At 59.4% G+C, this 54405-nt stretch carries 62 protein-coding genes and 2 pseudogenes (1 of these 64 only partly in view); 40 read left to right on the top strand and 24 right to left on the bottom strand.

The genetic code is table 11. The features are described from left to right. The 4 genes in view from leuS to nadD are tightly spaced (at most 5 nt apart) and all read left to right on the top strand, a layout consistent with a single transcriptional unit that may run on beyond the window. Positions 1–1177, top strand: partial view of a leucine--tRNA ligase gene (gene leuS / locus AC4HNJ_RS14670; protein ID WP_490480333.1) — the 3' portion only. It extends 1451 nt beyond the left edge of the window; the window shows 1177 of its 2628 coding nt (coding positions 1452–2628); its start codon lies off the left edge, out of view; the stop codon is at positions 1175–1177. A 4-nt stretch (positions 1178–1181) separates the two neighbouring features. Then, on the top strand, positions 1182–1769 hold the full coding sequence (locus AC4HNJ_RS14665) for an LPS-assembly lipoprotein LptE (RefSeq protein ID WP_490480332.1): 588 nt from the start codon (positions 1182–1184) through the stop codon (positions 1767–1769). Positions 1770–1774: 5 nt separating this feature from the next. Then, the gene (gene holA / locus AC4HNJ_RS14660) at positions 1775–2785 is read left to right on the top strand and encodes a DNA polymerase III subunit delta (protein ID WP_490480331.1); all 1011 of its coding nucleotides are present in this window, start codon (positions 1775–1777) and stop codon (positions 2783–2785) included. Continuing rightward, entirely contained in the window at positions 2782–3426 is a 645-nt protein-coding gene (gene nadD / locus AC4HNJ_RS14655) for a nicotinate-nucleotide adenylyltransferase (protein ID WP_490480330.1), read from the top strand. The genes holA and nadD overlap by 4 nt, the downstream gene beginning before the upstream one ends. Positions 3427–3523: 97 nt before the next feature. Here the strand turns inward: nadD and msrB are convergent, their stop codons facing one another. Both msrB and AC4HNJ_RS14645 read right to left on the bottom strand, forming a co-directional pair. After that, positions 3524–4150: a peptide-methionine (R)-S-oxide reductase MsrB gene (gene msrB, locus AC4HNJ_RS14650; protein ID WP_490480329.1), complete on the bottom strand. Its 627-nt coding sequence runs from the start codon at positions 4148–4150 to the stop codon at positions 3524–3526. Positions 4151–4180: 30 nt separating this feature from the next. Then, complete coding sequence (locus tag AC4HNJ_RS14645) at positions 4181–5905, bottom strand: cytochrome c biogenesis protein DipZ (RefSeq protein WP_490480328.1); 1725 nt, start codon at positions 5903–5905, stop codon at positions 4181–4183. A gap of 250 nt (positions 5906–6155) precedes the next feature. Here AC4HNJ_RS14645 and AC4HNJ_RS14640 point away from each other — a divergent pair, with 250 nt between their 5' ends. From AC4HNJ_RS14640 to AC4HNJ_RS14615, 6 genes are all read left to right on the top strand, one after another. Further along, positions 6156–6731, top strand: a complete 576-nt coding sequence (locus AC4HNJ_RS14640) for a sigma-70 family RNA polymerase sigma factor (protein WP_490480327.1) — start codon at positions 6156–6158, stop codon at positions 6729–6731. A 5-nt stretch (positions 6732–6736) separates the two neighbouring features. Continuing rightward, positions 6737–7387 carry an NrsF family protein gene (locus AC4HNJ_RS14635; protein WP_490480326.1) on the top strand — a complete coding sequence of 217 codons (651 nt, stop codon included), beginning with the start codon at positions 6737–6739 and terminating at the stop codon, positions 7385–7387. Positions 7388–7648: 261 nt separating this feature from the next. Next, entirely contained in the window at positions 7649–8038 is a 390-nt protein-coding gene (gene rsfS / locus AC4HNJ_RS14630; RefSeq protein ID WP_490480325.1) for a ribosome silencing factor, read from the top strand. A gap of 15 nt (positions 8039–8053) precedes the next feature. Further along, on the top strand, positions 8054–8524 hold the full coding sequence (gene rlmH, locus AC4HNJ_RS14625) for a 23S rRNA (pseudouridine(1915)-N(3))-methyltransferase RlmH (protein ID WP_490480324.1): 471 nt from the start codon (positions 8054–8056) through the stop codon (positions 8522–8524). Positions 8525–8586: 62 nt separating this feature from the next. Beyond that, positions 8587–9036 carry a GNAT family N-acetyltransferase gene (locus AC4HNJ_RS14620; protein ID WP_490480323.1) on the top strand — a complete coding sequence of 150 codons (450 nt, stop codon included), beginning with the start codon at positions 8587–8589 and terminating at the stop codon, positions 9034–9036. Positions 9037–9078: 42 nt separating this feature from the next. Then, positions 9079–9657 carry a Maf family protein gene (locus AC4HNJ_RS14615; RefSeq protein ID WP_490480322.1) on the top strand — a complete coding sequence of 193 codons (579 nt, stop codon included), beginning with the start codon at positions 9079–9081 and terminating at the stop codon, positions 9655–9657. A gap of 27 nt (positions 9658–9684) precedes the next feature. Here AC4HNJ_RS14615 and AC4HNJ_RS14610 read toward each other — a convergent pair whose 3' ends face one another. The 4 genes from AC4HNJ_RS14610 to AC4HNJ_RS14595 form a co-directional block, all read right to left on the bottom strand. Further along, entirely contained in the window at positions 9685–10494 is an 810-nt protein-coding gene (locus tag AC4HNJ_RS14610) for a CPBP family intramembrane glutamic endopeptidase (RefSeq protein ID WP_490480321.1), read from the bottom strand. 13 nt (positions 10495–10507) lie between these two features. Then, a complete protein-coding gene (locus AC4HNJ_RS14605; protein WP_490480442.1) occupies positions 10508–10900 on the bottom strand; it encodes an MAPEG family protein in 393 nt (130 codons plus the stop codon). A 368-nt stretch (positions 10901–11268) separates the two neighbouring features. Further along, complete coding sequence (locus AC4HNJ_RS14600; protein WP_490480320.1) at positions 11269–12069, bottom strand: DODA-type extradiol aromatic ring-opening family dioxygenase; 801 nt, start codon at positions 12067–12069, stop codon at positions 11269–11271. 149 nt (positions 12070–12218) lie between these two features. Beyond that, entirely contained in the window at positions 12219–14069 is a 1851-nt protein-coding gene (locus AC4HNJ_RS14595; protein ID WP_490480319.1) for a DEAD/DEAH box helicase, read from the bottom strand. Positions 14070–14172: 103 nt separating this feature from the next. Here AC4HNJ_RS14595 and AC4HNJ_RS14590 point away from each other — a divergent pair, with 103 nt between their 5' ends. Beyond that, a complete protein-coding gene (locus AC4HNJ_RS14590; RefSeq protein ID WP_490480318.1) occupies positions 14173–14922 on the top strand; it encodes an SDR family NAD(P)-dependent oxidoreductase in 750 nt (249 codons plus the stop codon). 39 nt (positions 14923–14961) lie between these two features. Continuing rightward, positions 14962–15513, top strand: coding sequence for a GNAT family N-acetyltransferase (locus AC4HNJ_RS14585; protein ID WP_490480317.1), 552 nt, complete (start codon positions 14962–14964; stop codon positions 15511–15513). A gap of 64 nt (positions 15514–15577) precedes the next feature. Here the strand turns inward: AC4HNJ_RS14585 and AC4HNJ_RS14580 are convergent, their stop codons facing one another. Beyond that, the gene (locus tag AC4HNJ_RS14580; RefSeq protein ID WP_490480316.1) at positions 15578–16897 is read right to left on the bottom strand and encodes a DEAD/DEAH box helicase; all 1320 of its coding nucleotides are present in this window, start codon (positions 16895–16897) and stop codon (positions 15578–15580) included. 321 nt (positions 16898–17218) lie between these two features. Between AC4HNJ_RS14580 and AC4HNJ_RS14575 the strand changes: the two genes are divergently transcribed. Next, complete coding sequence (locus AC4HNJ_RS14575; protein ID WP_490480315.1) at positions 17219–18439, top strand: MFS transporter; 1221 nt, start codon at positions 17219–17221, stop codon at positions 18437–18439. Positions 18440–18477: 38 nt separating this feature from the next. Then, on the top strand, positions 18478–18963 hold the full coding sequence (locus AC4HNJ_RS14570) for an FKBP-type peptidyl-prolyl cis-trans isomerase (RefSeq protein ID WP_490480314.1): 486 nt from the start codon (positions 18478–18480) through the stop codon (positions 18961–18963). A 174-nt stretch (positions 18964–19137) separates the two neighbouring features. On the opposite strand, the gene AC4HNJ_RS14565 is transcribed toward AC4HNJ_RS14570, so the two are convergent. The 7 genes and pseudogenes from AC4HNJ_RS14565 to AC4HNJ_RS14535 all read right to left on the bottom strand — a co-directional run bounded on the left by AC4HNJ_RS14565 (position 19138) and on the right by AC4HNJ_RS14535 (position 23962). Then, complete coding sequence (locus AC4HNJ_RS14565) at positions 19138–19569, bottom strand: organic hydroperoxide resistance protein (RefSeq protein WP_490480313.1); 432 nt, start codon at positions 19567–19569, stop codon at positions 19138–19140. Between the two features lie 5 nt (positions 19570–19574). Beyond that, positions 19575–20033, bottom strand: coding sequence for a MarR family winged helix-turn-helix transcriptional regulator (locus AC4HNJ_RS14560; protein WP_490480312.1), 459 nt, complete (start codon positions 20031–20033; stop codon positions 19575–19577). 138 nt (positions 20034–20171) lie between these two features. Further along, a complete protein-coding gene (locus AC4HNJ_RS14555) occupies positions 20172–20738 on the bottom strand; it encodes a C40 family peptidase (protein WP_490480311.1) in 567 nt (188 codons plus the stop codon). Positions 20739–20769: 31 nt separating this feature from the next. Continuing rightward, positions 20770–21165, bottom strand: a complete 396-nt coding sequence (locus tag AC4HNJ_RS14550) for an energy transducer TonB (protein ID WP_490480310.1) — start codon at positions 21163–21165, stop codon at positions 20770–20772. Then, entirely contained in the window at positions 21165–22085 is a 921-nt protein-coding gene (locus AC4HNJ_RS14545) for a M56 family metallopeptidase (protein WP_490480441.1), read from the bottom strand. Before AC4HNJ_RS14545 ends, AC4HNJ_RS14550 begins: the two co-directional genes overlap by 1 nt. A 28-nt stretch (positions 22086–22113) precedes the next feature. Next, a pseudogene (locus tag AC4HNJ_RS14540) lies at positions 22114–22494 on the bottom strand (BlaI/MecI/CopY family transcriptional regulator); the annotation flags it as partial. Between the two features lie 79 nt (positions 22495–22573). Beyond that, complete coding sequence (locus tag AC4HNJ_RS14535) at positions 22574–23962, bottom strand: hypothetical protein (RefSeq protein WP_490480309.1); 1389 nt, start codon at positions 23960–23962, stop codon at positions 22574–22576. Positions 23963–24012: 50 nt separating this feature from the next. Between AC4HNJ_RS14535 and AC4HNJ_RS14530 the strand changes: the two genes are divergently transcribed. From AC4HNJ_RS14530 to AC4HNJ_RS14515, 4 genes are all read left to right on the top strand, one after another. Beyond that, the gene (locus AC4HNJ_RS14530; RefSeq protein ID WP_490480308.1) at positions 24013–25272 is read left to right on the top strand and encodes an NAD(P)/FAD-dependent oxidoreductase; all 1260 of its coding nucleotides are present in this window, start codon (positions 24013–24015) and stop codon (positions 25270–25272) included. Between the two features lie 19 nt (positions 25273–25291). After that, the gene (gene gorA, locus AC4HNJ_RS14525) at positions 25292–26638 is read left to right on the top strand and encodes a glutathione-disulfide reductase (RefSeq protein WP_490480307.1); all 1347 of its coding nucleotides are present in this window, start codon (positions 25292–25294) and stop codon (positions 26636–26638) included. Between the two features lie 24 nt (positions 26639–26662). Then, positions 26663–27442, top strand: a complete 780-nt coding sequence (gene hutG, locus AC4HNJ_RS14520) for an N-formylglutamate deformylase (RefSeq protein WP_490480306.1) — start codon at positions 26663–26665, stop codon at positions 27440–27442. A 188-nt stretch (positions 27443–27630) separates the two neighbouring features. Then, complete coding sequence (locus AC4HNJ_RS14515) at positions 27631–27849, top strand: hypothetical protein (RefSeq protein ID WP_490480305.1); 219 nt, start codon at positions 27631–27633, stop codon at positions 27847–27849. A 70-nt stretch (positions 27850–27919) separates the two neighbouring features. Here the strand turns inward: AC4HNJ_RS14515 and AC4HNJ_RS14510 are convergent, their stop codons facing one another. The 7 genes from AC4HNJ_RS14510 to asnS form a co-directional block, all read right to left on the bottom strand. Then, positions 27920–28339, bottom strand: a complete 420-nt coding sequence (locus AC4HNJ_RS14510) for a RidA family protein (protein ID WP_490480304.1) — start codon at positions 28337–28339, stop codon at positions 27920–27922. Further along, a complete protein-coding gene (can, locus tag AC4HNJ_RS14505; protein ID WP_490480303.1) occupies positions 28336–29004 on the bottom strand; it encodes a carbonate dehydratase in 669 nt (222 codons plus the stop codon). The genes AC4HNJ_RS14510 and can overlap by 4 nt, the downstream gene beginning before the upstream one ends. Positions 29005–29014: 10 nt before the next feature. Then, complete coding sequence (locus tag AC4HNJ_RS14500; RefSeq protein ID WP_490480302.1) at positions 29015–30466, bottom strand: aldehyde dehydrogenase; 1452 nt, start codon at positions 30464–30466, stop codon at positions 29015–29017. A 79-nt stretch (positions 30467–30545) separates the two neighbouring features. Further along, positions 30546–31337 carry an SDR family oxidoreductase gene (locus AC4HNJ_RS14495; protein WP_490480301.1) on the bottom strand — a complete coding sequence of 264 codons (792 nt, stop codon included), beginning with the start codon at positions 31335–31337 and terminating at the stop codon, positions 30546–30548. Positions 31338–31361: 24 nt separating this feature from the next. Further along, a complete protein-coding gene (locus AC4HNJ_RS14490; RefSeq protein WP_490480300.1) occupies positions 31362–31688 on the bottom strand; it encodes a hypothetical protein in 327 nt (108 codons plus the stop codon). Continuing rightward, entirely contained in the window at positions 31685–32476 is a 792-nt protein-coding gene (locus tag AC4HNJ_RS14485) for a hypothetical protein (protein WP_490480299.1), read from the bottom strand. Before AC4HNJ_RS14485 ends, AC4HNJ_RS14490 begins: the two co-directional genes overlap by 4 nt. 12 nt (positions 32477–32488) lie before the next feature. Further along, positions 32489–33889: an asparagine--tRNA ligase gene (gene asnS, locus AC4HNJ_RS14480; RefSeq protein WP_490480298.1), complete on the bottom strand. Its 1401-nt coding sequence runs from the start codon at positions 33887–33889 to the stop codon at positions 32489–32491. A 120-nt stretch (positions 33890–34009) separates the two neighbouring features. Between asnS and AC4HNJ_RS14475 the strand changes: the two genes are divergently transcribed. The 7 genes from AC4HNJ_RS14475 (at position 34010) to radA (ending at position 40208) form a co-directional block, all read left to right on the top strand. Continuing rightward, positions 34010–34336 carry a HesB/IscA family protein gene (locus AC4HNJ_RS14475; protein ID WP_490480297.1) on the top strand — a complete coding sequence of 109 codons (327 nt, stop codon included), beginning with the start codon at positions 34010–34012 and terminating at the stop codon, positions 34334–34336. Positions 34337–34562: 226 nt separating this feature from the next. After that, positions 34563–34991, top strand: coding sequence for a 30S ribosomal protein S6 (rpsF, locus tag AC4HNJ_RS14470; RefSeq protein WP_490480296.1), 429 nt, complete (start codon positions 34563–34565; stop codon positions 34989–34991). A gap of 15 nt (positions 34992–35006) precedes the next feature. After that, positions 35007–35237 (top strand): 30S ribosomal protein S18, encoded by a 231-nt coding sequence (rpsR, locus tag AC4HNJ_RS14465; protein WP_074552179.1) that lies wholly within the window; start codon positions 35007–35009, stop codon positions 35235–35237. A gap of 206 nt (positions 35238–35443) precedes the next feature. Beyond that, the gene (gene rplI / locus AC4HNJ_RS14460) at positions 35444–35896 is read left to right on the top strand and encodes a 50S ribosomal protein L9 (RefSeq protein WP_490480295.1); all 453 of its coding nucleotides are present in this window, start codon (positions 35444–35446) and stop codon (positions 35894–35896) included. 242 nt (positions 35897–36138) lie between these two features. After that, positions 36139–37530 carry a replicative DNA helicase gene (locus tag AC4HNJ_RS14455; protein WP_490480294.1) on the top strand — a complete coding sequence of 464 codons (1392 nt, stop codon included), beginning with the start codon at positions 36139–36141 and terminating at the stop codon, positions 37528–37530. Between the two features lie 140 nt (positions 37531–37670). Further along, positions 37671–38759, top strand: a complete 1089-nt coding sequence (alr, locus tag AC4HNJ_RS14450) for an alanine racemase (protein WP_490480293.1) — start codon at positions 37671–37673, stop codon at positions 38757–38759. Between the two features lie 69 nt (positions 38760–38828). Continuing rightward, complete coding sequence (gene radA, locus AC4HNJ_RS14445; RefSeq protein WP_490480292.1) at positions 38829–40208, top strand: DNA repair protein RadA; 1380 nt, start codon at positions 38829–38831, stop codon at positions 40206–40208. Between the two features lie 6 nt (positions 40209–40214). On the opposite strand, the gene AC4HNJ_RS14440 is transcribed toward radA, so the two are convergent. Further along, a complete protein-coding gene (locus tag AC4HNJ_RS14440) occupies positions 40215–41024 on the bottom strand; it encodes a cytochrome C assembly family protein (protein WP_490480291.1) in 810 nt (269 codons plus the stop codon). Between the two features lie 120 nt (positions 41025–41144). Here AC4HNJ_RS14440 and AC4HNJ_RS14435 point away from each other — a divergent pair, with 120 nt between their 5' ends. The 8 genes and pseudogenes from AC4HNJ_RS14435 (at position 41145) to rplS (ending at position 45666) form a co-directional block, all read left to right on the top strand. Then, positions 41145–41432 (top strand): autorepressor SdpR family transcription factor, encoded by a 288-nt coding sequence (locus AC4HNJ_RS14435; protein ID WP_490480290.1) that lies wholly within the window; start codon positions 41145–41147, stop codon positions 41430–41432. Next, positions 41429–41593, top strand: a pseudogene (locus AC4HNJ_RS14430) (DUF1648 domain-containing protein); the annotation flags it as partial. The gene AC4HNJ_RS14435 and the pseudogene AC4HNJ_RS14430, both read left to right, overlap by 4 nt. Beyond that, positions 41594–42073: an SdpI family protein gene (locus AC4HNJ_RS14425; RefSeq protein WP_490480440.1), complete on the top strand. Its 480-nt coding sequence runs from the start codon at positions 41594–41596 to the stop codon at positions 42071–42073. 125 nt (positions 42074–42198) lie between these two features. Then, the gene (gene ffh / locus AC4HNJ_RS14420) at positions 42199–43581 is read left to right on the top strand and encodes a signal recognition particle protein (RefSeq protein WP_490480289.1); all 1383 of its coding nucleotides are present in this window, start codon (positions 42199–42201) and stop codon (positions 43579–43581) included. 126 nt (positions 43582–43707) lie between these two features. After that, on the top strand, positions 43708–43959 hold the full coding sequence (gene rpsP, locus AC4HNJ_RS14415) for a 30S ribosomal protein S16 (RefSeq protein WP_490480288.1): 252 nt from the start codon (positions 43708–43710) through the stop codon (positions 43957–43959). A 3-nt stretch (positions 43960–43962) separates the two neighbouring features. Further along, a complete protein-coding gene (gene rimM, locus AC4HNJ_RS14410; RefSeq protein ID WP_490480287.1) occupies positions 43963–44478 on the top strand; it encodes a ribosome maturation factor RimM in 516 nt (171 codons plus the stop codon). A gap of 21 nt (positions 44479–44499) precedes the next feature. After that, positions 44500–45285 (top strand): tRNA (guanosine(37)-N1)-methyltransferase TrmD, encoded by a 786-nt coding sequence (trmD, locus tag AC4HNJ_RS14405; protein ID WP_490480286.1) that lies wholly within the window; start codon positions 44500–44502, stop codon positions 45283–45285. Between the two features lie 18 nt (positions 45286–45303). Then, positions 45304–45666, top strand: a complete 363-nt coding sequence (gene rplS, locus AC4HNJ_RS14400; protein ID WP_490480285.1) for a 50S ribosomal protein L19 — start codon at positions 45304–45306, stop codon at positions 45664–45666. Between the two features lie 87 nt (positions 45667–45753). On the opposite strand, the gene AC4HNJ_RS14395 is transcribed toward rplS, so the two are convergent. Together AC4HNJ_RS14395 and epmB are read right to left on the bottom strand one after the other, a co-directional pair. Beyond that, the gene (locus AC4HNJ_RS14395) at positions 45754–47808 is read right to left on the bottom strand and encodes an EAL domain-containing response regulator (RefSeq protein WP_490480284.1); all 2055 of its coding nucleotides are present in this window, start codon (positions 47806–47808) and stop codon (positions 45754–45756) included. Between the two features lie 235 nt (positions 47809–48043). Then, on the bottom strand, positions 48044–49057 hold the full coding sequence (gene epmB / locus AC4HNJ_RS14390) for an EF-P beta-lysylation protein EpmB (protein WP_490480283.1): 1014 nt from the start codon (positions 49055–49057) through the stop codon (positions 48044–48046). Positions 49058–49142: 85 nt separating this feature from the next. Between epmB and efp the strand changes: the two genes are divergently transcribed. The 7 genes from efp to AC4HNJ_RS14355 form a co-directional block, all read left to right on the top strand. Continuing rightward, positions 49143–49712, top strand: coding sequence for an elongation factor P (gene efp / locus AC4HNJ_RS14385; protein WP_490480282.1), 570 nt, complete (start codon positions 49143–49145; stop codon positions 49710–49712). 124 nt (positions 49713–49836) lie between these two features. Beyond that, a complete protein-coding gene (locus AC4HNJ_RS14380; RefSeq protein ID WP_490480281.1) occupies positions 49837–51180 on the top strand; it encodes a TRZ/ATZ family hydrolase in 1344 nt (447 codons plus the stop codon). An 11-nt stretch (positions 51181–51191) separates the two neighbouring features. Then, positions 51192–51446, top strand: coding sequence for a YciI family protein (locus AC4HNJ_RS14375; RefSeq protein ID WP_490480439.1), 255 nt, complete (start codon positions 51192–51194; stop codon positions 51444–51446). A gap of 33 nt (positions 51447–51479) precedes the next feature. Next, on the top strand, positions 51480–52187 hold the full coding sequence (gene ubiG, locus AC4HNJ_RS14370) for a bifunctional 2-polyprenyl-6-hydroxyphenol methylase/3-demethylubiquinol 3-O-methyltransferase UbiG (RefSeq protein WP_490480438.1): 708 nt from the start codon (positions 51480–51482) through the stop codon (positions 52185–52187). Further along, positions 52184–52858, top strand: coding sequence for a phosphoglycolate phosphatase (gph, locus tag AC4HNJ_RS14365; RefSeq protein ID WP_490480280.1), 675 nt, complete (start codon positions 52184–52186; stop codon positions 52856–52858). Before ubiG ends, gph begins: the two co-directional genes overlap by 4 nt. Continuing rightward, on the top strand, positions 52855–53724 hold the full coding sequence (locus AC4HNJ_RS14360; protein WP_490480279.1) for a squalene/phytoene synthase family protein: 870 nt from the start codon (positions 52855–52857) through the stop codon (positions 53722–53724). Before gph ends, AC4HNJ_RS14360 begins: the two co-directional genes overlap by 4 nt. Positions 53725–53876: 152 nt before the next feature. Next, a partial coding sequence (locus tag AC4HNJ_RS14355) for a GTP cyclohydrolase, FolE2/MptA family (RefSeq protein WP_490480278.1) occupies positions 53877–54405 on the top strand: 529 nt, incomplete at its 3' end.

Raw genomic sequence — 54405 nt, 5'->3', positions numbered from 1 at the left:
GGCATGGCGCAAGACCACGTGTCCTGAGTGCGGGGGCCCGGCTGAGCGCGAGACGGACACCTTCGATACCTTCATGGAGTCGAGCTGGTACGTGGCGCGCTACACCAGTCCCGGCGCAGCGACCATGGTGGACGAGCGCGCCAATTACTGGATGCCGGCCGACCAGTACATTGGCGGCATCGAGCACGCGATCCTGCATCTGTTGTACTTCCGCTTCTATCACAAGCTGATGCGCGACGAAGGAATGGTTAAATCGGACGAGCCGGTCACCAACCTGTTGTGCCAGGGCATGGTGATTGCCGAAACGTTCTACCGCGAAAACGCGGATGGATCGAAGGAATGGATCAATCCTGCCGATGTGGATATTCAGCGCGACGAGAAGGCGCGCGTGACCGGTGCCGTATTGAAGGCCGATGGCCAATCCGTGGTTATCGGCGGTACCGAGAAGATGTCCAAGTCCAAGAACAACGGCGTCGATCCGCAAGCCATGGTGGATAAGTTCGGTGCGGATACCGTGCGACTCTTCTCGATGTTCGCTGCGCCGCCGGAGCAGTCCCTGGAGTGGAATGAAGCCGGCGTGGAAGGCATGGCCCGTTTCCTGCGCCGGTTCTGGCGCGAGGTCGTGACGCACGTCGGCCAGCCGGATCACCCGGAGGTGAATCCGTCGGCGCTCGATGCCGGGCAAAAAGCCTTGCGACGCCAGCTGCACGAAACCATCCAGAAGGTCAGCGATGATCTGGGGCGTCGTCATGCTTTCAATACGGCGATCGCTTCGCTCATGGAGCTGCTCAATGCGGTAAGCAAGTTCACCGATCAAAGTGACCAGGGCAGGGCAGTGCGCCATGAAGTGCTGCAGAGCATGGTGCTTTTGCTGAACCCGGTCGTGCCGCATGTAAGCCATGCGCTGTGGCAGGCGCTGGGGCATCCGCAGAATGTGGTGGATGATCAGCCCTGGCCAAAAGTCGATTCCCAGGCGCTGGTGCGCGACACGCTGACCCTGGCTGTTCAGGTGAATGGCAAGTTGCGCGGTACCATCGAAGTGGCTGCCCAGGCCAGCAAGGAAGAAGCAGAAGCATTGGCACGCGCGAATCCCAACGTGGCCGCTTTCCTGGAAGGACAAGCAATACGCAAGGTCATCGTGGTGCCCGGCAAGATCGTCAACATCGTTGCAGGATGACTTCATGAACCGCATGCTGAAAATCGTCGCGCTGCTGCCCGTGCTCGCCCTTGCGGCATGTGGGTTCCATTTGCGCGGGAGCGCTTCACTGCCGAAGGGAATGGAGCGCGTACACCTCACGGTGGGGGGCGGTGGCGATTTCCAGCGCAAACTGGCGCGTGCGCTGCTGGCCTCGAATGTGATCGTCGAAGACAAGGGCGGTCCGGACATTGCCGAGTTGCATGTGCCTGCGCAGAACTTCAATGTTCAATCGCTAACGGTAAGCGGCTATGCGGAAGTCACCGAGTTTGCCGTGCGCTATCACGTCGTGTTCACCGCCACGGATGCGAATGGCAAGACGATCGTTCCTGCGCAGGAAATCAATCTCCAGCGTGAATACAGCTATGACGCCAACCAGCCGGTGGGAACGCAGTCGCAAGTCGAACAGATCGAGGATAGCCTGATCGACGACGCCATCCAGGCGGTGCTGTTCCGCTTGCAGGCGGTGGCCAAACATGGCGAGACGGCGGCAGCCAAAGCGGTTGGCAACTTGCCGGCTGACGCCAGCACCACGCCGGAACCGCCGCAGTATTCGGCACCATCGATTAACTGAGTCGTATGCCGCTCAATCATGCGCAGTGGCAGAAAGCACTGGCTGCAGACAGCCTGAGCCCCGTCTATCTGCTCGCAGGCGAGGAACTGCTGGTGCTCGAAGCTGCCGATGCCTTGCGCGCGCAAGCGCGCAGGCTGGGTTATAGCGAACGGCAAGTGCTGGATGCCGGCACCCATTTCGATTGGGACGATCTGGCGCGTTCTGCCGCCGGCATGTCTCTGTTCGCGACGCGACGGTTGCTCGATTTGCGATTGCCGAACGGCCGTCCCGGCACGGAGGGAGCCAAAGCGATCACCGAATTTTGTGCCCATCCTCCGCCGGATGTCAGTCTGCTGATTACGGCGGTGGAGTGGAGCAACAAACACGAAGGTGCGTGGACGCGGCAGATCGATAGCGCCGGAACCGTCGTCGTTTTCAACGCACCGCGACCGAATGAGTGGAGTGCCTGGGTTGGTGCGCGCCTGGCTTCGCGTGGCCTATCTGCAACACCCGAGGCCGTCGCTCTGCTGGCCGAACGTGTCGAGGGCAATTTGCTGGCTGCCGCGCAGGAAATCGACAAACTGGCAGTTTTGCATGGAGAGGGGAAAATCACGGCAGCCGAAATGGAACATCTCGTTGCTGACAGTGCGCGCTACGATGCCTTCAAGCTTACGGATGCAGCCTTGGGCGGCGATGGCGCACGCGCCTTGCGCGTTCTGGAGGGGCTGCACGCGGAAGGCGAAGAAATCATTGCATTGATGGGATGGTTGGTGAGTCAGCTACAGCTCGCCATGCGTCTTGCCAACGCACATGATTTCGGCGCACAGGCCCGTGCGGAACGCTTGTGGCCGGCGCGCGAACAGCTCTTTCGCAAAGCATTGCGTCGCGCGCCGCGCGAGCATTGGATGCGGTGTCTGGCGCGTGCGGCACGCATCGATCGTATTGCCAAAGGCCGCGAAGCAGGCGACGCGTGGCTCGAGGCGCAGCGTCTTATTGCAGCCATCGCTGAACCGCGCGCAGCGCAGGCGCTGGTATGAAACCCCTGGCGCTGTTTGGCGGCACGTTCGATCCGATCCACATGGGTCATCTCAGTGTGGCGTGGGAAGCGTCCGAGCTGTTGGATGCTGAAGTCCGCCTGATGCCTGCGAATGTACCGCCACACCGGCCCGCACCCACGGCGACCGCGGCGCAACGTGTGAACATGCTGCGCGCCGCATTGAAAGGTCAAACGCGCCTCTCCCTCGACACGCGTGAGCTGGATCGAAGCGGTCCTTCTTACACGACCGATACCTTGGATGAATTCCGTCGCGAGTTCGGTGACAGATCTCTCGTGTTATTGATGGGCGCGGACGCCTTCGCAGGTTTGCGGAGCTGGCATCGGTGGCGCGACCTGTTCCAGGTTGCGCATATCGGCGTGATCAACCGACCGGGCCTGGAAGCCTGCGTTCCTGTGGAGCTTGAGCGTGCGGTAGCCGCACGTCGTACCGACGATCCAGCGGTTATTCATGCCGAATCTGCCGGTCGGGTGATCGAACTGAGCGTTACACCGCTGGAAATTTCCGCCACGCGCATTCGTGAACTGTTGGCCGCCGGGCGCGATCCGCGTTACCTCTTGCCGGCAGGATTGTTCGATGATCCGGCTTTGTTGGCGCCCTATCGTGGGCTGTCGCCAGCATAACGGCTTCTTGCACTCGCAAAGATGCAATAAGCCGCGATGACAGCAGCGTGTTTCGACGCAGCCATCATCGCGTAACGAGTCACTTGCATCGAGGTGTTCAGCTCACGCGATACGCTACAAACTGCAGTGCGACGGAGTTCATGCAGTAACGTAGTCCTGTCGGCGGCGGACCATCGTCGAATACGTGACCGAGATGGCTATCGCAGCCGGCGCAGCTGATCGCCGTGCGAATCATGCCGAAGCTGGTGTCGCGGCTTTCAATCACGTTCTGCTTGGCGATCGGCTTCCAGAAACTCGGCCAGCCGGTGCCAGAGTCAAACTGCGTCGCGGCATCAAAGAGTGCGGTATTGCAACCGACGCAGCGGTACAGGCCTTTGCTGTTCGGCTTTTCGTGCGGGCCGCTGAATGCTCTTTCCGTTCCAGCCCGGCGCATCACATAGAACGCCTCGTCAGAGAGGCGTTGACGCCATTGCGCGTCAGTCAATACGAGTTTGCGCACATCACAGGGGCCTAGATTGTGCCCGTCATCGTCAGCGAAACATTCCAGCAATAACATCTGCGGTTTCGCCGCGGCCGTGGCGCTCGTCATGACATTACCACTGCCACTGCCACCAAAGATGCGTGCTGCCGACACCCCGCCTACGGCAAGCAAGGTGCCGCCGCCAACGGCTGTAAGGAGGAAACGTCGGCGATCCATGCCGCGATGATCAAACGCCGATGCCATGAGAATCTCCTGTGGATTGAACGAATGCGCTTAGCCAAACGTAAAGGCGTAAACGTGGACACCTGGATCAAGGAAGGTGATCTTGAACACGCGGTCACCGGTGCCATGTGCTTGGCGTACCAGCTGGTATAGCCGTTGGCCGGTCACCGTCCCGTTGCCTTGAGCGTCAATGTCCGTGCCGTGGTCGGCACCAGGTGCCTTTCCGTCGAGCGTGACTTGGAACCGCACGGGTTTTCCGTCCGGACCGGGACCGAGTACGAGATGCAGGTCGCGGCCACGGAACCGGTACATGACGCTGCCGTTCGATTTATCGAGCGTTGCACTTTGCGGAGCAATGTTCCAATCGCCATCGAGGGCCCATTGATTGACCTCGAGCGTATCCGGTGCGCGGTAATGCCAGGCTTCATCATGAGCGATTTGGCCGCTCGCGAAATCTTCGCTGCGTGCATATCCCACATACGTTTCCGGCGAACGCTGGGTATCGTTCGAGCTCGCCGCTTCTGCACCTGTGGCGCCAGGCTGAACGTAACCGCCGGGCAGATTCTTGTAACCCGCTTCACTCAGGAGACGGCGGATCACATCCTCGCTACCGGTGTAATCACCTTCGCCGAAATGATGTGCACGAATCTGGCCGTGTGCATCGATGAAGTAATGCGCCGGCCAATATTCGTTGTTGAAGGCCTGCCAGATGGCATAGTCGTTATCCATCGCTACCGGATAAGTGATATGGAAGTCCCGGATCGCTTTGGCAACGTTGGCCGGATCTTTTTCGAAGGCGAATTCCGGTGAATGCACGCCGATCACTACCAGGCCGTGATCGCGATATTTCTCTGCCCATGCCTCAACATAGGGCAGCGACCGAATGCAGTTGATGCAGGAGTAGGTCCAGAAATCGACCAGCACGACCTTGCCGCGCAGCGACTGTGGCGAGAGCGGCGCGGTGTTGAACCATTGCGTGGCACCGGAGAGCGACGGCAGCTCGCCTTCGACAGGCAGTGTGCCACCGGCCTTGGGCATGGGAGCCGCGGCAGCCGGTGCAGGTGTCACCGCGTCAATCAACTTTTGTTCGATGCTGCTGGTGCTGGCCAGCGATACGCGCGTCAATAAACCGGTATCCACGCCGAGCGCAATGATCGCGACACCACTCAGTACCAATACGCCCAGCACGCGGCGCAACGATTCACCCGCGCCGAGCGAACGCTTCATCACCGAGAACACGCGACCGCCGACCAGCAATGCGAGTGCAAGCGAGACGCCTGCGCCACAGGCATAGGTAAGCAATAGCAGCGAGGTCTCCACGCTGGCTCCCTTCAGCGCGGCACCGGTCAACAACAGACCGAGGATCGGGCCCGCGCAGGGCGCCCACAGCAAACCGGTAGCGACGCCCAGCATGGCAGCAAACCAGGGCGAATCCTGTTGGGTTTCGGACTGCTGCGTGAGCCGATTCCCCAGCGCTACAAAGGGACGGCTGATCCATTCGGCAAAGTGCGGTGACAGCAGCGTCATGCCAAGGAGAGCGAGCACGGCCAACGCGACATAACGGCCGTACTGATTCGCGTGTACAGCCCAGCCGCCGCCTACGGCGGCCAAGGTGGCGACCGCGGCAAACGTGAGCGCCATGCCGATCAGCATGGGGAGTCCGTTACGCATGAACGATCGGTCGGCGCGAGCGAACACAAACGGCAGCACGGGCAGGATGCAAGGGCTAAGAATGGTCAGCATGCCGCCTACGAAGGCGAGAATCAGGAGAATCATGGTGGTTACGCTTCTTGAGTCTTGACAGGTATTTCGTCGGAAGTGGGCGGAGGGTTACGGGAGGTGATGTGTCTGCAGTTCATATTCTTGCGATCCGGCAGGTAACCGCAGTGCTTTATTGAACGAATCAGTTCACGGAAACCAACGGTTAGCGAATATGCCGGTTAGCTCATCCTTGACCTTTGACGCTTCATGCGTCCTACTACGGCAGCCCCCGCGAAGGGGTTCGAGTAGCCACAACGTAGTGTCAATGGAATCCATCAGTGCCAACGAACAAGCTGACCGGCAGCGGGCAGCGTGGATGGCCGCCGCGCAAGCAGGCGACCAGCGCGCTTACTCGCGTTTGCTGACCGAGTCAGTGGCGCTGATACGGGCCGTCGCGAGACGCCAAGGTGTCGCGGTGGATGCCTTGGACGATGTCGTGCAGGAAACATTGCTGACCGTGCATCGCGTACGTCACACCTTCGATCCGTCACGCTCTTACGATGCATGGCTGTCGGCCATTGCCGCGCGGCGCGCGATCGATATATTGCGTAGCCACGGGCGCCGTGACCGGCGTGAAGTGCACGACGATTACCTCCTGGACACCCATGTGGATCATGAGGATGCAAGTTCGGGCACCGAACGCGCACAAGAAGCATTGCGCCTGCGCGAGGCTATTGAAACCTTGCCACCGGGACAGCGTGAGGCGGTGGAGCAACTTGGCCTGAAGGAACGCTCGTTGGCCGAAGCGGCTGAATATACCGGTCGCAATACCGGCGCCCTGAAAGTGAATTTGCATCGCGCACTGAAGACGCTGCGCGATCGCCTGCGTGGAGAATCTTGATCCCGATGTCCGATGCAGCACGCCATGAAGCTCTGATCGACGCGCTTGGCGCGGAGCTGACGCCTGTAAGGCGTCTGGCGCCGCCGTGGCGGCGCGCGCTCGGCTGGCTGCTTGTCGTGGCAGCGCTCGCTATCGTGCTGTTTGAACGCTACGGAGCAAGCACCATGCTGCATCGCTGGAGTGTTGCTCCGGACCTTGGGCTGGCTGCCTGTGGCGCCGTACTGACGGCGATCACTGCTGCACTTACATCATTCATGCTTGCGGTGCCGGGGCGTTCACTACGCTGGGCATGGCTGCCCGTGCCCAGTGCAATGCTCTGGATCGCTGCTAGCGGGCTAGGGTGTTTGCGCGCACATATCCCGGGCATGGCTGTGCTGGATATGCAGGAGGCCAATCACTGCCTGTTTTTCATCGTCAGCTTCTCGATTCCTCTTTCGGGCTTGATGATCTGGTTGTTGCGCCGAGCTTGCCCGTTGCGTCCTGTGTTGACGGCAGTGATGGTGGGGTTGGCCAGCGCGGCGGCATCGGCCAGCTTGCTGGAGATTTGCCACAACTTCGATGCTGCTGCGTCGGACCTGGTCATGCATGCGCTCGCCGTGGTGATCGTGATCGTCGCCAACATGGTGATGGGTGGACGGCTGTTGTCGAGGGCCTGAAAGCGGTCGTGCCCGCCTTGAGAACCGCCGCAGCGTAGGTGCTGGGCTGGACCCGCGGGCATCGTCACCGGCAGTCCGAAAACCCGACGTTGCAAGACTGTTACATCTTGGGCGGGTCAGGCTAAGGTGCAGATCCGCTTTACTGCGATGGCCGAGCGTCCACGGGGGCGGGGACTTGCCGCTTGACTTGCCGTTATGCCTGGGCGGATATACTGGTGCCGCGCGATCCCGCGCTGTCGATACGCCGAGAGGCCCCAACTCTTGACCACCACCCGCCATGCCAAGGCCGTCAATACGGCCACCCTGCGTAAGTCCGTCATTGCCGCGCTTGAGGATCTCAAGGCTAAAGACATCCGAGAAATCGATGTACGCGGCAAAACATCCATCGCCGACCTGCTCGTGATTGCTTCCGGCACCTCGGCACGCCACGTCAAATCCATCGCCGACGAAGTGGTCAAGTTCGCCAAGCAGGCGGGCGTGATGCCGCTGGGTGTCGAAGGCGAGCAGGAGGCCGAGTGGGTGCTCGTGGATCTGGGCGACGTAATCGTGCACGTCATGCTGCCGCGCATTCGGGAGTTCTATGGCTTGGAACGCCTGTGGACCGTCGGTGACAACAGTGCCGAGGGCGAAGCAGCCCGGGCCACAGGCTAAACAGCACACATCGGCATGCGCGCACGCTTGATCGCGATTGGCGAACGCATGCCTGCATGGGTTGCGGAAGGGTTTGCCGAATACCGCAAACGGCTCTCCCATGATTTGCCTTTCGAGTTGATCGAATTGAAACCGGGCACCCGAGGCAAGGGCCGTGATGACGCACGCGCGATACTCGATGAAGGCAACGGCATGCTCGCGGCTTTGCCGCGTGATAGCCATGTGGTTGCACTCGATGGCCGTGGCAAGACGTGGTCAAGCGAGGAGCTTGCGGAGCAGCTCGCGAAATGGCGAATGGCCGGGCGAGACGTAACGTTTCTGATCGGCGGCCCGGACGGTCATGCGCCGGAAGTGTTAGCCAAGGCCGATCAAAAGTGGTCATTGGGGCCGTTGACCTTGCCGCATATGCTGGTCCGGCTGGTGCTGGTCGAGCAGCTTTATCGCGCCAGCACCTTGCTGGCCGGGCATCCCTACCACCGCGGTTGACCGGCAGCGTTGCGAGGCGCTGGATGCGCTTGCGTGCCATCGCGGTGTTGCCAGGAGTAACCATGCGTTTTTCTATTCGCCAGGCAAGCGTGCACGATCTCGATGTACTTGCACCGTTGTTCGACGACTACCGTCAGTTTTATCAACAACCGTCCGATATACCGCGTGCGCGCGCTTTTCTCGAAGAGCGGCTGGCCTACGAGCAGTCGGTGATCTTGATGGCAGATGTCGGGGAGGACGGGTGCGTTGGCTTCACGCAGTTGTATCCTTTGTTTTCATCGGTACGCACGGTGCGGATATATCTGCTCAACGATCTCTTCATCGCTCCGGGCATGCGCCGCCAGGGCGTGGCAAAGGCGTTGCTGACAGCCGCTGCCGATCATGCGCGCAAGTGGGGCGCGGGCAGCCTATCTTTGCAAACTGCGAGGGATAACTTGCCCGCACAGGCGCTCTATGAATCGCTTGGCTGGATACGCGATCAGTATTTCTATGAATACGCCCTGGCTCTTTGAGCGCATGGCGGCCAGTGAGTAGACGACGCAAAGGAACCCATCATGGAGATTTTCCTGGCCTCACAATCCCCGCGGCGACGCGAGCTGCTTGCGCAGCTGGGCGTTGCTTTCGCCGTCCTTCATGCGGACATCGAGGAAATTCCTGATCCAGGCGAAGAGCCCGAGTCGTACGTGCGACGCGTTGCACGCGATAAGGCGCAGGAAGGCTGGCGTCTGATTGGACAGACGAGTCATGCCGATGCGCTTGTCATTGCATCAGACACGGAAGTGGTGCTGGACGGGCGGATTTTCGGCAAACCGAAAGATGCCGAAGACGCACAGCGCATGTTGCAAGTTTTAAGCGGCCGCACTCATGAAGTCATGTCCTCGGTGCGGGTGATATCGGCGGGACAAGCGTTTGAAGACGTATGCGTTTCACGCGTGCGTTTCGCTTCCTTGGATGACGCGACCATCGCGGCATACGTGGCGAGCCGCGAACCTTTTGGCAAGGCGGGCGCGTACGCCATCCAGGGACGAGGTGCCAGCCTGGTCGAGCGATTGGAAGGCAGTTACTCGGGTGTGATGGGTTTGCCTTTGTTCGAAACGGCGCGCTTGCTGCGGCGTGCGGGCATTTCCGTCTAAGCCGTGGTAGCCATGAGGCGCTGAAACCTAGCCAGTAGCGGAAAACAAGGCCACCAAGGCGAACAGGTTATACATGCCATGTGCAACGATCGCCGGCCATAGCGAGTTCGACTTGAGGCGCAACCAGCACAAGGCCACGGCAAGCAACATCAAATTCGGCAGCGCATACCATTGGAAATGCAGCCCGCCAAGATGGACTGCTCCAAACAGCACGGCGCAGATAGCTATCGACGCATGGACGGGCAAGCGGCGCATCAAGGCCGAAAGCAACACACCGCGGAACATCAACTCCTCCACCATGGGGCCGACCGTCACAGCCACGATGGCGAGCGGTAGACGCAAGCTACTGGAAGCGTGGCGACTGAGTTCCTCGACGTTTTGCGTGACAGCATGACCATGCGCAAGCATCTGTGTAAGCAGCGCGCCCAGCGGAGGCATCAGCACGCCGAGCAGCAGTGCGGTCCCGTACCATTTGATCGATGTCGGCGCGCCGAGGCCAAAGCCAGGTGGCGGTGTCATTGACCATAGCGCAGGCCACAGTCGCTGCACTATCCAGAGCAGCAGTAGCGCAATTACTGGCAGCCCAAGGATGACCAGCAGCGCGTTGTTGTCCGGTTGTCCCAGGATGTGCGTTACACGCTCGTATAGCTCGGCATGCGATAGACCGGGATGACTTTGTTTCTCTACGAGTCCGACAACAAATCCGACCAGAAGACCTGCCCCGATCTGCAGCAGAAAGTAGAGCATGATCAGGCCCAACGCCTGGATTATCCCGGGAGCCTTGGGCAAGGGAGGGGGGATGGCCGGTTCGGACGGTGTCAGCGGCAGCGCTGCCATGGACATGCTTGTTTTAGCCAGCGGACATGGCATGCAGAAGACCGAGTGCGGCCATGACGACAAGCGCTGCCCATCCCGCCATGCCGACCATATAGCCGGGGCCGCGTTTGCGGGCGTCAGCGAGGTAAGCCAGCGCATACCAGATGCGTCCCACGATCCATACCAACCCTGCGATGCCGCCCCACAGTACATAGCCGTAATGGGTGGCCAACCACAGCACAGGCAAAAACATCACGGTGCTTTCCAGCGTGTTCATCTGCACCCGGTAAGCACGTTCGAAGGCGGGATGTCCGCTGGTCGCTGGTGCTTCGATGCGATATTTCCCCCGCGCACGCCCCACCGCATACATCGTTCCAAATTGCAGGAGCACGGTCAGCAAGGTGACCAGGGCGGGCAGATGCTGGATCATGGTTTACTCATGGTGGAAACAGAGACGTCACTGTAGCGGTTTGGTGCGATGCTGTGGCATAGGCCAGAGTGGCTAGGCCGCCTGCATGTCGGGGGATTCAAGGACTGGCAAAAAGGCGAAGAGAGTCAGAACGTCGAAGTCGACAGCGGCCATTTTATCCAGGGAGGTGGTGTCGTCCTGGGAATTTGGAACTACCAGCCTCCCATGTGACAAGGCGCGCATGGCACACGGCCTAATGCCCGAGGACTGGGGCCGTATTTGCAGCGATGTAAGGTCATCTCTCTTGCTGTGAAGACTTGGCGGTTTTTAAACCTTATAGCTGATGCCATCAAGCGAGATGTCGTGGCAGGCGAGCTGTGTTTCATTTATGCCCGAGCGAGCGCGGTATCGAAGCGATAGATATCCATGGCGAGGAAGCCTAGATCGATGCCGGCGTCGATACGCTGCCCTTCGGTATGTTCGCCGGCGGCGCCGAGGGCTACATAAAGTGGCAGCAGATGTTCGTCAGTGGGATGCGCGCGTTCGGCAAACGGTGCCTGGCGCCGATAGTCGAGCAGGGCGCCGATATCATGGGTTTTGATCTTTTGTTCGATCCACTCAATGAACGGACGCACATAGGGTGCCTCGTTCATCTCGCTATAGCCCGCACGGAAATCATGCAGGTTGTGAGTGATGCTGCCGGAGCCGATCACCAGCACGCCTTGTTCTCGCAGCGGCGCCAAGGCGCGTCCCATGGCGTAATGGTGGACGGGGCCGAGATGCGGCTGGATCGAAATCGGCACGATTGGAATATCAGCCTGCGGGTAGAGCAGGCGAAGCGGCACCCAGGCGCCGTGATCGAGGCCCTGTTTGGTATCGAGCCTGGATGCCAGGCCGGCACGGTCAAGTAGGTCCACGGTTTGCCGTGCGATCGCGGGAGCACCGGGTGCCGCGTACTGGATCTCAAATAGCTCGCGCGGGAAACCATAAAAATCGTGGATGGTTTCCAACGCCGATGCACCACCCACGCTTGGCTGCGGCGCCAGCCAATGGGCACTGGCGATTACCACAGCATGAGGCCGCGGCAGACTGGCGGCCATGCTAGCCAGGCGTTGCCCAACCTGACCGGGATGAAGCGCAGTCATCGGCGAGCCGTGCGAGATGTAAAGGCTAGGCAAGGCGTTCATGGCAGAGACTTGTAAATCGGCTGTCTACAAGTATGGGCTCGCCTGGTGCGTTTACAGCAGCAGATCCACGGAACGCAGTGTCCCAACAAAAGAACAGTGCGTCGCGATCGCGTCGTTCTCCAAAGGTGTCTGCGGTCGGGGAAGAGAAACTATTTACGGCGTACAGGCTTGCCGCCACCTTGACCGTGCGGCCGCTGCTTGCTGCCATGGCCTCGCGCATGCCCCGGTTTGAAGGCTGGCTTGCGTGGTGAGCGCATACCTGCTTCGTCCTCGTTGCCGTCCCACTCGCTGATGCGCAGCATTTGCTGGTTTACCCAAACCTTTTTCAGGTGCTGGAAGATCTCGCCCGGCATACCGTCCGGCAGGTCGATCAAGCTGTAGTCGCCGCGAATGCTCAGGCGGCCGATGTATTGGCTTTCCAACCCCGCCTCGTTGGCGATGGCACCGATGATGTTGCCGGGTTTTACGCCGTGCTCGTGCCCTACTTCGATGCGATACGTCCGTTTGCCGGCTTCCGTGGCATGCGGGCGGACCTGGCGCGGCGCTGCGTGGCGTTCATCATCATCGCGATGCCGTGACTCGCGTTGCGGGCGACGTTGATCGCCATCTTGCGTGCGGGGAGGACGCGCTTCGCGCTCTTTGGGATGTTCACGCTTTGCAGGTGCCTCAAGCAGCAAGGGGCGGTCGCCTTGCGCGATGCGCGCGAGTGCGGCAGCGATTTCGATAGCCGGGATATTGTGTTCCTGCTCATATTGTTCGATGAGTTGCTGGAACTGCTCAAGGTCACCGATGGCGAGTGTGTCACTGATGCTTTGCTTGAAGCGGGCAATGCGACGATCGTTCACGGCCTCCACGGTAGGCAGTTTCATTTCCTCGATGGGCTGGCGCGTGGCGCGTTCGATCGCGCGCAGCATGCCTTTCTCGCGTGGCGTTACGAATAGAATGGCTTCGCCGCTACGACCGGCGCGCCCGGTGCGGCCGATACGATGCACATAGCTTTCGGTGTCGTAGGGGATGTCGTAATTCAGTACGTGGCTGATGCGCTCTACGTCTAATCCACGTGCGGCGACGTCAGTGGCGACGAGGATATCCAACTTGCCTTCCTTGAGCTGCTGAATGACACGCTCGCGCTGCGGCTGCGCGATATCACCGTTGATGGCGGCTGCGGCAAGGCCGCGTGCCTGCAGCTTTTCAGCCAGTTCTTCGGTCGCCTGCTTGGTGCGCGCGAAGATGATCATTGCGTCGAAGGGCTCGGCTTCGAGGATGCGCGTCATGGCATCCAATTTATGCATGCCGCTGACCCACCAATACCGTTGGCGAATATTGGCGGCCGTGGTGGTCGCCGCTTTGATGGTGACCTCCACCGGGTCTTTCAAATGCTGCTGGGCGATCTTGCGGATCGGCGGCGGCATGGTGGCGGAGAACAAGGCCACCTGACGCTGTGGCGGTGTTGCTTGCAGCACTTTTTCGACATCGTCGATGAAGCCCATGCGCAGCATTTCATCCGCTTCATCGAGCACGATGAAGCGCAGTTCCGAGAGATCGAGCGTGCCGCGATCCAGGTGATCGATCACGCGCCCCGGTGTGCCCACCACGATATGCACGCCGCGGCGCAAGGCATGCAACTGTGGACCATAGCTTTGGCCGCCATAGATGGGCAGCACCTGGAAGCCAGGCATATGCGCGGCATAGCGCTGAAATGCTTCGGCGACCTGGATGGCCAGCTCACGTGTCGGCGCCAGGATCAGTGCCTGCGGCTTGCCGGCTCGCATCTCGATACGCGAGAGGATCGGCAGCGCAAACGCAGCCGTCTTGCCGGTGCCTGTCTGCGCCTGCCCCAGTACGTCACGCCCTTCGAGCAGGGACGGGATCGTTGCGGCCTGGATCGGCGATGGCGATTCGTAGCCTACGTCAGCTAACGCGCGCAGCACTTCAGGCGTAAGCGCAAGCGCAGAGAAGCCGGCAGCGGCCGGAGCAGAGTCGGAAGACGGGGACGACATGGGAAAACCTCGGCGTGGCATGCGCGAGGGCATGCAGAAGAAGTCATTATTGTAACAGCCCTGGGCGGCATACTCTTGACGAAATCGCTTAGGGAGGTCTGGCATGCAAAACCGTCTGAAAGATCGCATCGCGTTGGTTACGGGGGCGTCATCGGGCATTGGCGAGGCCACTGCCCTGGCCCTGGCCGAGCAGGGCGCCAAGGTCGCGATTGCCGCCCGACGCAAGGACCGGCTCGATCAGCTTGCCGGCAAGCTTGCCGGGCTGGGAGCGGATCCCCTGGTGTGGGTGGCGGACCTGACTTCGGAGGCTGAGGCGCAACGTATCGTGAAGGAAACCGAGGCGCATTACGGCCGGCTCGACATCCTCATCAATAATGCAGGCGTCATGTATCTGGAGCCGGTCTCAGAAGCCGATCTGGGGCGTTGGCGCAGGATGATCGAGTTGAACGTGCTCAGTCTGATCGCTGCCACACAGGCTGCGTTGGCCGGCATGCGTGCCAGGCACGATGGACACATCGTGAATATTTCCTCCGTGGCCGGTCGCGTGGCCAACCCTAATTCCGCTGCCTACGCGGCCACCAAATTCGGCGTGGTGGGATTTTCCGAATCGCTGCGCCGCGAGGTATACAAGGACAATATCCGCGTCAGCGTGATCGAGCCTGGCCTGGTCGATACGGAATTGCGCGATCACATCGGACATGAATCCACCAGACAGGCGCTCAACACCTGGGCGGCTGGCTTGCGTCAACTGCAGTCTGAAGATATTGCAGACGCCATTCTGTTCTGCGTGACTCGTCCGGATTACGTGTGCATCAACGAAGTGCTGATGCGCCCGACGGACCAGGAGCGCTAAGCAGATTTTTTTCGGTCGTTTGAGTTTGGAGGCGTTGTGATGGTATTGCCGCATCTGGAAACGGCGCGTGCGCGTATTCGCCTTGCCGGGACAGCGGACGCGCCGAAGTTACTGCGTTACCGACTGGAAAATCGCGGGTATCTGGCACCGTGGGAACCGCTGCGAGAACCCGAATATTTCACGCTGGAACAGTGCCTCAAGACGATTGCCGACAATGGTGAGAACGCGAGGCAGGATCGTGGTTATCCCTTGCTGGTGTTCGATCGCAATGAGTCGTCGATTCTTGCAAGCATTACCTTTGCCAACCTCGTGCGGGGCGCCTTTCAGGCGTGCCACTTGGGATATGGGGTTGCTGCGTGCATGCAGGGGCAGGGCTTGATGGCAGAAGTATTGGAGGCGGGTATTGCCTGGGCGTTCGGGGAACTGGGCTTGCATCGCATCATGGCCAATTACGTGCCGCGCAATGAGCGCAGCGCGAAGCTATTGGCGTCCCTTGGATTTGAGCGGGAGGGCTATGCCCGGCGATATCTGCAGATCGCCGGGGTTTGGGAAGACCATGTGCTTACTGCGAAGATCTGTCCGGATGGGTGAGTTTTGATGACCCTGCGCTGGCGCGTACAAACACCCTAACCCCCCACCGGATGCAGACGGTCGGCTATGCCTTGGCGGCCGGTTTCCGCCCTCGCGAAGGCCGGCGCTTGCGATTTCCCATGGCGTGTTCGCTAGCACCGCCGTTCTGTTGTCCATAACCGTGCGAGCGATGGGCATGGTTCCCTTGCCGTGGTGGACGCGGTTGACGTTGTCCCTGTTTCGGACGCGGTGCGTGCGCATCCAGTCGCAGTGGTTCGGATAGCTCAAAGCCAGGCACTTCGTGAATGGCAATTTCTTGATTCAACAGCTTGCGGATGTCGCGCAGCAAACCGGATTCTTCATGGCACACCAGCGACAGCGCGAGACCCTGCACGCCTGCACGACCGGTACGGCCAATGCGGTGCACATAGTCTTCAGCCACCATGGGCAAGTCGTAATTGATGACGATGGGAAGCTGGTCGATATCGATACCGCGAGCGGCAATGTCGGTGGCTACCAGCACCGTGATACGGCCGTTCTTGAAGTCGGCAAGCGCACGAGTGCGCGCATTCTGGCTTTTGTTGCCGTGGATGGCCGCCGCCCGCAAACCGGATTGCTCCAGATAACGAACGAGTTTGTCCGCGCCGTGCTTGGTGCGGCTGAACACTAACGTCTGGCGACGGCTGTCCTGGCTGAGCACGTGCAAGAGCAGTTCGCGCTTGCGAGCGCCGTCGACCGGATGCACCTGATGGCTGATGGTGGCCGCGATGCTATTGGCGGGTGCGACGGATACTTCCTGCGGCGATTGCATGAATTGCATCGCCAAGGCCTTGATGTCTGCCGAGAAGGTGGCGGAGAACAACAGTGTCTGCCGCTGTTTGGGCAGGGCTGCGATGATGCGCTTCAGGGAGGGAAGGAATCCCATGTCCAGCATCCGGTCGCCTTCGTCCAGCACCAGCACTTCGATACCGGAGAGATCGATCGTGCGTTGCTGCATATGATCGGCCAGCCGACCTGGCGTGGCGATGACGATGTCCGTGCCGCGCCGAAGCGCCTGCACCTGCGGTCCCATACTTACCCCGCCGAAAATCGTCGTGCTGCCTATACGGAGATATTTTCCATAGGCCCGGAGGTTGTCGTTGATTTGTGCGGCGAGTTCACGCGTCGGTGTGAGAATCAGCGCGCGGGGGCGACGCGTCGTCGACGGCGCGCTGGATAGATGGTGGAGCAGAGGCAGCGAGAACGCGGCGGTCTTGCCGGTGCCGGTCTGCGCGGCTGCCAGCAAGTCGTGGCCGTCGAGCACCACTGGAATGGCGCCAGCCTGAATAGGGGTGGGATTGGCGTAGCCGTGTTCGGCAAGCGCGCGCAACAACGCAGGGGCTAGGCCCAGCGATTCGAAAGACATGAAATGCTCCTGTGCAACCCGGAGCTTTCATGCAGAACCGCGTTGCCTATTGAAAAAGATGTAGAAGATGCTGCCCGATGGGCTTAAGCCTGGTCAGTATACACCATGTGCGATATCCCATTGACGAAAGCCCTTGGCTTCAAGCCTAAGGAGATCACTGCTGTTTATCGTAGGTATGCCGGACGTGAGGTAGGCGTTTGGGTGCTTTGTGGTGTAAGAAGGCATGCCTCTTCCCTGATGCTTCAACAACGAGCTGTTCGTGGCCGGCAGACACTGCAGCCGCCCATCAGGTCCTCTATTTCGCCTATCGGGAGTTTTCGCATGTCCGTTCTGTCAGCCTTGCGCGAATTGAACCACGAGCAACGGCATACCGTGCTGGCGAGTTTTATGGGATGGACGCTCGATGCGTTTGACTATTTTCTTTATACCTTCGTGATCGTCGGTATCGCCAACGAATTTCATGTCAATCGCACCGAGGTGACGGTGGGTGTGTTCCTGACCTTAGCGGCGCGCCCGGTCGGTGCGCTGTTGTTTGGCCGTCTGGCAGACCGTTTCGGCCGCAGGCCGGTGTTGATGATCGATGTAATTTTATTTTCCGTTTTTGAATTGGCCACAGCGTTCGCACCGTCCATGACGATGCTGCTGATCTGCCGCTTCCTGTTCGGCGTGGCGATGGGTGGGGAATGGGGTATCGGCGCATCGCTGGCCATGGAGTCGATTCCGGCGAAGTCACGTGGGTTGGTGTCGGGGCTACTCCAGAGCGGTTACCCTTGCGGCTTTTTTTTCGGTGCCCTCGTCAATTGGTTGCTGATCGATCATATCGGCTGGCGTGGCCTGTTTATCGTTGGCGCGTTGCCGGCTTTGCTGGTGCTTTATATTCGCCGCAAGGTGCCGGAATCCCCTGCATGGACGGCGAGTCAGGCTGTGCATGGCAAGCGCAGCCTGAAAGACGCAATGCGGGGCCACTGGAAGCTTGCGATCTACCTGATGTGCCTGATGGCTGCTTTCAACATGTTCAGTCACGGCTCGCAGGACATGTATCACACGTTCGAGGAAGTGAACCTGCATTTGCCGACCGGGTCGAGCGCAGCCTTCGTTTTGGTAGCGCTCCTCAATCTGGGCGCACTGGCCGGTGGTATTTTCTTCGGGGCGTGGTCGGAAAAAATCGGTCGGCGCCGGGCCATGATCATCGCTGCATTGCTGGCGATTCCCGTCATTCCACTTTGGACGTACGGCGGTTCTTTGCTTCTGCTGGGAATCGGGGCGTTTTTGATTCAGGTCATGGTGCAGGGAGCGTGGGGCGTCGTTCCAACGCATCTCAATGAATTGTCGCCGGATGCCGTGCGGGGGACGCTGCCTGGTTTTGCCTATCAGATGGGTAATTTGCTGGCGGCTGGTACCGCTACGGCGCAGTCCTGGCTGGCCGGTAAGGGGGCCGGCTTGCCGCTCGTGATGTCTTCATGGATCGCGGTGGTTGCTATCGTGCTGGCTTTGTTGGTCTGGTTGGGGCCGGAAGCGCGCGGGGTGAAGTTCGGTAGCTGATAGAATGTGTTCTTTTGGCTTCTACCGAGAGACAGGCAATGAAGGCTGGCAAGGACAAGGTCATCGCGTTCCACTACACCTTGACGGTGGACGGCGAAAAAGTAGAAAGCTCGCACGATAGCGGGGAGCCGTTGTGGATCCTGCTTGGCCATGGCCAGCTGATTCCTGGACTGGAAAAGGCGCTGGAAGACCACGGCGCCGGTGATACCTTGCAAGCGGAAATCCCCCCGGCCGAGGGTTATGGCGAGCGTCAGGAAGGACAGATCCAGCGTGTACCGAAAAAGTATTTTCAGCAGGCTAATCGCCTGAAGCCGGGCATGGTGACGGTGTTGTCGCTCAAGCAGGGAGGGCAGCGCGCCGTGACCGTGCACAAGATCGGCATGAGCACGGTCGATGTCGACCTCAATCATCCGATGGCTGGCAAGACGCTGAATTTCGATGTGGCGGTGCAGGAAGTTCGCGACGCGACGGAAGAGGAAATCCAGCACGGTCATGCACACCCGCCGGGTGCTGAAGCGCACTGAGCGTTGCTTGACGCGTCGCGCGCTTGAAGTCGAACCCCGCGTGGGAATAACGGCAGACACGGCAAGAGCGGGAGATGATCAATCTCGTTTACGTCATGGTGCGTGATTACCCCTAAACAGTAACGGCGCCCTCAGGCGCCGTTACTGTTTAGGGTCGATAATAAGCCGGTGTAATCAAACGAGACTGATCTGGACGTCGACATTGCCGCGGGTGGCGTGCGAATACGGGCAGATATCGCGGTGCGCGATGTCAATCAGTTCCTGCGCGACGGTGCGATCGATGCCGGGCAGGCTGACTTCCAGCTTCACTGCAATAGCAAAGCCCGTGGGTTCACGTGGACCGATGCCAACGTGTCCTGTCACGGAAGCTTCCTTTAAGGCCACTTTCTTCTCGCGCGCGACATAGCGCACAGCGCCCTCGAAGCAAGCAGAGTAGCCGGCGGCAAACAGCTGCTCGGGATTGCTGCCCAGGCCACCGGGGCCACCGAGTTCCTTCGGCACCTTCAAATCAAAATCCAGCACGCCATCGCTGCTATGGATATGGCCCTCACGGCCACCTTTGGCCGTTGCGGTAGCGGTATAGAGAACTTTGGTGGGGTTGCTCATGACATTTACTCTCTTTGGTCGGAGGAAGCGGCGAGTTGTGCCGCCAGGGATTTGAGTTCATCGCGTAAGCGTTTGGCTGCGTCGGCCGTCATGCAAAGTCGAGTGGCTATGCAGCTCGGTATGTCGGTAGCACGTTCATGCAACGTATGGCCAGCTTGGGTAAGGGTGATTTCCACTTCGCGCTCATCACTTTCGCGGCGGCGGCGCCCTAACAGACCCGCTTGCTCCAGCCTTTTCAGCAGCGGCGTGAGGGTGCCCGAATCCAATTGCAGCCGTTCGCCAAGCTCCCGCACGGTGAGGGCATCGCGTTCCCACAGCACCAGCATCACGAGGTATTGCGGATAGGTAAGCCCCAGCGCATCCAGCAAGGGGCGATAAGTCGCAGTCATGCGACGTGAGGCGGCGTACAGCGCGAAACAAAGCTGTTCGTCGAGGAGCAAGGAGGGAGGCGTACCTTTCTTCATGAGGAGAAAGATAGCATCAAATTAAATTGTGTGCAATTTAATTTTTGTGAAGAAGGGCATGACGGGCAGCGAACGTAGTCCCGGTGATCTGCGGCCATCCGGATGGCTTGCTCCCTTGCGGATTTTCTTTTTGTGCACTCAGTCCAAGAGGCGTTTGCCGTATGCGAAGTGGTCTCGCCAATACGGACCATCGATATCATCCAGCCTGACGGTGCCGCCGCTATTGGGGGCGTGTACGAAGCGGCCTTTGCCGACGTATACCCCAACATGGCTGATATCGCCGTCGATAGTGAAGAAAACCAAGTCACCGCTCTCCAATTCATCCATGCGTCTGATCTTGAGCGCATCGATGGACGCCATTTCGCGAGAGCTGTGCGGCAGCATGATCCTGGCAGCGTTGCGGTAGATGTAATCAACCAAACCACTGCAATCGAAGCCACCTGCAGGTGTATTGCCACCCCAATGATAAGGCGTGCCTACCAGCGCCATGGCGCGGAAAAGCACGTCGTTAGCGGTAGCGACAGCATCTGCCGGCGCGCGTGCGGGCTCGTCGGCTAAAGCGGAGTGTGAAGGCTTGAAGGTGGGCTCCCGGCGGGGCGCGCTGGCGCAGCCAGCCAGCAGCACAAGCATCGTGAGCGCCCCCAGGTGCAAGGCGGCAGAGAGCCGCCTGTGTTTGTCCGTATCTTGAGCGCTCGCCAGGCGCATAAGAAAAACCTCGACGATGAGTGCGCCAAGGTTATAACAAATCAATTAGTTGCAGGGAAGTTCTTAGGAATTGGAAGAAGTTGGTTGTGGCAACAAGGAAAAGGGTGGGTGGCATGGGAGCACCCGGTGGGGGCGGGGGAGGAGGCATGGCTCCCTGGGGCGGACCGGGCGGATGCGGTGGCAGCAGCGACAGGCTGAAGAGCACCGGCACCTTCATCCATCCTTCCACCACTTTTCCGTTCTCCACCTTGGGGTTGTAGTGCCATTTCATGGCGGCGTCGCTGGCGACCTTGGTCAGCTCAGGCGAGGCCTTCGTCTTCGGATCGACATCTATTTTGCGCGCTGCGCCATCGGCGCCCACCAGCACCTTTAGTAGCACCAGGCTCTGCTCGTGATTCTTGATGGCGTCTGGGGGATAGGAAGGCATCAAAGCAGCATCTTGCGGGATGTCCTGAGAGGCATCTGCGTTGACCGGTGCGCGATGGTGGTTTGGGCAAAGGCGGTGCTTCCGGCGAGCAGGGCGACAAGCGCTCCGTAGCCGAGCCGGCGACGCCATGCGTGGCGGGAGTGACGACTGATCATGGTGAGGCGCTCCTTTAGTTGTGGCTCGGCGAGCCAGGGGATCATGGCCGGTTGCGCGTCCACACCGCTGCTACGCATGAGAGCCCGAGCGTAGGTCACTTCATCTTGAGGCGTCTGGCGCAACACGCTTTCATCGCAGGTGATTTCCTGGTCGAGCTGAAAGCGCGGTAATGCAAACCATGCGAGCGGATGGAACCAAAGCAGTACTAGCATGCATTCGCTCATCAGGCTCCACCACGCATCGCCGCGGCACAGATGGGTGCATTCGTGACGCAGCATCATTTCGCGTGCTTCGGCGTCATGTCGTTCAAAGAAATCGGCAGGTAGCGGCAGGCGGGTGCGTGGTGCCCACATCACGGCCGGCCCGGCTTTATGTAACCACACGCGTGAAAGGGGGATCGAGGAGTAGCTGGTCTGGAGGCGGCGCCGCAAGTCTCTAGGTACCTGCACACATGCGCATGAGAGGCGCATGTAGCGCCATGACAAACTGCCAGCGCCATACGTTACGCCGACTAGCCAAAGCGCAAGTAGCCACACGTCAGTGCCATAAGGTGTGTCCTGTATGGGGATGAATGCCTGCGTTGGCAACGCGTCGAGCATGGGTTGCAGTGGCGAGGTCTTGATTGGAACCGGTACCCATGGCGCGGCTGCCATTAGCACGGGCAGACACCACAGTGCGAAGGCGGGACCAGCGCCGAACGCGCGGCGCATCGGCTTGCGCAGCAGTAACACCAGGATCAATCCCAATGAGGCAGCGAAGAGCATGCGCAGCAGCATTGCTTCCATGTCGGCGCTCCTTTCGTTCGATGGCATCAAGCAGCTTGCGTAATTCGGCGACATCCTTTGCCGACAGCGTTTCGTGCTGGCTGAAATGCGTGAGCAAGGGCGCCATTCGTCCGCCGAAAACGCGATCGAGCAGACTGCGGCTTTCCTGCAATTGCCATTGGGCGCGCGTGAGCAACGGGCTATAAAGGTAGCGACGGCCATCACGCGAAGCTTCTACCGCTCCTTTGCCGAGTAGACGATTGAGCAAGGTGCGAATGGTTTTCTCATGCCAATCGCTACTGGCTTGTACGGCAGCTACGATTTGTTCGGAGGCCAGTGGGGCGCATTGCCAGAGCGCCTCCATAACGCGGCTTTCGGCGTCGCTAATAGGAAGAAGCGGCTGAGACATGGCGCGGCCTCATTGGATTACGCATGTAGTCTTAGCTTCAGATTACACGTGTAATTCATTTTTCAAGGGGCGATGCGCGCTATCTGACGGCCGGGACGTCGATGTCTTCTTGTTGAAGGGTTTTCCCGGATACATCCCAAGCACGCAGCCGGTAGCGACCAGGGTAGAGAAAAAGCTCGTTATGCGAACGATTGTGAAGGAAGGTGTAGCGGTCAGCTGGTGTCGCGGTATCCGGTTCGTTGGGGTAGTGCGCTTCTACCACGCAGGGGATATGTTCTTGGCAAAGCTCGGTGTCGATGCGATACGGCACACGCCTACCTCCGAGCGTCAGCCAGGAGGGCCGCTGACTAAGATCGAAAGGTGGGCGAGGCAGAATGAATTCGTGACGCAATACATCGCTTCTCCCGATGCCATTTATATCAAGATCATCTTCGACGGCGGGCGGCAGGATCACGGTGACATCATGCTGTCTCGGATCGGAAGTCCAAATGGTTCCATGGTTTCGTTCACGCAGCACGTACGGATTTTGCGCTGAAAAATGGCTGGCGACGGCATTGTAAAAACCGAAATCAAGACCTCCTGGGGCGACATCGCGGAATTGCACCTGATCCACACACAACGGGTCATAGCCACTCAGGCGTTTGAGCTGCATGGCCATCGGCTGGATGTCGTCTTCCAGGTTGCCTGGAGCTTTGTCGATATGAGAATAGCCGGCATGCACGAATAGCTTGGCTTGCGGATCTTTGGCGAACACTTTTTCGTAAAGTGCGAGGGCTTGGATGGTATCGCGATCCGTGTCAGATGCATTCTCTGGATCGTAAGCGATGACCGTGTAGCCAAGCCGGATCGCCTGACGCACGATTTCGCCGTAAAGCGGTTCGAGCAGATATTCGCTACCGGATGAATCGATCACATAGCCGCGACGCATCAAGTTCGTATCCCTGCTGCTGAGCGCTTCCACGGCAAAATACTGGAAGCCCAAAGCGCGCAGGCGCGGCAGCAGGGCTAACGTCAATTCGCGGGTATGGGCGTCGTGGTGCGCCTCGTTGACCATCACGATGTGCCGGTCAGCGGCAAGCTTGGCCACCGCATCGGCAGCGTCGACGCTTTCCCAGGCATCTAGTTGGGGTAATGGCGTGGATTTTGGCGGCGCAACCCGATTGTCGAAGGGAAAGGCCATGAGCGCCTCATTATAGAGCCCTAGCTCGCTATCTACCGTCGCCAACAGCTGCTGGGCGAGCATTCTTTCATTGCCTTTCAACCCCGGCATGACCGACACGAGGTAGTCATAGCGTACGAGTCCGTTAGGAGCAGCGCCGAACTGAGCCATCAATTCGCGCGTAGATGGAGGGGATAATGACTCTCGTGCGCTGAGGGAGGCCATCAGCACGGTCGTGCAGAACAGGCACATCACAGTCGTCAAGCGCATCGGTGTGGGGGCGATGTCGGGTGTGTTTTCAGCCTGCACCGGGGCTTAGGCTTGTGCAAGTACCAATTTTCCGCCGTTACAATGGCCCGATGAACGATTCGCGCAGTGATGTATTGATCCTTGGTGGCGGTGTCATTGGTCTTGCTTGTGCGTTGTATCTGCTCAAGGGCGGCGCCCGTGTGCGCGTGCTTGAACAGGGCATGCCCGGTTGTGGTGCTTCGCATGGCAATTGCGGCACGATCACGCCCAGCCATGCAGGGCCCTTGACCATGCCGGGTATGGTCGGCGTGGCGTTGCGCTCCATGTTCCGTGGCGATGCGCCGCTTTACCTTAATCCACGCGTCGACGCCGCTCGTTTGCGTTGGCTAATGGGTTTCGCCCGGCGCTGTAACTGGCATCACTTCGAACGCGCTGCGCAGGCGCGTGCGGCTATCCTCCAGCGCTCACGTCGTCTGATAGCCGAATTGGTTCGGGACGAGGGCCTTGATTGCGAATTCGAAGAGGCCGGCGTGCTTTACGCCTATCGCAGCGACGCGCAAATGGAGCGCGATGAGCTTCATCACGCGCAATTGCTCGATCGTTTGGGCATCCCGGTGCAGCGCTTGCGTGGGGACGAAGTAGAGGCGATGGAGCCGGCGCTCAAGCCGGGAGTACGCGGAGGACTGTTTCATCCGGGAGATGGACGCTTGCGCCCGGATCGTTACGTTGCCGAACTGGCGCGTTTGGTGCGGGAGCAGGGCGGCCTGATCGAAACGGGTGCGAAGATAGAGCGCCTGGAAACAAGCGCCCGGCAGATCACCACCATTTCAACATCGCGTGGCGATTTCACCGGAGAGCGCGTTGTTCTGGCATTAGGTGCCTGGTCGCCATTGCTCGCCAGGCAGTTAGGTTTGCGCCTGCCTATGCAGCCAGGCAAGGGGTATTCACTCACTTACACGCATCCTCAGCACCCACCACGTCATGCGCTGGTGCTGTGCGAAGCGAAGGTTTGCGTGACTACCTGGGGCAGTGGTTTTCGTCTCGGCAGCACCATGGAGTTCTCCGGTTATGCCGCAGGGCTCAATCGCACCCGCCTCGATGCATTGCGACGTGGTGCAGCCGAAGGGTTGCGGGAACCGGAAGGTCCCGTATTGCAGGAGGAGTGGTGGGGGTGGCGTCCGATGAGTGTGGATGAAGTACCCATTGTCGGCCCCAGCACGCGCTGGTCGAATCTGCATATGGCGACTGCACACGGCATGCTCGGCGTAAGCATGTCGGCAGCTACCGGTGAACTGATCGCTGCGCAGATTCACGGAAACGCGCCGTCTCTTGATCCTGCGCCTTACGCGCCGGCACGTTTCCAACTCTAGCCCCTACCCAGGAGGATGCATGAGTGAGCGCTTCGACCTGATTGTGTTGGGAGCAGGTTCCGGGGGATTGAGCGTTGCGCAGCGTGCCGCTCGCCTGGGCGCGCGGGTCGCTTTGTTTGATCCGGATGCTCTTGGCGGTACGTGTGTGAATCGCGGATGCGTGCCTAAAAAAGCCATGTGGTTTGCCGCATACATCGCCGACATGCATCGTCTCGCTGCTGACATCGGTTTCGATGCACAACCCTTGTCACTGGATTGGTCGCGCTTCCGGACCTTACGCGATCAGTACATCGAGGGTATTCGCCATCGCTATGCAACGCGCTTGGACATGGCGGGAATACATGTGATGACGGAAGCAGGACGTCTGGTGGCGCGCGATACCGTGGTCACAGCGAATGGCCTGGAAACCAGCGCATCGCATGTGGTGATCGCCACAGGCTCACGCCCTCGTCGGATCGATCTACCGGGATTTGAACTCGGCATGGTATCGGATGACATCTTTACGCTCGATGCTCCGCCCCAGTCCATTGCGATCGTAGGTGGTGGTTACATAGCCGTGGAGTTTGCATGCGTTCTAAGCAGTTTAGGTTGCCGCGTGGATCTACTGGTACGTGAGAATCTGCTGGCGGATTTCGATCTCGAAGTGGTTGAGGCGCTGGCTGTACAAATGCAGGCGCATGGTATTCGCATCCTGCGCAATACGCGGGTCAGGGAAGTACATGGCTTGCCAGGTCAGGTCACGTTAGAGGCTGCCGATGGCGCTGAATACGGAGTCTACGATGCGTTGCTCTGGGCAATTGGGCGTGTTCCCAACAGTAGAAACCTGGGATTGGAGGAGCTAGGAGTGGCGTGCGACGAGCGTGGGCATGTCTTGGTGGATGTGTACCAGAACACCAGCGTGCAGGGTATTTATGCGGTCGGCGATGTTACCGAGCGCAGAGCGCTTACACCCGTGGCTGTGGCGGCCGGGCGTGCTTTAGCCGATCGACTGATCGGTGGGCAATCCGATGCCAGATTTGATGACCGGATCGTCCCCAGCGTGGTCTTCTCCGAGCCGCCGCTGGGCACAGTGGGCTTGACCGAGCAACAAGCACGCGCTCGCTATGGTGACGCTGTCAGTGCACACACCGGGCGCTACACGCCTTTGCTATGGATGGTGGCGGGGCGTTCGGAACAAACTGTCGTGAAACTGGTATGCGTAGGAGACGAGCGCGAGGTCGTGGGTATCCATGTACTGGGGCCGGGCAGCGATGAGTTGCTGCAAGGTTTTGCGGTGGCGATGCAAAAGAGATTGTATTGGCGCGACCTCAAGGCGGCCATCGCCATTCACCCTACCGCTGCGGAAGAGTTGCTGTTGCTGCACTGAGCGGACACGCGTCAAACTCAGGGTATGGATACCTTTACCCTTACCCGTGGCCATGCGCCGCTGCTGATCAGTTTGCCGCACGATGGCACGTACATACCCGACGAATTATTGGGACGACTGCAGCCGCGAGTGCACTGTTCTCCTGATACCGATTGGCATGTCGCCCGGCTATATGAACCGCTGGCGCAAGCGTTGGGGGCTAGCGTAATCAGGCCTATGGCATCGCGTTATGTGATCGATCTTAATCGACCGGCAGACGGACAGGCTTTGTATCCAGGCCGACGCGAAACGGGCCTGGTTTCCACTATTGGATTTGACGGCGAGCCGCTTTACCTGGACGGACAGGAGCCGGATGCCGAGGAAATTCAGCTGCGCGTCGAGATGTGGTGGCGCCCTTACCATCAGGCTTTAGGAGAGGAAATCGCGCGGCTAAAGGCACAGCACGGCAGGGTCGTATTGTGGGAAGGGCACTCCATCCGAAGCCATGTACCCATGCTGTTTGAGGGGCGCTTGCCCGACTTCAATCTCGGCACGGCTGATGGCACCAGTTGCGGCGCAGAGCTTCAATGGAGTCTCACCAGCGTGCTGGAGGCCCAGTCTCGGTATGACTTTGTCCTCAATGGCCGGTTCAAAGGGGGATTCATCACGCGGCATTACGGCCGGCCGGCAGACAAGGTGCAGGCGGTGCAGTTAGAGCTGGCCCAATGCCAATACATGAACGAAGAGAGTTTCGCGTGGGATGCCGGGAAGGCTCCTTTAGTTCAGGCGACCATTCGCCAATTGCTTGAGCGATGCCTGGACTGAGTTGGCGGGCAGGAGTGCTTTTTAGTTTCGAGGCCATGTTTGAGCCGCTGCCGGAGCGAACAGGATCCTTCGCTTTCGTTCAGTTCCGGTATGCCGAAGTGGATGCATTGTTAATGCGGTCACGCCGCCCGCGGTTGCCGGGTTCCGGCCGGGTCCGTGGCTACCTAAATATCTCGAGGCTCATGATCATGATGCGTAAACTTGCGATCGCTTCCCTGCTGGTGGCAGGTATGGCTCTCTCCGGTTCGGTGCTGGCCCAGGAGCAGCCTGCTGCGCCGGCGGCTACGTCGACCTCGTCGAGCGCCAAGCACACCCACCACAAGTCTTCGACGACACATAAGACGCATACCAAGTCGCACAAGAAGGCTGCGCCGGCTTCCAGCACCACGGCCGGTGGCGCGAAGTAATCGCTGCAGCATAAGTTATCTAGAAGAAACCCGGTGGCTTCGCCCGCCGGGTTTTTTTATGCCGTATTGCTTAGGTTGGAAGCGCAGCAACGCATTTGAGTTCAATGGCGATAGGCGTCGGTAAGGCGCTGATGCCTAGCGTTGTACGGCATGCATCCACGCCGCTGAAGTATTCGGCGTAAAGGCGGTTATAGATGGGAAAATCGCGCGCCATGTCGGTCAGGAACACTGTAACGTCGACCAGTTCTTCCCAGCGCGCACCGCTCGCCTCCAGTACGGCGCGCACATTGGCGAATACTTGTCGGCATTGCCGTTCGATGTCGTAGCTGACCAGCTGGCCTTCGGGGTCGTAGACATTTCCGGGTATGCGGTTGGTGCCCGGTTCGCGCGGACCCACGCCGGAAAGGAACAGCAGGTTCCCCGCACGGCGCGCATGGGGATAGGCACCCACTGGCGTTGGCGCCGCGTCGGTGCGGACAACGTCATTCACCGCGGCTCTCCCACGCGATGCATCAGGTCTTGCAACGCGTGCTCGTACGTGGGGCGTAGCGATTCGCGTGACGATACATGCATCCCCAGATCATGCATATGACCGTTCGAAAGGCTGTAGCACCACGCATGTACGGCGAGTGATTGGCCACGTTCCCATGCATCCATGACGACCGTGGTCTGACAGACATTGACCACCTGTTCGATAGCGTTCAATTCGCACAGACGGATATTGCGCAGGAGCATCGAATCCAACGAGGCCAGGGTGTCCGAATGTTTGTGCGCGACATCGCCCACATGACGAAGCCAGTTGTCGACCAGGCCGAGTCGGCGTTGATCGAGCACCGCTTGCACGCCACCGCAGCCGTAATGCCCGACCACGATGATGTGTTCGACCTTTAATGCGTCTACTGCGAACTGGATGGTGCTCAGACAATTGAGATCGGTATGCGATACCACGTTTGCGACATTGCGCTGAACGAAGATCTCGCCGGGAGGAAGATCTACGATCTGGGTGGCGGGAACACGCGAATCGGAGCAGCCGATCCAAAGGTATTTGGGTGACTGCTGTTTAGCCAGGCGCTCGAAGAATCGAGGATCGGCCTGGGTCATGCTGGCCGACCAGCGGCGGTTGCTGTCAATTAAATCCTGCAGTGGACTGTTCAAGGCAATGTCCTCAGTAACGAATACAGATATTCCGGGGCTCGGTGAAGAAGCGCAGTGCTTCTGCGCCACCTTCGCGCCCGACGCCGGATTGCTTGCTGCCACCAAACGGTGTGCGCAAATCGCGCAATAGCCAGCAGTTGATCCAAACAATGCCAAATTGTAGTTGCGCACCCATGCGATGCGCGCGGGACAGATCACTCGTCCACAGCGATGCGGCCAGCCCATAGCCAGTGCCGTTGGCGATGGCGATCGCCTCGGCCTCGTCATCGAATGGGATCAGTGAGACTACCGGACCGAAAATTTCCTGCTGGTTGGTGAGCGCGTCGTTGGCAAGCCCCTCAATCACAGTGGGTGCAATAAACCAGCCTTCCGCGCAGCGGCCATCAAGTGTCAATGCTTCGCCGCCACACAGGATATCGCCGCCCTCTTCACGCGCCTGCGTAATACAGCGCATCACTTTGTCAAAATGCTCGCGGGAAACCAGCGCCCCCAGATCGCTGGAAGCGTCCTGGGGATCGCCGACGCGCAGCGCGCTGACTCGGGCAAGATATCGCTCGCGGAAAATTTCGTAGATTGAGCGTTGCACCAGCAGGCGTGATCCGCAAAGACAGATCTCTCCTTGGTTGGCGAAGCCCGAGCGCACGATGGTATCGAGATGTTCGTCGGTAAGCTCGGCATCGGCAAACACAATGGCGGGGTTTTTCCCCCCTAATTCCAGCGATATTTTTTTGAATTGCGGGGCTGCCGTCGCAGCGATGCTCGCGCCTGTATGGGTGCTGCCAGTGAAAGAAATGGCTTTGACCGCAGGATGCTCGACGATAGCCTGCCCCGTGGTGGGCCCGCGGCCCAGCACGACATTCAGCACGCCGGGGGGAAAGCCTGCTTCGATGCTCAATGCTCCTAGCAGCGCGGCGGTGCAAGGGGTTATTTCCGAGGGTTTGGCGATAACGGTGTTACCGCAAGCCAGCGCAGGGGCGATTTTCCAGGTAAACAAGTACAGCGGAAGGTTCCATGGACTGATGCAACCGACGACTCCGAGCGGATGTCGAAGCGTGTAGTTGATAGCCCCGCTTTCCATCGCATGCGATTCGCTTTCCCACCCAATGATCGCGGCAGCAAAGAAGCGCAGGTTGGATACGGCGCGTGGAATATCCAACTGCCTGGCGAGGGCGGCGGGCTTACCGCTATCGCGCGATTCCAGCGCGGCAAACGCTTCAAGCCGCGCTTCGATCAGGTCAGCCAGGCGATGCAGAAGCCGCGCACGCTCGTCGGCAGGTGTCGCAGCCCATGCCGGCGCGGCTCTTTGCGCAGCCTTGGCGGCGGCGTCGACGTCAGCGGCGGAGGAGTCGGGGCATTGCGCAAATACGGCACCGGTAGCCGGTTCATGGACGGGGAGCCACTGATCGCCCCATGGCCCTTGCAGGCGACCATCAATGAGGTTGGCAAGACGTGTGCTTGGCATCGTTACAAGCTTAGAGCTTGCAGATGCAGAATGCACCGGACGCTACCGTATGCGTGAGCGAGGGGCACCCCGTTCTTGATCAGCTCAAAGCTTTGGTGCGTCCGCCATCCACCGCGATGCTCACACCGTTGACGTAAGCCGCTGCCGGCGTGCAGAGGAAGGCGATAACTGCGGCAATTTCATCAGGTTCGCCAAAACGGCGCGCAGGCACCGTGGCAGCCATTTCTTTGGCCAGATCCTGCTCGTTCCGGCCACTCTTTTGGGCTTTTGCAGCCAGCAGGCCATCCAGTCGCGCAGTACGCGTATAGCCGGGCAGCACATTGTTGACCGTGATGCCTTCGGCAGCCAGTTCACCGGCAAGCGTCTTGGCCCATGCCGCCATGGCTGCGCGAACAGTATTGGAAACACCGAGGCCGGGGATCGGTTCCTTGACCGAAGTTGAAATAACGTTCACCACTCGCCCATAACGATTGCCCCGCATGCCAGGAAGCACTGTCTGCAGCAAGGCATGGGCCGCCAGTACGTGCTGACGGAACGTGCTTTCGAAAGCGACCGCTTCGGCACTCTCGATGGGGCCTCCCGGCGGGCCGCCGCTGTTGTTGATCAAGATGTGTACCGGCGTGGCCTCGACGATATCGGCGCAGGTTGCCTTCAGCCCGTCGGTGTCTTGCATATCCACACTGCGCCAGCCATGACATTGATTTGCGTGTTTGCGCGGCAAGCTGTCCGCGAGTGCGGCGAGGCGATCGGCAGAGCGTGCGAGCAAGGTAACGTCCGCGCCCAGTTCGGCAAGTTCAACGGCCGTCGCTCGGCCAATACCTTGGGACGCGCCACACACCAGGGCGTGACGTCCGCTTAGATTCAAGTCCATGCGATCTCCCGGAAGTTGTCGTGATTACGTGCGGCTATGCCATTGCAAAGCCAGCGCCGCAATCCAGGACGCCCATGCGAGCCACTGACTGTAGCGCCAGGTGCGCCACAGGCGCGTGATAGCCGGATCGTCAATGGCGGCAATCGCAGGCGAACGCAACACATGTTGCATGCGCAGCCATAGTTGGGGCCCGTGCGCCGCTTGTGCACCGCCTGTGTCCACGATGACTTTCCAGTGCTGTGGATAGTCTTCACGCAGTCGTTTGGCGATGCGGAACGGCAGCACGGCATGCGTGATAAAGCAGGCAAGCCCAATCACCAGCAAACCGATATATACCGTTACCAGAGTCAAAGATTGCTCCAGCTCAGATGAGGCAGATCAGTGCGCAGGGAATGCAGTAATCCATCTCCTTGCGGTGGCTTGCCGCAAACGGCGTCATTCACGGCCTCCGCGTAAGCCTTGTCCATCAAGCCTACCCATACGACGCCATCCGGGCCGTGGTGGATTTTGTAACTTCCGCCGATGGTTGTCGCGGAAGGCGTCGTGCTGTTGCTGGTGGAAAACGTACTGGCAGACTGCTCCCAGTAAGTGTTGTCCGATTGCTGTTTGCCGGAGCTGTAAACCACCAGGTAGCGCGCACGCTTGTCGGTGACTGTCACGCTGCCAAAGGCGCCGCTGTCGCTGTCAGTCCAGCCCATGTATTCGCATAGCTTGATGTCCTGTGAATCGATCGGCTGAAAAGCCGCATCGAGCTGGACAACAGTCGGCGCGAACAGGTAGCTAGATCCCATCAGTGAGCGGCCGGTGAGCTCGGATTTCAGCCCGATCTTGTACGGCACTTTGACATCCACTGGCAGTACGAAGCTCAGGAAATAGCTGCGCGCGCCGTTGATGGCCACCACTGGGCTACCGGGACCGAGTTCGAATCGCTGCGGACGCCAGGGCAGCCGCGTCTGGTACGAGAAATCCGCGAAACTCGTGCAGCACGGGGTGGCATCGGCGAGCGCTTTTTTAGCGTCGGCCAACGTCTTGGGCGGCGGGCTCTGTGGCAGCAGGTTGGTCGGCAGCGGCAGCTTGACGCTGTGACAAGCCGCGAGCAGCAACGTAAGGATGAGCGTGATGGGTAGTGTGAAACGCATGGGCAAATCGGATTAGAAGTCGGCGCTCCCGGCCGTACGTGGATAAGGAATGGCGTCCCGGATATTCGAGAGGCCGCATACATACACCAACAGGCGCTCGAAGCCGAGACCGAAGCCTGCATGGGGAACGGTGCCGTAACGGCGTAGATCACGGTACCAGCCATACGTGGCAAGATCGAGACCGAACTTGGCCATACGGCGATCCAGATAGTCCAATCGCTCCTCGCGTTGGCTGCCGCCGATGATCTCGCCGATACCCGGTGCCAGTACGTCCATCGCGGCGACGGTCTTCTCGTCGTCGTTCAGGCGCATATAGAAGGCCTTGATCTGTTCGGGATAATTCATCACTACTACCGGACGGCCGATGTGTTTCTCGGCCAGGTAGCGTTCGTGTTCCGTTTGGAGATCCACGCCCCAGGTCACCGGGAAGTCGAATTTTTGGCCCGATTTTTTCAGGATGTCGATCGCATCCGTGTAATCAATGCGCTCGAACGGCTGCGCGATGAAATGTTCCAGCCGGGTAACGGCCTCCGGCAGCACGCGCTCGGCAAAGAACGCCATGTCATCCGCTCGCTCATCGAGCACGGCCTTGAAGATCGCCTTGAGGAAGGCTTCAGCGCAATCCGCATCGGCGGTGAGGTCAGCGAAGGCGATTTCCGGTTCCACCATCCAGAACTCGGCCAGATGGCGAGGTGTGTTGGAGTTCTCCGCACGAAAAGTAGGGCCGAAGGTATAGACCTTGCTCATCGCCAGGGCGTAGGCCTCGACGTTGAGCTGCCCTGATACGGTGAGAAAAGCTTCGCGGCCGAAGAAGTCCTTGCGGAAATCAATCTTGCCCTTGTCGTCGCGGGGCAGGTTGGCCAGATCCAGGGTGGAAAGGCGAAACATGTCGCCGGCGCCTTCGGCGTCAGACGTAGTGATGATAGGCGTGTTGATCCAGAAGAAACCCTGCTCCGTGAGATGACGGTGAATCGCCATCATCATTGTGTGACGCACGCGGGTCACCGCCCCGAACAGATTGGTGCGGGGGCGCAGGTGCGCGACCTCGCGCAGGAATTCCATCGAGTGCTGCTTGGGCTGGATCGGATAGGTGTTTGGATCTTCGACCAGTCCAGTCACGATGACGCTGTCCGCCTGCAATTCGAACGTCTGGCCCTTGCCCTGGGAGGGTACTAACGTGCCGTGGACGATCAGGCTTGCACCGCTAGTGAGGTGTTTCACCTCACTCTCGTAATTGACCAGCGCGGCGGGTACCACTGCCTGAATAGGGTCGAAGCAAGAGCCGTCGCTGATGTTTACGAACGACAGGCCGGCCTTGGATTCGCGGACGGTGCGGACCCACCCGCGTACGGTTATCTCGCTGCCGGCTTCGAGCTTGCCGGAAAGGGCCTGTTTGACGCTGACCACCGTCATGGATTGAAACTCCTGGGAGAGGCGCCCATGTACTCATGAGCGTGAAGGCAAGCAGGCATGATAATGTAGCCCTTGCCCATACCGCGACATGCTGAAAGTCGATTTGAACGCGCTGTTGCCATGACTATCTCCATCACCACTTCCGCTCAACAACGCATGCGCCAGTTTCTGGCGCAGACGCCCGCCGCTGCAGGTGTCAGGTTCGGGGTGAAGCGCACCGGATGCTCCGGGTTCGCCTATGTCGTGGATTTGGCTGATCACGTCAGCGCGGACGACCAGACGTTCCAGATCGGCGGGGTCGCCGTCATCGTGGACACCAAAAGCCTGCCGTTAATCGATGGCACCGAGATCGATTTTCAACGCCAGGGGCTTAATGCGAGTTTCGTCTTCCGCAATCCCAATGCTACGGGGGAGTGCGGATGTGGAGAGAGTTTTACCATCGGGTGACGCTACCCAGGGGGGCTCGCGCACAGGTCGTTCAGGCCTTCGGAAGCAGGCTCGGGCGCCATTTCGCGTTGCTTTCAATCAATTCAGCAACTTGCGTGGACTCATTCGCTCCGCTTACAATCCCGCTTCTGCCTGGCCTAAAGAGACGCTTGGCAGTCCCTTGCCTCACCGCCATCCGCGGGAGGCTGCGAGGCCCATAAGGGTCGCATCCATAAGGAGTTTTCCAATGACCTTGCGTCATTATGAAGTTGTATTCCTGGTTCATCCGGATCAGAGCGAACAGGTTCCGGCCATGATCGAGCGTTACAAGGCGCTGATTACGGCTGATGGCGGCCAGATTCATCGTCTGGAAGATTGGGGCCGTCGCCAGTTGGCGTATCCCATCGTGAACTTGGCCAAGGCCCATTACGTGATGCTCAACATTGAAGTGAGCCAGAGCGTGCTGAATGAGCTGGAGTCAGGTTTCCGCTTCAACGATGCGGTGCTGCGCCACTTGGTCATCAAGCGCGATGCGGCCGAGAGCGAGCAGTCCTTCATCCTCAAGAGCAAGGAAAAGGACGATGCCAAGTCGTCCCGCCGCCGTGATGAGGATGTTGATGGCGACGACCGCCGTGTCGGACGTGCCGATAGTGACGACGCCGATCTCGAAGACTGATAGGAGCCCATAGCCATGTCCAAGTTCTTCCGCCGCCGCAAGTTCTGCCGCTTCACGGCCGAAAACGTCAAAGAGATCGATTACAAGGATCTCAATACGTTGCGCCAGTACATCACCGAAAACGGCAAGATCGTGCCCAGCCGTATCACCGGCACCAAAGCGCGCTATCAGCGCCAGCTGGCAACAGCCATCAAGCGCGCGCGTTTCCTGGCGTTGCTGCCGTACACCGACAATCACGACGTTTGATGACGTCGTCGCATCCGTGTCCTCTCCTTTCGGGGAGAGGATTCCGGTGAGAGCGGATGCGTAGCACTTCAGTTAACCGCCGTGCGCGGTAAACGCGCATCCGGTTGGCATTTCACCGCTGCTCTCCTTCAGGAGAGATGTCGATTTCGGACAACCGTCCACGGCTGCATCGGCCATTTCGGTGCTAACGAATCAAGGAATACCCCATGGAACTCATTCTGCTTGAGAAAGTGCGCAATCTCGGCAACCTCGGCGACAAGGTCAAGGTGAAGCCGGGCTATGGCCGCAACTATCTGCTGCCTCAGGGCAAGGCCGTCCGCGTGACTGCTGAAAATCTGGCTGCGTTCGAAACGCGTCGCGCCGAGTACGAGGCCAAGGCCAACAAGCTGCTGACCGATGCCGATGCCCGCAGGAACAAGCTCACTGACGTGACCGTGACGATCGCCGCCAACGCTAGCCCGGAAGGCAAGCTGTACGGTTCGGTCGGTCCGCGCGAGATTGCCGATGCACTCCAGGCTGCTGGCCATGATGTGCACAAGGGCGAGGTCATTCAGGGCGAGGGCCCGATCCGGCATATTGGCGAATTCGAGGCGGTGATCAGCTTGCACGCCGATGTGCAGAACACGATCAAAGTGATCGTAGTCAGCGAAAAGCAGTAAGTATCGCAAGAGCTGAGGTCAGCGGTTGGCGTTTTGGCGTCGATCACATCGCAAGCCCTAGCAGACAAAAGGCACTGAGCCTCGACGCCAGTGCCTTTTGTTTTGCCTCCGGGCTTATCCCCAGCTTCTCACAAGATATCCACAGACTTATTGTCTTAACGCCTGAGACACCTCCGCGTATGCTCGTGACTTAATGTTTGCATGCGTGGTTTTGCGCGTCTTCCTTGCTGCAGGGAATGTCCATGTCCTTCGTGCCCGAACGCAAATCCGCCCAGAGCGCTATCGAGGCTTTGCGGGTGCCCCCGCATTCCATTGATGCCGAACAGGCCGTACTGGGTGGCTTAATGCTGGCGGCCGACGCCCTGGATCGCGTCGCGGACAAACTCAGCGAACAGGACTTCTATCGCAAGGATCATCGGATGATCTGGCGCGCTATTACCGAGCTCGCCAACAAAGGCATGCCTTGCGATGCGGTGACGCTGGGCGACTGGTTTGAAGCCAATGACCTTGCAGAAATGGCGGGAGGCGCCAGTTATCTTGTCGAGTTGGCCAATGCTACGCCGAGTGCGGCCAACATCATTGCCTACGCTGAGATCGTGCGGGAGAAGTCGGTACTGCGGCAGCTGATCGACGCGGGCACCGCCATTACCGAAGATGGTTATCGCCCTGAAGGCAAATCGGTGCAGGAAGTGCTGGAAAACGCAGAACAGCGCGTATTCCACATTGCCGAATCGGGGGCGCGTGGCAAGAAAGATACGGTATCGATGCGCGAGGCGGTGAAGGACGCTTTTCGCCTCTTGCATGAGCGCTACCAGAATCGCGGTCAGCTGACCGGTATCTCTACGGGATTTACCGATCTGGATAATTTAACGTCCGGGTTGCAGCCGTCGGATCTGATCATCGTCGCGGCGCGTCCCTCCATGGGTAAGACCGCTTTTTCGCTGAATATTGCCGAGGCCGCTGCGCTTCGTGCGAAAAAACCGGTGGCTGTTTTCTCGATGGAAATGTCGGCCTCGCAGCTTGCGTTCCGCCTGATTTCCTCGGTCGGTCGCATTCATCAGCAACATCTGCGCAACGGTGATCTGGCCGAGGAAGACTGGCCACGCGTCACCAATGCTATTGCGCTCCTGTCTGAAGCAAAGATCTTCATCGATGACACGCCAGGCTTGTCGCCCGTAGAAATGCGTTCGCGCGCACGTCGGTTGGCGCGTGAACACGGCGGATTGGGTTTGATCGTGATCGATTACCTCCAGCTGATGCAGGTGCCGGGAAATAAGGAGAATCGCGCCACGGAAATCTCAGAAATTTCCCGCTCCTTGAAAGGTCTCGCCAAAGAACTCAATGTGCCGGTGATCGCGTTGTCGCAGCTCAACCGTTCGCTGGAACAGCGTGCGGACAAGCGCCCGATGATGTCGGATCTGCGCGAATCGGGCGCTATCGAACAGGATGCTGACGTCATCATGTTCATCTACCGCGATGAGTACTACAACAAGGAGTCGCCTGACAAAGGTTTGGCCGAGATCATCATCGGCAAGCAGCGTAACGGTCCTACGGATACGGTAAAGCTGACCTTCTTGGGCCATTACACCAAGTTCGAGAACTATAGTCCCGACAGCTACACCGGACATTTCTGATAAGGATGTTGCCCGGACATTGCCACGCCAATGTCCGGACCCGACGCCAGTTGGCCGTTAACCTATGATGTGACGAACGTTCGCCACCGTGTCGGTGCGAGCGAGCTTGCTTTTATTCCACGTTCGATCGGTCCCGGAACATGAGCCGCACCACCGTTGCCACCATTCATCTCAACGCGTTACGCCACAATCTTGCCCGCATCAAGGCAATGTCAGCACCGGCCAAAGTGATGGCCGTCGTCAAGGCGGACGCATACGGGCATGGCCTGGAGCGCGTGGCACGTGCATTGGATGGCGCTGCCGATGCCTTTGCGGTGGCGTCACTGGGCGATGGTTTGCGCTTGCGCGCGGCAGGGCATCGGCAGCGTATCGTCGTGCTCTCGGGACCTGACCAACCGGGCGATATTGCCGAAATGCAGCGCCTCGGGCTTGACGCAGCCATTCATCACGAGAGCCAGCTGAAATGGCTGTCGGAGGCTTCCGCTGCACAGGGACGCCTGCGCGTGTGGCTGAAGGTGGACAGCGGCATGCATCGCCTCGGCTTTGCCCCTGGGCGTGCGGCGACTGTGCATGCACAACTGGCGACGATGGCGGGGATCGATCCGGAGATCGGCTTGATGACGCATTTTGCCGAGTCAGAGGTCTTTGGCGGAATCCGTACGCATCAGCAAATCGAGCGATTCCTGGTTGCTACGGGCAGACTGTCCGGCCCACGCTCGCTTTCCAATTCCGCCGCGGTGCTCGGCTGGCCCGATGCGCGAGGTGACTGGGTGCGTACAGGGGGGCTGCTTTATGGGTTGTCCGTAGTAGAAGGAAAAAGTGGAGCCGATTTTGGTTTCAAGCCGGCTATGACACTGGCTACACGCTTGATTGCGGTGAACACCATTAAGCGTGGCGAACGCATTGGCTACAACGGGCTATGGGAATGTCCTGAGGACATGCCAGTAGGTGTTGCCGCCGTCGGTTATGGCGATGGTTATCCACGCAGCGCTGTCACCGGCACGCCTGTGCTTGTGGGTACCACGCGCGTTCCCTTGATTGGGCGTGTTTCGATGGACCTCATTACCGTGGATTTGCGTACGGCTCCGGAGGCTCGCGTGGGTGATCGCGTCGTGCTGTGGGGAAGTGAGTTACCGGTGGAATTGGTGGCTGCTCAAGCCGGTACGATCAGTTATGACCTGACGTGCGGCATGACGCGCCGCGTTCTGTTCGTGGAGGACGAGCAGTAGCGGGCGGATCTCGCAAGCTGCGACCGCTGCGGGCTAAGCTCTGTCCAACGCTCTTACGCAAGTTATCTCATGGCCAAAGCCAAAACCGCCTATGTCTGTACTGATTGCGGCGCTGAACACACCAAATGGCAGGGTCAATGCGTCGAATGTGGCGCGTGGAACACGCTTTCAGAATTCGTCGTACAGCCTGCCCAAAAATCCGTAGGTGCCGCCAGGCAAAGTGGCTATGCAGGGGTGGCCAACGGTGTAGCGCGCATTACACCGTTGACGGACGTACTGGTCACTGCTGAATCGCGGACATTGACCGGTATCGGAGAGTTAGATCGCGTGCTGGGCGGCGGTCTGGTCGATGGTTCTGTGGTGCTGATCGGTGGCGATCCCGGCATCGGCAAATCGACGCTGTTGTTGCAGATGCTTGGCAAGCTTGGCGAAAAGCTTCCCAGCGTCTATGTCACGGGCGAAGAATCACTGGCTCAGGTTGCGGCACGCGCACAGCGTCTTGATCTGCCCTTGCAGCCGCTGCATGCCCTTGCTGAAACCGGCATCGAGCGCATCCTTGATCAGGTTGCCACCACGCGGCCTCGTGTATTGGTGATTGACTCCATCCAGACGATCTGGACGGAGCTGCTTACCGCAGCACCAGGCTCGGTGAGCCAGGTGCGCGAATCGGCTGCCAAGCTGACCCGATTTGCAAAGGAAACCGGTACTTCGGTGTTCCTCGTCGGACATGTCACCAAAGAAGGCGGCATCGCCGGTCCACGCGTGCTCGAGCACATGGTCGACGCGGTGCTGTATTTCGAAGGCGAGTCCGGCAGCCGTTTCCGAGTGCTACGCGCTTTCAAGAATCGCTTTGGTGCCGTGAACGAGTTGGGCGTGTTTGCGATGTCCGAAAAGGGTTTGCGGGAAGTGCCCAATCCTTCTGCAATTTTCCTTTCCGCGCATAGCGGGCCGACCTCAGGCAGCGCCGTGATGGTGACGCGTGAAGGCACGCGTCCTTTGCTAGTGGAGGTACAAGCCCTGGTCGATCAGTCTTCCTTGGGAAATCCCCGACGTGTGACGCTCGGTCTCGAACAAAACCGCCTGGCCATGTTGTTGGCGGTCTTGCATCGGCATGGCGGCGTGGCGGCTTACGATCAGGACGTTTTCGTCAATGTGGTAGGGGGTATCCGTGTGCAGGAGACTGCGGCGGATCTACCTGTGCTGCTGGCTGTGCTGTCGTCGTTACGTGACCGCCCGCTGCCGGAGAAGACCATCGCCTTTGGTGAAATCGGGCTGTCCGGCGAAATTCGCCCTGTTCCGAATGGCGAAGAGCGGCTGAAGGAGGCGGCACATCATGGATTTCAGCGCGCGATCGTGCCGAAGGCGAATGCGCCGAAGAAAGGTCGCGTGGGCGATATGGAAGTGATTGGCGTGGAGCGGTTGGCGCAGGCAATTGACGCCTGTCGATGACGGCGTTCAATCCACCGCGCGGTGCAGGATCACTTCCAGCACGAATTTTGAGCCAAAAAATGCCAAGACCAACACGCCCATGCCGATCAGGGTGAGGTTAACGGCACTGCGCCCGCGCCATCCATGCCGCCAGCGTCCGTAGAGCAGGGCGCCGAATACCAGCCATGCCACGATTGACAGCACGGTCTTATGCATCAAGTGCTGGCCAAATAGGTTGTGTACGAACAGGATGCCGGTCAGCAGCGTTATCGTGAGCAGCGCAAAGCCCGCGCCGATCAGGCGGAACAGTAGCGATTCGGTCAGGGTGAGCGGTGGCAACGCACTCAACCATGGGCTCAATTGCCGATGCCGCAAGGCACGTTCCTGTATGGCGAGCAAGATCGCCATAGCCGCTGCAATCGACAAAACACCAAACGCCAGCAGCGCCACGGTTACATGGAGCTTGATGTGCCAATCCATCGCAATCGGCATCGTGGGGGGGGCGAGGAAGCTGTCAACGAACAGCAAGAGAGCGCTGAGCGGAAAGATGATGACACCTAAGGCGACTACCGGGCGCGTGAGATTCACCACCAGCGTCAACGCCGATACAACGCAGGCGACCAACGACAACGCGGCAAAGAAATGCAGGTCCAGCGCGCCACGGTGCATGGCCAGTAATAAAGCCGCATGTGCGAGTACGGCGAGGGTCGCAATGGCCAAGGCAGAACGCGCGACTCTTGCCGGGGCAATGGCATGGCTCCCGAACAGTGGGCGCGCCAGGAGCCCGCTGGCAAGCAGATAGCAGGCGATGGCAAAGATAGAGAGGGCGGCTAGCATGGCGTGCAAGTGTGGCACAGGGCGGCCAGCGGGGTGAACGCGACAAAGCGTCCGGCACTTGCAATATTTAGATGATTGTCTAAATATCTATATAGCCTGACCCGGAGTGTTAGTGTCGCCATGAAGCAACAAGCCGTTTTTCGCGCGCTTGCAGACCCTACCCGTCGCGCCATCCTCAAACGGCTGCAGAGCGCGGCGATGAGTGCAGGTGAAATCGGCGAAGCATTCGATATCACCGGCGCGTCTCTGTCGCATCACTTCATGGTGCTCAAACACGCTGATCTTGTTCGTACCGAGCGCCGGGGACAGTACATCGTTTATTCACTCAACAGCACTGTGATGGAAGATCTCACCCGCATGGTGCTCGACTTATTTCCATCTGCCGCGGCACGAGGAGGCAAGCGATGAAACCTGTGCGTACGCTCCTGTTGTCAGTTTTTTTTCTACTGATTTTGGCTGCGGTTTTCCTGTGGCTGTACCCCCATATGCCCACACGCGTTCCTACGCATTGGAATGCGCAAGGTCAAATTGACGGCTATATGTCGCCTATCGGAGCGGTAGCCACGCCGATGATCATCATCGTGGTCGTGGCTCTGCTAACGGTGCTGCTGCCAGCTGTTTCGCCGCGGCATTACGAAATCAAGCCGTTTGTTGCGGCTTACAGCATGGTCATGCTCGCGGTACAGGCATTTGTGTTGATTTCAGGCTTGGGTGTTCTTCTGAATGCAGCTGGGCACCGAGTGCGAATGCCGCTCATAAGCATGCTTATCGTTGGCGTATTGCTCATGGTGATGGGCAACTATATGGGTAAGCTCCGCAAGAATTTCTTTATCGGCATTCGATCGCCGTGGACGCTTGCCAGCGATGCCGTATGGGAACGCACACACCGGATGGCTGGATGGATTTTCGTTTTGGCCGGCGTGGTTGTTGTCGTTGCCGCACTGGCTGGTGTGCCGTTGAAATGGTTGATGATCGCGATAGTGGGCGCGTTGTTCATTCCATGGATCTATTCGCTGTGGATTTATCGACGCGTTGAAGGACATGGATAACGTCTTATTCATGTCTCTCGATTGGCCGCCTTCACCAGCTGATGACGGCAGGTTGCCTTGCAAGTCGGCCAGTGGCTGGGGTGGTCTGGTATATTTCACGGTCGATCTGCCATCTATTCGCCATCATGTTTGAGTCGCTGAGCCAACGCCTCTCCACCACCGTCAACCGCCTGCGCGGGCGCGGCCGGCTGACCGAGGAAAATATTCGTGAAAGCCTGCGCGAGGTACGTATTGCGCTGCTTGAGGCCGATGTGGCGCTGCCGGTCGTACAGGCGCTGATCGAGCGTGTGAAAGTTCGCGCGGTAGGGCAGGAAGTGCTCAAGAGCCTGTCTCCAGGCCAAGCCCTGGTAAAGGTGGTCAGCGAGGAGCTGACCACCGTGATGGGTACCGCCAACGCCGAATTGAATTTGGCGCAGCAGCCGCCAGCCGTGGTGCTGATGGCGGGGCTGCAGGGTGCGGGCAAGACCACCACGGTGGCCAAACTGGCTCGTTTCCTCACCGAGCGCAAGAAAAAGCGCGTAATGGTGGTGAGCTGTGACGTCTATCGTCCGGCCGCTATCGAACAGTTGCGCACGTTGGCCGAGCAGGTGGAGGTGAAATTCTTCCCATCGGAAATCGGTCAGAGTCCGGTCGATATTGCCAAAGCGGCCATCGCTGCGGCACGTAAGGAAGTCATTGACGTGCTGCTGGTGGATACCGCAGGTCGTTTGCACGTCGACGAAGCCATGATGGCGGAGATCAAGGCGCTGCATGCGGCTATCACGCCGGTCGAAACCCTGTTCGTGGTTGATTCGATGACCGGCCAGGATGCGGCCAACACCGCCAAGGCTTTTGCCGAAGCCCTACCTCTCACCGGCGTGGTATTGACCAAGACAGACGGCGACGCCCGGGGCGGTGCCGCGCTTTCGGTGCGTTATGTGACCGGCCGCCCCATCAAGTTCCTCGGCGCGGGCGAAAAGACCGATGCGCTGGAGCCGTTCTATCCCGAGCGCGTCGCGCAGCGCATCCTCGGCATGGGCGACGTGTTGTCGCTGGTTGAGGAGGTGGAGCGCAAGGTCGACCAGGAAAAGGCGCAAAAGCTGGCCCAGAAAGTGATCAAGGGCAAGCGTTTTGACCTCAACGACATGCGCGATCAGCTTGAGCAGATGAACAACATGGGTGGCCTGGCCGGCCTTATGGACAAGTTGCCGGGTGTCTCCTCATTGCCCGATAACGTGAAGTCCAAGGTCAATGACGGCGAGATCGGGCGGATGATCGCGATCATCAATTCGATGACCAAGAAGGAGCGCCGTCATCCGGATCTGCTCAATGGCTCGCGTCGAGCTCGTGTAGCGCGCGGTTCGGGCACCCAGCCGGCGGACGTCAACCGTCTGCTGAAGCAGTACATGCAGATGGAAAAGATGATGTCCAAGTTGTCCAAAGGCGGCACCAAAGGGCTATTGCGGCAGATGCGCGGTGCCATGAAAGGTATGGGCGGCATGGGCGGTGGATTTCCACCCATGCGCTGAGGCTTAAAGGAGGGGAAAATCGCTAACCCCTTCCTTTTTCCACGAATTTCATTAAAATGTTGCGTTTACCGCGTCCGGTCTAGGGCGTGTTTGCCGGGCATACCGGCACTCTGGAGCTTTTCAACTATGGTCAAGATTCGTCTTTCGCGCGGCGGCGCCAAGGGCCGTCCGTTCTACCACGTCGTTGTGACCGATCAGCGCAACAAGCGCGATGGTCGCAGCATCGAAAATCTGGGGTTCTATAACCCCGCTGCCTCCGGCAAGGACAAGCGCCTGGAACTGAACGTCGTGCGTGTGCAGGAATGGGTGGCCAAGGGCGCTCAGTTGAGCGACAAGGTCGCCGCGCTGGTGAAGGAAGCAGCCAAGCAGGCTGCCTGAGCAATGACGGCAGCCAGTCGGCGCGTCCTGCTCGGGCGCATCGTCGGGTTGTACGGCGTGCAGGGCTGGGTCAAGCTCGAATCCTGGACCGAGCCGCGCACGCAGATCTTCAAATATCAGCCCTGGCTGCTCACGATGGCGCCGGGCGGGGAAATGGAGGTCAACGGTGTCAGCGGTCGACCACAAGGCAAGGGGCTCATTGCCAAGTTGCCAAAGGTGGATGACCGGGATGGCGCGGCGGCACTGGTTGGGCAGGATATTTACGTAGCCCGCGAGTTGCTGCCGCCGCCCGGTAAGGATGAGTTTTACTGGGTCGACCTCGAAGGCCTTGAGGTCGTCACCACTGAAGGCGTGGTTCTCGGGCGCGTAAGCCATCTGTTCGCGACCGGTGCCAACGATGTGGTGGTGGTAAGGGACGGCGAGCGCGAGCGGCTGATTCCTTTCGTCCAGGGTGTTTATGTGCGTTCGGTAGATCTGTCTGGTGGACGCATGGTGGTGGACTGGGATCCCGACTTCTAAGCGGTATAGGCGAAGGATCCAATGCGCATTGATGTCGTCACACTGTTCCCTGACTTCATGCGCCAGTGTGCCGCTGTTGGTGTCGTGGGCCGCGCGCAGCAACGTGAATTGCTGCAGGTAGAAACCTGGAATCCGCGCGATTACGCCACTGACAATTACCGTACCGTGGATGGCCGCACCTGCGGCGGCGGCCCTGGCATGGTGATGTTGATTGAGCCTTTGCGCAAAACCCTCAGGGCGGTGCGTGAGGCAGCACCGGAACCGGTGCACGTGATTTACCTCAGTCCGCAAGGAGCGCGGCTGACGCAGGGCAGGGTCGAAGCGCTGGCAAAAATGCCGCGTATCACTCTGCTTTGCGGGCGTTACGAAGGCGTAGACGAACGTCTGCTGACGCATGAGGTCGACGAAGAGCTATCTATCGGCGACTATGTGTTGTCCGGGGGCGAGCTAGGTGCCGCGGTAATCATCGACGCGGTGGGCCGTTTGCAGGAAGGTGCGTTGAACGACGCGCAGTCTGCCGAGCAGGATTCTTTCTCGAACGGCTTGCTGGATTGCCCGCACTACGCGAAACCAGTGCATGACGCGCTGGGTAACGTACCGGAGGTGTTGCTTTCCGGCGATCATGCGGCCATTCGCCGCTGGCGTCTGAAACAATCGCTGGGGCGAACGTGGTTGAGGCGTCCCGATTTATTGGCGCAGTGCGCGCTGGACAAAGAGTCCCGCGCATTGTTGGACGAATTCCGTCGTGAGCGTGCCCAGACGCAGCCACGGCAAAACGATGCGGCCGATGAAGACCGCAAGCATTGAACAAAGACAGGTGTTGTCATGAACAAGATCATCGAACAGTTCGAAGCCGAGCAGATCACCCGCCAGCTGCCGGAGTTCGGCCCTGGCGACACCGTGGTGGTCAACGTCAAGGTGAAGGAAGGCAACCGCGAGCGCGTGCAGGCGTTTGAGGGTGTTGTCATTGCCAAGCGCAATCGTGGCCTGCATTCAGCTTTCACCGTGCGTAAGATTTCGCACGGTACGGGTGTGGAGCGTGTGTTCCAGGCCCACAGCCCCAGCATCGAGTCGGTGCAGGTGAAGCGCAGGGGCAAGGTGCGTGGCGCCAAGTTGTATTATCTGCGTGGCCTGGAAGGTAAGGCTGCCCGCATCAAGGAAAACATCGCTGCCTCGACCGCCGAATAAATCGGCTGTGGCAGTATCAAAAAAGCCCCGCGGATCGTTCCGCGGGGCTTTTGCTTGATTCCCACTCAAGCAGAGAATTCGCGTACCTCACGTGCTCACGGCTAGCGCCTGCGGCTCCTGCAAGAAGTTGCCCTGCACGAAATCCACGCCGCAAGCAAATAGCAGCGATGTGCTGGCGGCATCCTCGACCCATTCCGCCACGGTCATGCGCTTCATCTCGTGCGCCTGCTGACAGATCTCGGTGACCTTCTTCTGATTTTCCGGATGCTGAGGCAGGTCGGCCATAAAGCTGCGGTCGATTTTCAGATAATCCGCGTCGATGTGATTGAGCAGCTGGAAGGAATTCAGGCCTGAACCAAATTGTTCCAGCGCAAAGAACCCACCCAGCTTTTTCCAGGCGTTGATGAACTCCTGGGCGGGTCGAAGCATGGTCACTACCTTGCTCTCTGTCATTTCCAACACCAGCCGGCCATGTTTCAGATTGGCCTGCTTCAAGGCCCGGTCCATCCATGGCAGCAAATTGGCCTGCGGTTGCATGGAGTCGGCTGTGAGCTTGACGAAGAACGTAGTAGGAATGCCAAGCCGGTCACGCGCCTTGAGTGCGAGGATGGCCTGGTTCAGCACCCAGCGATCGATTTCGGCATTGAGGCCGTATTTTTCGGCAATCGGCATGAAGAAGCCAGGTGATACCTCTCCCTGAGGGCCGTTCATACGCAGCAGGATTTCCGAATAATCGCCCTCGGCATCCTGCAGGCTGATCGTTTGTTGGTGATACAGCACAAACTCGTTTTGCGTGAGCGCCTGGCGCAGCAGATTGAGCCAGTTGCGCTCGCGTTCCGCATCGGCCTTTTCCCGCGCAGCGGGATCGTGCAGTTCGCTGCGATTGCCACCCTGGCTCTGCGCGCTGCGCAATGCCTGGCCCGCCTGATTCAGTAGCATATCCGTATTGGCGTTCTTCTCGCCCAGAAGGCTACCGCCAATGCTGACGGTCAACGTGATCGACTGCGTGCCCAGATCGAAGATTTCTTCTGCAATCACCTGTTGCAAACCTTTGATCCATTGGTGGATCGCCTCATCGACTTCCGTATGCAAAATCACACCGACCGTGTGATCGCCCAGCAAGCCAGCGACGTCGCTTTGTCCAAGCCGTGAGCTCACGCGATGTGCGAAAGCTGCCAACAGTTCATCGGCTTTGCCCAGGCCGATACCGTTGACGATGGGCGTCCAGTTATCCGGTTCGATCAATAGCAGGCTCTGGCCCTTTCGACCTTCGCTGGCGGCGGCGACCGCGCTATCGATGTATTCCAGCGTGCGCGCACGGTTGAACAAGCGCGTAACTGGATCACGCTGCAACTGCTCGACCAAGGCTGGATCGATTTGCTGGCGACGAAACACGATCTGCAAGCACGGCTCACCTTCGAACGTGGCATGCGCAAATTCCGCCGTGGCGGGAAACGTGCCGCCATCGGCTCGGCGAGCGTGCAATTCCAGGCGATATTCGGCCTTCTCGCCGCGCGACAGCGCGCGCAGCAGATTTTTGAAAGCGTCGGCGTCCGTTGGGCCGATCAGGTCCAATACCGGCAGCCCCAGCAGATCGTCGTAGTCGGCGTAGCCAAACGTGTCGAGATAGGAGCGATTGGCGCGTACGTGCATACCTTCATGCACATAGGCAATGGGGTCGTTGGACGAATCCAGCAGCGCATCGCAACGACGCTCCGATTCGCGTAGCGCCGATTCGAGGCGGCGTACCTGGCGGCGGGTGTTAAGCGCATCGAACTCACGCTTCACTACCGTGATCAACTGTTTGGGCTGGCTGCGTGAAGCGACCCCTTGTACGCCGTCCTGAAACATTTCTGCCACGCTTTGATCGTCGATCTTGGGGACGCAGGCGATCAAGGCGATATCGCGAGAGGTGGCTTCGATCTGCTGTGCCACATTGCGCAGCGGCATACCCGATACGCCGGGATTGAACAGCACCAGATCCGGACCTAGCTCTTCGAGCGTTGCATGAAACTGTTCGGCGGTAGTGGCTCGCGCAGGGCGCACCGCAATACCAGCATTGCGAAGCAGGGTAATAATTTGTTCCGCATCCTCGACCGAGTTTTCGACAAAGAGGATCTTGATAACGGAGTCTGTCTTCATGGGCGCGTCGTGCTTCCTTGGAGAGGGCTGCTCGCGCGGAAGGCATCCGAGGGCTAGCCGGCACTACCGCTTTGTTTTAGCGGATTCCGGCGAGCCTCGCCAGCGTTAATTCGCACGACGAATGCGAATGAGTGACGAAGCGCATGCGCGAGATGACTACTTAGTGTCTTCGGCGTGACCCCAAGTCGCTCCTGGGACAAGCTTTCGCAGGGCTAGTTCTGGAGGGTGCAACGCCTCAGAGTGCCCGCTTGGATGGATCGCCCTCCACCTCGCGCACCAATTTCGGTACGAGGTAGCCGGGCAGCCGGCTGCGCATGGCGTCAATCAGGGACCGCGCTTCTGCATCGGTTACTTCAAAATGAGCCGCGCCTTGCACGCGATCGAGTTGATGCAAATAATACGGCAGCACACCTGCTGCAAACATGCGCTCGGACAACAACACAAGTGCCGCAGCATCATCATTGACACCACGCAGAAGCACGGATTGATTGAGCAGTGTGGCGCCTGCTTCCCGCAGACGCGCACACGCCGCGTCTACTTCCTCGTCGAACTCGTTGGCGTGGTTGGCATGCAGCACGACAACTTTCTGTAACGGGAGAGAACGCAGCCATTCGATGAAAGACGTATCGATCCGCTCGGGCAGTACCACCGGCAACCGGGTATGGATGCGCAGGCGGAAAACCTGCGGCATGTCGACGAGATTGCGCCCAAGTTCTTCCAGCTTGGCGGTGGTCAAGGCCAGCGGATCGCCGCCCGAAAGGATGAGCTCGTGGATGGATGCGTCCCCGCGGAGGTGGTCGAGCGCCTGCTGCCACTGCCCTGCGGCGGCAATCTCCTCGCCATAGGGAAAGTGACGGCGGAAACAGTAGCGGCAATTGATAGCACAGCTACCGCTGGCAATCAGTAACGCGCGGCCCTGGTATTTATGCAAAACCCCCTTGGCTTCGCGCGCCGCGAGATCTCCTACCGCATCCAGCACAAAGCCCGGCCGCTGTTCCAGTTCCACGAGTTGAGGCAGTACCTGCAGCAGCAATGGGTCATTTGCGTCGCCGTGGCGCATGCGGGCTGCGAAGCCACGCGGTACCCGCAGTGCAAAACCGGCATCGTCGGCCGGCAAACGACCGGCCAAGTGACTCAATCCAAGCAGGTCGAGCAGTTCGCGGGCGTCCGTGATCGCGTTGCGCCAAAGCTGCCGCCAGTCAGCTTGGCTGGTCGGTGTAATGCGGGCGCCAGGGCTTGCGGTTATCATAGAGGGCTCTATATGGGCTGGAAGGCCCTGAAGAACCATTTTAACCGCTGAGGTCAGCGGTTTCCTTTATTTCGGAGCGAAGTGCATGGCCAGCTATGGTCTCAATGACGTCAAGACCGGTGTGAAGATCATCGTCGATAATGATCCCTATATCATCACCGACGCGGAGTTCATCAAGCCGGGCAAGGGCCAGGCCTTCACCCGTATCAAGATCCGCAATCTGCTCAATGGCCGCACTACGGAAAAAACCCTCAAGTCGAGCGAATCGTTCGAGGGTGCCGACGTGGTCGATACCGATATGCAGTATCTCTACAGCGACGGCGAGTTCTGGCATTTCATGAAGCTCGACGGGTCGTTCGAACAGCATCAGGCTGACGTGGCCGCCATGGCGGAGGCGGCCAAATGGCTGAAAGGCGAGGAAGAGTGTGTGGTGACCCTGTGGAATGGTCGTCCGATCTCGGTACAGGCGCCCAATTTCGTGGAACTGAAAATCGTCGAGACGGATCCCGGCCTGCGCGGCGATACCTCCGGCGGTGGCGGCAAACCTGCCAAGCTTGAGACGGGTGCAGTCGTGCGCGTGCCGCTGTTCGTGAGCCAGGATGAAGTCATCAAGGTCGACACCCGCTCGGGCGAGTACGTCAGTCGCGTGAAGTGATGATGCATCGCTTTTCTTTCGTCTTCTTCGAAGGAGACGGGAAAGCGGTGAGGTGAAACGAATCATCGGGGCGGGCATCGTAAGATGTGCCGCCCCGATTCATATCAATCCCCAAAAAGCCACTATGACGAGCCAGATCGTTCCGCAGTCAGTTGATTTACTTATCGAAGCTCGCTGGATCGTGCCGGTCGAACCCGGCGATCAGGTGCTCGAACATCACGCCGTAGCGATCGATGCTGGCCGCATCGTTGCCATCATGCCGAGCTCCCAAGCTGATGCGGTTTACGCACCGCGCGAGCGCGTGGTATTGGGCGAGCACGTACTGATTCCCGGACTTATCAATACGCATACGCACAATCCGATGACATTGATGCGTGGCCTTGCTGACGATTTGCCGTTGATGGTCTGGTTGCAGCAACACATCTGGCCTGTAGAGGCCAAGGTGATGGGGCCTGAGTTCGTTCGCGATGGCGTAGAGCTAGCTATCGCCGAGATGTTGCGCGGGGGCACGACCTGTGCCAACGAAAACTACTTCTTTCCAGACGCCATTGGCGCGACCTATCGCAAGTACGGTTTTCGTGCCGTGATCGGTTTGCCCATCATCGAGTTTCCATCCGGATGGGCACGTACCCAGGACGAATATTTCGAGCGTGCCGGCGAAACGCATGACAGTTTCCGCAGCGATCCGCTGATTCGCACGGCTTTTGCGCCGCATGCTCCGTACACGGTTTCTGACGACTCGTTCGAGCGTATTCGTGTCCTGGCCGATCAGCTCGACATTCCAGTGCATCTGCATCTGCACGAAACAGCACATGAAGTCGAGGAAGAGCGCAAGAAAACCGGACTGCGCCCCTTCCAGCGGCTGCAAAAATTAGGTGTGATCAATGATCGCCTGATCGCCGTGCACATGACGCAGCTCACCGACAGTGAAATCGCCACGTGCGCCGAGGCCGGTGTGTCGGTCGTGCATTGTCCGGAATCCAACCTCAAGCTTGCTTCGGGTTTCTGCCCGGCGGAAAAGCTGCGCAAGGCCGGGGTGAACGTTGCGCTGGGTACCGATGGCTGTGCCTCGAACAACGACCTGGATATGTTCGGCGAGATCCGTACCGCAGCTCTACTGGCAAAGGCGGTGGCCGAGAATGCTGCGGCCTTCGACGCCGGCTACGCGCTGCGTACGGCGACCATCCAGGCAGCGAAGGCATTGGGGCTTGAGCGTGACATCGGCTCGATCGAAGTAGGAAAACAAGCGGATCTGGCGGCGATACGTCTCAGCGATCTCGAAACCCAACCCTTGTTCCACATTGTTTCGCAATTGATTTACGCCACGGGGCGGCATCAGGTCAGCGATGTCTGGATCGCCGGCAGGCGCAAGCTGGCGGATCGCCAATTGGTCGACATGGACGTAGCGGGCATCCTTGCACGCACCCATGCTTGGCGAGAGCGTATTGCCGCACTGGATCCGGCATGAGCACAGCCGAAATGAAGCATTATCTCGTCATGTTGTTTCGACGTTCCCATGTCGACCCTGCGGTCGTGCCTCTGCATAAAGAATTTCTGGAATCGTTGCGCACGCAAGGTCGAAACGACCTGTCTGGTCCTTTTGGCGATCACTCGGGGGGTGCCTATGTGTTGCGTGCCGAATCGATGGAACAGGCATTAGAGATCGCGCACAGCGATCCGGCGCATACCAGCGGTGGCTGGGATATCACGATTTACGAATGGAATGCGCGCTAGAGTGAGCAGGTGCGCCGGAGCCTTCAATTTATGATGCAAGCGACTCAGAACGTCAGTCACGATGAAATCGCACGTTTCGACAAACTGGCTGCGCGCTGGTGGGATCCAGATGGCGAATCGCGGCCACTGCACGACCTCAATCCGGTGCGTACCGACTATGTCGCGAAGCGAGTGCCATTGCGTGGTGCGCGTGTCGCCGATGTGGGCTGCGGCGGTGGCTTGCTGAGCGAAGCGTTGGCGCGCGCCGGAGCTGACGTCGTTGGTATCGATCTCGGCTTGAAGGTCATCGAAATCGCGCGACTGCACCTGCACGAATCGAATCTCAAGGTCGATTACCGCAAGCAATCATCGGCCGATCTGGCCGCGACCGAACCGGGTAGTTTCGATGCCGTGTGCTGCATGGAGCTGATCGAACATGTCCCGGATCCTGCCGCGCTGGTGATGGACCTTGCCGCTATGCTCAAACCGGGCGGACGGGTCTTCATGTCCACCCTCAATCGCACGCCGGTTGCTTTTGCTGCGGCTATCCTTGGGGCGGAGTACGTCACGCACATGCTTCCGCGCGGCACGCACCATTATGCGCAGTTCTTGAAGCCTTCGGAATTGGCACGTCTGCTGCGTCATGCGGGCTTGGAACTGGAAGACGTAAGCGGCCTGGGATACAACCCGGTGACCCGCAGGGCTTGGCTGAGTCGTTTGACGGCCGTCAATTACCTTATGTGCGCGCGCAAACCTGCATGAAGCTGCTACCCGATTCGCCCCAAGGGGTTTTGTTCGATCTGGATGGCACCTTGCTCGACAGTGCGCCGGATCTTCACGCGGCATTGGCTGCTTATTGCGACGAAGTCGGGGCTGCGGTGCCGCCTTATACGATGATGCGCCAGGTGGTGTCGCGCGGCTCTCGCGCCATTCTGCGTTGCGCCTTCGATGAGGCCGATGAGTCCTTGTTCGAGCGTATGCCGCGTTATCTTGAGCTCTATCACTCGATGATGTCCGTCCACACGCGCCCCTTCGATGGCATCGACGCGTTGTTGGATGCATTGGAAGAGCGTGGGATGTCCTGGGGCATTGTTACCAATAAGCCAGGCTATCTCACAGACGATCTCGTGCAGCAGATCGGGTGGGGAGCGCGTGTTTGCGCCGTGGTGTCCGGTGACACACTGCCGGTTCGCAAACCTGATCCCGCCCCGGTCCTGCTGGCATGTGAACGTGCTGGGCTTGATCCCCAGCGATGCGTTTTTGTCGGCGACGATCGTCGCGATGTGCAGGCAGGGCGGGACGCAGGGCTGTATACCGTAGCGGTGCACTGGGGCTATCTGGATGGCGGTGATCCCCATGCATGGGGAGCCGATGCAGTGGTCGACCATCCGCGCCAGCTGGCCGACATGCTCAAGTTGAAGGTCATGGCGTGAGCGAACAGACTTCCCTGCATGGCGCGTTGCAGAGCTACGTCGACAAGTGGCTTGCCATACAGCCGCAGCAGCGCGTAGCGCTGGTCTTTGTGGAGCCAGGGAAATATCCGGGGCATATCGCCTTGGCAGCGCTCGAACAGGAACTGCTCTCTGCGGCCTACGGCATCCGGGAACCCCAGGTGGCTGCCACCAAGCTCAACTGGTGGGCGGAGGAATTGAGCGGAGCATCCGCCAGTGGTGGACGACACCCTTTGACCCGTGTGTTATTCGATGACGAACGGGCACATGCGCTACCTTCGGAACGTTGGCTGGCCCCTGTGCTGGCCGCCATGGCGCAATTGGAAGAGGGGACAGCCGTGGATTTTGCCGCCCAGCTCAGTGCCGCTTCGGCCCTGCACGGCGCGCTTGCCACGCTGGAAACATCATGGTGGTACGGAGAAGCTGCATCCCCAGCACGCGCTGCACATGTGGCGACCCTGAGCCATCTGCTGCATGCATTGCGTCGCCTGCAAGAGGAAGCCGAGCGAGACCGATTGCCTCTACCCATGGCCCGCCTGGCTCGGTTCGGTCTTAGCCGTTCGGCGTTGCGGCAACAGAGTGAGGCGCGCTCCCAGGCAATCAAAGCGCAATTGGACGACCTTGCGGCGGCATGGCGAGAGGCGGCTGCTATGACAGGCCCTCTCAGCGTCTTTCGGGCGTTGGAGGCCAATACAGGGGAGCGCCTGGTATGGAAGGCAATAAAGGCCGGCGAACCCTTGAAAGTGTTGCAGGTGGGCGAGTCTGCCGCCGGGTTGCGAGTCACGCTGCGGGCATGGAAGGCTGCACGGCACTGGCAGGGACATGTGTCACGCACCGGTAGCAAGTAAAACGCACTGTTTCCTGTGTGGACCTGTTGTGACAGGCTCGACTGCCCCAAAATATGCCGCGTTGCCGCAAGAACTGCCTCATTTTTCGAGGCGGGCGCATGCTTCGCAGCCCTTCCTCGGTATCCAAGGAGGGCTCCATTTAGGAATACCTCATGCATACCCATGAAAACACCGTTCGTTTGATGCCCGACGTTGCCACGCAGGCGCAGCCGCATCTGATCGGCGCGCTGGATTGGGTCGGCATGGACGGTATCGAGACGCCGGTACTGTTCGACGCTGGCGACGGTCAGCCCCAGCGCAGCAGCGCCCAGGTGGGTGCTTTCGTTAACCTGGTGCGGCCGGACCGGCGCGGCATCCATATGTCGCGCCTGTACCTGCTGGTCGACCAGTACCTCAGCGCCCGGCCCGTCAATGCCGCCATGCTGGAAGAACTGCTGCGCGCCTTTCTGGATTCGCACAAGGACTTGGCCGACCGGGCGCGCTTGAGCTTGCGCTTTGACCAGCTGATTCGTCGCCCCGCCTTGCGCAGCGGCAACAGCGGCTGGCGCGCCTACCCGGTATCGCTCGAAGCCAGTCTGTGCGCCGAAGGCTTTCGTCTGGAACTGGGCACGGAAGTGGTCTATTCCTCCACTTGTCCGGCCTCGGCGGCCCTGTCGCGGCAGCTGATCCAGGAGCAATTCA

The sequence above is a fragment of the Dyella sp. SYSU CM1112 genome, assembly GCF_058216415.1.
This window is presented reverse-complemented; position numbering and strand designations above follow the sequence as displayed.

What these genes read in the sequence shown, in the direction of transcription:
- AC4HNJ_RS14665 (WP_490480332.1), top strand. Translation starts at nt 1,182, where the DNA reads ATGAACCGCATGCTGAAAATCGTCGCGCTGCTGCCCGTGCTCGCCCTT.
- holA (WP_490480331.1), top strand. Translation starts at nt 1,775, where the DNA reads ATGCCGCTCAATCATGCGCAGTGGCAGAAAGCACTGGCTGCAGACAGC.
- nadD (WP_490480330.1), top strand. Translation starts at nt 2,782, where the DNA reads ATGAAACCCCTGGCGCTGTTTGGCGGCACGTTCGATCCGATCCACATG.
- msrB (WP_490480329.1), bottom strand. Translation starts at nt 4,150, where the DNA reads ATGGCATCGGCGTTTGATCATCGCGGCATGGATCGCCGACGTTTCCTC.
- AC4HNJ_RS14645 (WP_490480328.1), bottom strand. Translation starts at nt 5,905, where the DNA reads ATGATTCTCCTGATTCTCGCCTTCGTAGGCGGCATGCTGACCATTCTT.
- AC4HNJ_RS14640 (WP_490480327.1), top strand. Translation starts at nt 6,156, where the DNA reads ATGGAATCCATCAGTGCCAACGAACAAGCTGACCGGCAGCGGGCAGCG.
- AC4HNJ_RS14635 (WP_490480326.1), top strand. Translation starts at nt 6,737, where the DNA reads ATGTCCGATGCAGCACGCCATGAAGCTCTGATCGACGCGCTTGGCGCG.
- rlmH (WP_490480324.1), top strand. Translation starts at nt 8,054, where the DNA reads ATGCGCGCACGCTTGATCGCGATTGGCGAACGCATGCCTGCATGGGTT.
- AC4HNJ_RS14620 (WP_490480323.1), top strand. Translation starts at nt 8,587, where the DNA reads ATGCGTTTTTCTATTCGCCAGGCAAGCGTGCACGATCTCGATGTACTT.
- AC4HNJ_RS14615 (WP_490480322.1), top strand. Translation starts at nt 9,079, where the DNA reads ATGGAGATTTTCCTGGCCTCACAATCCCCGCGGCGACGCGAGCTGCTT.
- AC4HNJ_RS14610 (WP_490480321.1), bottom strand. Translation starts at nt 10,494, where the DNA reads ATGGCAGCGCTGCCGCTGACACCGTCCGAACCGGCCATCCCCCCTCCC.
- AC4HNJ_RS14600 (WP_490480320.1), bottom strand. Translation starts at nt 12,069, where the DNA reads ATGAACGCCTTGCCTAGCCTTTACATCTCGCACGGCTCGCCGATGACT.
- AC4HNJ_RS14595 (WP_490480319.1), bottom strand. Translation starts at nt 14,069, where the DNA reads ATGTCGTCCCCGTCTTCCGACTCTGCTCCGGCCGCTGCCGGCTTCTCT.
- AC4HNJ_RS14590 (WP_490480318.1), top strand. Translation starts at nt 14,173, where the DNA reads ATGCAAAACCGTCTGAAAGATCGCATCGCGTTGGTTACGGGGGCGTCA.
- AC4HNJ_RS14585 (WP_490480317.1), top strand. Translation starts at nt 14,962, where the DNA reads ATGGTATTGCCGCATCTGGAAACGGCGCGTGCGCGTATTCGCCTTGCC.
- AC4HNJ_RS14580 (WP_490480316.1), bottom strand. Translation starts at nt 16,897, where the DNA reads ATGTCTTTCGAATCGCTGGGCCTAGCCCCTGCGTTGTTGCGCGCGCTT.
- AC4HNJ_RS14575 (WP_490480315.1), top strand. Translation starts at nt 17,219, where the DNA reads ATGTCCGTTCTGTCAGCCTTGCGCGAATTGAACCACGAGCAACGGCAT.
- AC4HNJ_RS14570 (WP_490480314.1), top strand. Translation starts at nt 18,478, where the DNA reads ATGAAGGCTGGCAAGGACAAGGTCATCGCGTTCCACTACACCTTGACG.
- AC4HNJ_RS14565 (WP_490480313.1), bottom strand. Translation starts at nt 19,569, where the DNA reads ATGAGCAACCCCACCAAAGTTCTCTATACCGCTACCGCAACGGCCAAA.
- AC4HNJ_RS14560 (WP_490480312.1), bottom strand. Translation starts at nt 20,033, where the DNA reads ATGAAGAAAGGTACGCCTCCCTCCTTGCTCCTCGACGAACAGCTTTGT.
- AC4HNJ_RS14555 (WP_490480311.1), bottom strand. Translation starts at nt 20,738, where the DNA reads ATGCGCCTGGCGAGCGCTCAAGATACGGACAAACACAGGCGGCTCTCT.
- AC4HNJ_RS14550 (WP_490480310.1), bottom strand. Translation starts at nt 21,165, where the DNA reads ATGCCTTCCTATCCCCCAGACGCCATCAAGAATCACGAGCAGAGCCTG.
- AC4HNJ_RS14545 (WP_490480441.1), bottom strand. Translation starts at nt 22,085, where the DNA reads ATGCTCTTCGCTGCCTCATTGGGATTGATCCTGGTGTTACTGCTGCGC.
- AC4HNJ_RS14530 (WP_490480308.1), top strand. Translation starts at nt 24,013, where the DNA reads ATGAACGATTCGCGCAGTGATGTATTGATCCTTGGTGGCGGTGTCATT.
- gorA (WP_490480307.1), top strand. Translation starts at nt 25,292, where the DNA reads ATGAGTGAGCGCTTCGACCTGATTGTGTTGGGAGCAGGTTCCGGGGGA.
- hutG (WP_490480306.1), top strand. Translation starts at nt 26,663, where the DNA reads ATGGATACCTTTACCCTTACCCGTGGCCATGCGCCGCTGCTGATCAGT.
- AC4HNJ_RS14515 (WP_490480305.1), top strand. Translation starts at nt 27,631, where the DNA reads ATGATGCGTAAACTTGCGATCGCTTCCCTGCTGGTGGCAGGTATGGCT.
- AC4HNJ_RS14500 (WP_490480302.1), bottom strand. Translation starts at nt 30,466, where the DNA reads ATGCCAAGCACACGTCTTGCCAACCTCATTGATGGTCGCCTGCAAGGG.
- AC4HNJ_RS14495 (WP_490480301.1), bottom strand. Translation starts at nt 31,337, where the DNA reads ATGGACTTGAATCTAAGCGGACGTCACGCCCTGGTGTGTGGCGCGTCC.
- AC4HNJ_RS14485 (WP_490480299.1), bottom strand. Translation starts at nt 32,476, where the DNA reads ATGCGTTTCACACTACCCATCACGCTCATCCTTACGTTGCTGCTCGCG.
- asnS (WP_490480298.1), bottom strand. Translation starts at nt 33,889, where the DNA reads ATGACGGTGGTCAGCGTCAAACAGGCCCTTTCCGGCAAGCTCGAAGCC.
- AC4HNJ_RS14475 (WP_490480297.1), top strand. Translation starts at nt 34,010, where the DNA reads ATGACTATCTCCATCACCACTTCCGCTCAACAACGCATGCGCCAGTTT.
- rpsF (WP_490480296.1), top strand. Translation starts at nt 34,563, where the DNA reads ATGACCTTGCGTCATTATGAAGTTGTATTCCTGGTTCATCCGGATCAG.
- rpsR (WP_074552179.1), top strand. Translation starts at nt 35,007, where the DNA reads ATGTCCAAGTTCTTCCGCCGCCGCAAGTTCTGCCGCTTCACGGCCGAA.
- rplI (WP_490480295.1), top strand. Translation starts at nt 35,444, where the DNA reads ATGGAACTCATTCTGCTTGAGAAAGTGCGCAATCTCGGCAACCTCGGC.
- AC4HNJ_RS14455 (WP_490480294.1), top strand. Translation starts at nt 36,139, where the DNA reads ATGTCCTTCGTGCCCGAACGCAAATCCGCCCAGAGCGCTATCGAGGCT.
- alr (WP_490480293.1), top strand. Translation starts at nt 37,671, where the DNA reads ATGAGCCGCACCACCGTTGCCACCATTCATCTCAACGCGTTACGCCAC.
- radA (WP_490480292.1), top strand. Translation starts at nt 38,829, where the DNA reads ATGGCCAAAGCCAAAACCGCCTATGTCTGTACTGATTGCGGCGCTGAA.
- AC4HNJ_RS14440 (WP_490480291.1), bottom strand. Translation starts at nt 41,024, where the DNA reads ATGCTAGCCGCCCTCTCTATCTTTGCCATCGCCTGCTATCTGCTTGCC.
- AC4HNJ_RS14435 (WP_490480290.1), top strand. Translation starts at nt 41,145, where the DNA reads ATGAAGCAACAAGCCGTTTTTCGCGCGCTTGCAGACCCTACCCGTCGC.
- AC4HNJ_RS14425 (WP_490480440.1), top strand. Translation starts at nt 41,594, where the DNA reads ATGATCATCATCGTGGTCGTGGCTCTGCTAACGGTGCTGCTGCCAGCT.
- ffh (WP_490480289.1), top strand. Translation starts at nt 42,199, where the DNA reads ATGTTTGAGTCGCTGAGCCAACGCCTCTCCACCACCGTCAACCGCCTG.
- rpsP (WP_490480288.1), top strand. Translation starts at nt 43,708, where the DNA reads ATGGTCAAGATTCGTCTTTCGCGCGGCGGCGCCAAGGGCCGTCCGTTC.
- rimM (WP_490480287.1), top strand. Translation starts at nt 43,963, where the DNA reads ATGACGGCAGCCAGTCGGCGCGTCCTGCTCGGGCGCATCGTCGGGTTG.
- trmD (WP_490480286.1), top strand. Translation starts at nt 44,500, where the DNA reads ATGCGCATTGATGTCGTCACACTGTTCCCTGACTTCATGCGCCAGTGT.
- rplS (WP_490480285.1), top strand. Translation starts at nt 45,304, where the DNA reads ATGAACAAGATCATCGAACAGTTCGAAGCCGAGCAGATCACCCGCCAG.
- AC4HNJ_RS14395 (WP_490480284.1), bottom strand. Translation starts at nt 47,808, where the DNA reads ATGAAGACAGACTCCGTTATCAAGATCCTCTTTGTCGAAAACTCGGTC.
- epmB (WP_490480283.1), bottom strand. Translation starts at nt 49,057, where the DNA reads ATGATAACCGCAAGCCCTGGCGCCCGCATTACACCGACCAGCCAAGCT.
- efp (WP_490480282.1), top strand. Translation starts at nt 49,143, where the DNA reads ATGGCCAGCTATGGTCTCAATGACGTCAAGACCGGTGTGAAGATCATC.
- AC4HNJ_RS14380 (WP_490480281.1), top strand. Translation starts at nt 49,837, where the DNA reads ATGACGAGCCAGATCGTTCCGCAGTCAGTTGATTTACTTATCGAAGCT.
- AC4HNJ_RS14375 (WP_490480439.1), top strand. Translation starts at nt 51,192, where the DNA reads ATGAAGCATTATCTCGTCATGTTGTTTCGACGTTCCCATGTCGACCCT.
- ubiG (WP_490480438.1), top strand. Translation starts at nt 51,480, where the DNA reads ATGCAAGCGACTCAGAACGTCAGTCACGATGAAATCGCACGTTTCGAC.
- gph (WP_490480280.1), top strand. Translation starts at nt 52,184, where the DNA reads ATGAAGCTGCTACCCGATTCGCCCCAAGGGGTTTTGTTCGATCTGGAT.